The sequence below is a fragment of the Rufibacter sediminis genome (assembly GCF_014269285.1).
Lineage (GTDB): Bacteria > Bacteroidota > Bacteroidia > Cytophagales > Hymenobacteraceae > Nibribacter > Nibribacter sediminis.
In genome coordinates this window covers 287,734-345,404 of the sequence record NZ_JACOAF010000020.1, presented here as the reverse complement: position 1 = coordinate 345,404, position 57,671 = coordinate 287,734, and the positions used below count along the sequence as shown (strand labels likewise).

General features: G+C 52.5%; 48 protein-coding genes and 2 tRNA genes (2 of these 50 only partly in view). 16 read left to right on the top strand and 34 right to left on the bottom strand.

Annotated features, from left to right (window positions below; translation table 11 throughout):
* Positions 1–825: the 3' portion of a DMT family transporter gene (locus H7U12_RS08155; RefSeq protein ID WP_255897327.1), read on the top strand. 90 nt of this gene lie to the left of the window's left edge; the window shows 825 of its 915 coding nt (coding positions 91–915); the start codon falls outside the window, past its left edge; its stop codon occupies positions 823–825.
* Between the two features lie 7 nt (positions 826–832).
* Here H7U12_RS08155 and H7U12_RS08150 read toward each other — a convergent pair whose 3' ends face one another.
* Positions 833–1,255: a hypothetical protein gene (locus tag H7U12_RS08150; RefSeq protein WP_186635711.1), complete on the bottom strand. Its 423-nt coding sequence runs from the start codon at positions 1,253–1,255 to the stop codon at positions 833–835.
* Between the two features lie 144 nt (positions 1,256–1,399).
* Complete coding sequence (locus tag H7U12_RS08145) at positions 1,400–3,145, bottom strand: amino acid permease (protein ID WP_377165604.1); 1,746 nt, start codon at positions 3,143–3,145, stop codon at positions 1,400–1,402.
* Between the two features lie 93 nt (positions 3,146–3,238).
* On the opposite strand from H7U12_RS08145, the gene H7U12_RS08140 reads away from it, so the two are divergent.
* On the top strand, positions 3,239–3,985 hold the full coding sequence (locus tag H7U12_RS08140) for a carboxypeptidase-like regulatory domain-containing protein (RefSeq protein WP_186635708.1): 747 nt from the start codon (positions 3,239–3,241) through the stop codon (positions 3,983–3,985).
* A gap of 45 nt (positions 3,986–4,030) precedes the next feature.
* Complete coding sequence (locus tag H7U12_RS08135; protein ID WP_186635705.1) at positions 4,031–4,771, top strand: hypothetical protein; 741 nt, start codon at positions 4,031–4,033, stop codon at positions 4,769–4,771.
* 42 nt (positions 4,772–4,813) lie between these two features.
* Here the strand turns inward: H7U12_RS08135 and H7U12_RS08130 are convergent, their stop codons facing one another.
* Entirely contained in the window at positions 4,814–6,001 is a 1,188-nt protein-coding gene (locus H7U12_RS08130) for a sensor histidine kinase (RefSeq protein ID WP_186635703.1), read from the bottom strand.
* Between the two features lie 182 nt (positions 6,002–6,183).
* Between H7U12_RS08130 and hemA the strand changes: the two genes are divergently transcribed.
* The 3 genes from hemA (at position 6,184) to H7U12_RS08115 (ending at position 9,662) form a co-directional block, all read left to right on the top strand.
* Positions 6,184–7,458, top strand: a complete 1,275-nt coding sequence (gene hemA / locus H7U12_RS08125) for a glutamyl-tRNA reductase (protein ID WP_186635700.1) — start codon at positions 6,184–6,186, stop codon at positions 7,456–7,458.
* 153 nt (positions 7,459–7,611) lie between these two features.
* Complete coding sequence (locus H7U12_RS08120) at positions 7,612–8,502, top strand: retropepsin-like aspartic protease (protein ID WP_186635696.1); 891 nt, start codon at positions 7,612–7,614, stop codon at positions 8,500–8,502.
* Positions 8,503–8,759: 257 nt separating this feature from the next.
* On the top strand, positions 8,760–9,662 hold the full coding sequence (locus tag H7U12_RS08115) for a phosphodiester glycosidase family protein (protein WP_186635693.1): 903 nt from the start codon (positions 8,760–8,762) through the stop codon (positions 9,660–9,662).
* A gap of 331 nt (positions 9,663–9,993) precedes the next feature.
* Here H7U12_RS08115 and H7U12_RS08110 read toward each other — a convergent pair whose 3' ends face one another.
* Positions 9,994–10,302, bottom strand: coding sequence for an ArsR/SmtB family transcription factor (locus H7U12_RS08110; protein ID WP_066830613.1), 309 nt, complete (start codon positions 10,300–10,302; stop codon positions 9,994–9,996).
* 1,081 nt (positions 10,303–11,383) lie between these two features.
* Between H7U12_RS08110 and H7U12_RS08105 the strand changes: the two genes are divergently transcribed.
* Positions 11,384–12,610 (top strand): Glu/Leu/Phe/Val dehydrogenase dimerization domain-containing protein, encoded by a 1,227-nt coding sequence (locus H7U12_RS08105; RefSeq protein WP_186635690.1) that lies wholly within the window; start codon positions 11,384–11,386, stop codon positions 12,608–12,610.
* A gap of 340 nt (positions 12,611–12,950) precedes the next feature.
* Here H7U12_RS08105 and H7U12_RS08100 read toward each other — a convergent pair whose 3' ends face one another.
* The gene (locus H7U12_RS08100; protein ID WP_186635686.1) at positions 12,951–13,322 is read right to left on the bottom strand and encodes a hypothetical protein; all 372 of its coding nucleotides are present in this window, start codon (positions 13,320–13,322) and stop codon (positions 12,951–12,953) included.
* Positions 13,323–13,393: 71 nt separating this feature from the next.
* Here H7U12_RS08100 and H7U12_RS08095 point away from each other — a divergent pair, with 71 nt between their 5' ends.
* A complete protein-coding gene (locus H7U12_RS08095; protein WP_186635683.1) occupies positions 13,394–14,506 on the top strand; it encodes a mechanosensitive ion channel family protein in 1,113 nt (370 codons plus the stop codon).
* A gap of 494 nt (positions 14,507–15,000) precedes the next feature.
* Here the strand turns inward: H7U12_RS08095 and H7U12_RS22800 are convergent, their stop codons facing one another.
* The 4 genes from H7U12_RS22800 to H7U12_RS08075 form a co-directional block, all read right to left on the bottom strand.
* Positions 15,001–15,846, bottom strand: a complete 846-nt coding sequence (locus H7U12_RS22800) for a tellurite resistance TerB family protein (RefSeq protein WP_186635680.1) — start codon at positions 15,844–15,846, stop codon at positions 15,001–15,003.
* A gap of 115 nt (positions 15,847–15,961) precedes the next feature.
* Complete coding sequence (locus H7U12_RS08085; protein WP_186635677.1) at positions 15,962–17,134, bottom strand: serine hydrolase domain-containing protein; 1,173 nt, start codon at positions 17,132–17,134, stop codon at positions 15,962–15,964.
* Between the two features lie 96 nt (positions 17,135–17,230).
* Positions 17,231–18,451 carry a hypothetical protein gene (locus H7U12_RS08080; RefSeq protein WP_186635674.1) on the bottom strand — a complete coding sequence of 407 codons (1,221 nt, stop codon included), beginning with the start codon at positions 18,449–18,451 and terminating at the stop codon, positions 17,231–17,233.
* A 289-nt stretch (positions 18,452–18,740) separates the two neighbouring features.
* Entirely contained in the window at positions 18,741–21,188 is a 2,448-nt protein-coding gene (locus H7U12_RS08075) for an AsmA family protein (protein ID WP_186635671.1), read from the bottom strand.
* 236 nt (positions 21,189–21,424) lie between these two features.
* On the opposite strand from H7U12_RS08075, the gene H7U12_RS08070 reads away from it, so the two are divergent.
* Together H7U12_RS08070 and H7U12_RS08065 are read left to right on the top strand one after the other, a co-directional pair.
* Positions 21,425–21,499: transfer RNA gene (locus tag H7U12_RS08070), tRNA-Val, on the top strand.
* A gap of 486 nt (positions 21,500–21,985) precedes the next feature.
* On the top strand, positions 21,986–23,152 hold the full coding sequence (locus tag H7U12_RS08065) for a hypothetical protein (RefSeq protein ID WP_186635668.1): 1,167 nt from the start codon (positions 21,986–21,988) through the stop codon (positions 23,150–23,152).
* Positions 23,153–23,991: 839 nt separating this feature from the next.
* Here H7U12_RS08065 and coaE read toward each other — a convergent pair.
* The 8 genes from coaE to H7U12_RS08025 form a co-directional block, all read right to left on the bottom strand.
* Complete coding sequence (gene coaE, locus H7U12_RS08060) at positions 23,992–24,594, bottom strand: dephospho-CoA kinase (protein WP_186635665.1); 603 nt, start codon at positions 24,592–24,594, stop codon at positions 23,992–23,994.
* A gap of 2 nt (positions 24,595–24,596) precedes the next feature.
* On the bottom strand, positions 24,597–25,577 hold the full coding sequence (locus H7U12_RS08055; RefSeq protein WP_186635662.1) for a YbbR-like domain-containing protein: 981 nt from the start codon (positions 25,575–25,577) through the stop codon (positions 24,597–24,599).
* A 7-nt stretch (positions 25,578–25,584) separates the two neighbouring features.
* Positions 25,585–25,920, bottom strand: a complete 336-nt coding sequence (gene yajC / locus H7U12_RS08050; RefSeq protein ID WP_186635659.1) for a preprotein translocase subunit YajC — start codon at positions 25,918–25,920, stop codon at positions 25,585–25,587.
* 14 nt (positions 25,921–25,934) lie between these two features.
* Positions 25,935–26,483: a DUF1573 domain-containing protein gene (locus tag H7U12_RS08045; RefSeq protein ID WP_186635656.1), complete on the bottom strand. Its 549-nt coding sequence runs from the start codon at positions 26,481–26,483 to the stop codon at positions 25,935–25,937.
* A gap of 27 nt (positions 26,484–26,510) precedes the next feature.
* The gene (locus H7U12_RS08040) at positions 26,511–27,509 is read right to left on the bottom strand and encodes an isocitrate/isopropylmalate dehydrogenase family protein (RefSeq protein WP_186635653.1); all 999 of its coding nucleotides are present in this window, start codon (positions 27,507–27,509) and stop codon (positions 26,511–26,513) included.
* A gap of 9 nt (positions 27,510–27,518) precedes the next feature.
* Positions 27,519–27,824, bottom strand: coding sequence for a YtxH domain-containing protein (locus H7U12_RS08035; RefSeq protein ID WP_186635650.1), 306 nt, complete (start codon positions 27,822–27,824; stop codon positions 27,519–27,521).
* Between the two features lie 139 nt (positions 27,825–27,963).
* The gene (gene nusB / locus H7U12_RS08030; RefSeq protein ID WP_241749226.1) at positions 27,964–29,103 is read right to left on the bottom strand and encodes a transcription antitermination factor NusB; all 1,140 of its coding nucleotides are present in this window, start codon (positions 29,101–29,103) and stop codon (positions 27,964–27,966) included.
* Between the two features lie 888 nt (positions 29,104–29,991).
* Positions 29,992–31,092: a Glu/Leu/Phe/Val dehydrogenase gene (locus H7U12_RS08025; protein ID WP_186635644.1), complete on the bottom strand. Its 1,101-nt coding sequence runs from the start codon at positions 31,090–31,092 to the stop codon at positions 29,992–29,994.
* A gap of 147 nt (positions 31,093–31,239) precedes the next feature.
* Between H7U12_RS08025 and H7U12_RS08020 the strand changes: the two genes are divergently transcribed.
* Both H7U12_RS08020 and H7U12_RS08015 read left to right on the top strand, forming a co-directional pair.
* Positions 31,240–33,027, top strand: coding sequence for an ABC transporter ATP-binding protein (locus H7U12_RS08020; RefSeq protein WP_186635641.1), 1,788 nt, complete (start codon positions 31,240–31,242; stop codon positions 33,025–33,027).
* A gap of 212 nt (positions 33,028–33,239) precedes the next feature.
* A tRNA-Pro gene (locus tag H7U12_RS08015) sits at positions 33,240–33,313 on the top strand.
* A 97-nt stretch (positions 33,314–33,410) separates the two neighbouring features.
* On the opposite strand, the gene H7U12_RS08010 is transcribed toward H7U12_RS08015, so the two are convergent.
* The 8 genes from H7U12_RS08010 to H7U12_RS07975 form a co-directional block, all read right to left on the bottom strand.
* Positions 33,411–34,556: a Fic family protein gene (locus H7U12_RS08010; protein ID WP_194362513.1), complete on the bottom strand. Its 1,146-nt coding sequence runs from the start codon at positions 34,554–34,556 to the stop codon at positions 33,411–33,413.
* Positions 34,557–34,905: 349 nt separating this feature from the next.
* On the bottom strand, positions 34,906–35,601 hold the full coding sequence (locus tag H7U12_RS08005) for a DUF2490 domain-containing protein (RefSeq protein ID WP_186635638.1): 696 nt from the start codon (positions 35,599–35,601) through the stop codon (positions 34,906–34,908).
* Between the two features lie 164 nt (positions 35,602–35,765).
* A complete protein-coding gene (locus H7U12_RS08000) occupies positions 35,766–37,784 on the bottom strand; it encodes a DUF3857 domain-containing protein (RefSeq protein ID WP_186635635.1) in 2,019 nt (672 codons plus the stop codon).
* Positions 37,785–37,874: 90 nt separating this feature from the next.
* Positions 37,875–39,788, bottom strand: a complete 1,914-nt coding sequence (locus H7U12_RS07995; RefSeq protein WP_186635631.1) for a DUF3857 domain-containing protein — start codon at positions 39,786–39,788, stop codon at positions 37,875–37,877.
* A gap of 30 nt (positions 39,789–39,818) precedes the next feature.
* Complete coding sequence (locus H7U12_RS07990) at positions 39,819–41,852, bottom strand: DUF3857 domain-containing protein (RefSeq protein WP_186635628.1); 2,034 nt, start codon at positions 41,850–41,852, stop codon at positions 39,819–39,821.
* Between the two features lie 399 nt (positions 41,853–42,251).
* Positions 42,252–43,520: a carboxypeptidase-like regulatory domain-containing protein gene (locus H7U12_RS07985; RefSeq protein WP_186635625.1), complete on the bottom strand. Its 1,269-nt coding sequence runs from the start codon at positions 43,518–43,520 to the stop codon at positions 42,252–42,254.
* 91 nt (positions 43,521–43,611) lie between these two features.
* Positions 43,612–44,970, bottom strand: coding sequence for a sensor histidine kinase (locus tag H7U12_RS07980; RefSeq protein WP_186635622.1), 1,359 nt, complete (start codon positions 44,968–44,970; stop codon positions 43,612–43,614).
* Complete coding sequence (locus H7U12_RS07975) at positions 44,960–46,339, bottom strand: sigma-54-dependent transcriptional regulator (protein WP_186635619.1); 1,380 nt, start codon at positions 46,337–46,339, stop codon at positions 44,960–44,962. The genes H7U12_RS07980 and H7U12_RS07975 overlap by 11 nt, the downstream gene beginning before the upstream one ends.
* Positions 46,340–46,377: 38 nt before the next feature.
* On the opposite strand from H7U12_RS07975, the gene H7U12_RS07970 reads away from it, so the two are divergent.
* Positions 46,378–46,539 (top strand): hypothetical protein, encoded by a 162-nt coding sequence (locus H7U12_RS07970; RefSeq protein ID WP_186635616.1) that lies wholly within the window; start codon positions 46,378–46,380, stop codon positions 46,537–46,539.
* 247 nt (positions 46,540–46,786) lie between these two features.
* On the opposite strand, the gene H7U12_RS07965 is transcribed toward H7U12_RS07970, so the two are convergent.
* From H7U12_RS07965 to H7U12_RS07925, 9 genes are all read right to left on the bottom strand, one after another.
* A complete protein-coding gene (locus H7U12_RS07965; protein ID WP_186635611.1) occupies positions 46,787–47,734 on the bottom strand; it encodes an adenylate/guanylate cyclase domain-containing protein in 948 nt (315 codons plus the stop codon).
* Between the two features lie 67 nt (positions 47,735–47,801).
* Positions 47,802–48,080, bottom strand: a complete 279-nt coding sequence (locus H7U12_RS07960; protein ID WP_186635608.1) for a GNAT family N-acetyltransferase — start codon at positions 48,078–48,080, stop codon at positions 47,802–47,804.
* A gap of 23 nt (positions 48,081–48,103) precedes the next feature.
* Positions 48,104–48,742, bottom strand: coding sequence for an alpha/beta hydrolase (locus H7U12_RS07955; protein ID WP_186635604.1), 639 nt, complete (start codon positions 48,740–48,742; stop codon positions 48,104–48,106).
* Between the two features lie 5 nt (positions 48,743–48,747).
* The gene (locus H7U12_RS07950; RefSeq protein WP_186635601.1) at positions 48,748–49,302 is read right to left on the bottom strand and encodes an NADPH-dependent FMN reductase; all 555 of its coding nucleotides are present in this window, start codon (positions 49,300–49,302) and stop codon (positions 48,748–48,750) included.
* A gap of 43 nt (positions 49,303–49,345) precedes the next feature.
* Positions 49,346–49,720, bottom strand: a complete 375-nt coding sequence (locus H7U12_RS07945) for a cupin domain-containing protein (RefSeq protein WP_186635598.1) — start codon at positions 49,718–49,720, stop codon at positions 49,346–49,348.
* A 71-nt stretch (positions 49,721–49,791) separates the two neighbouring features.
* Positions 49,792–50,733, bottom strand: coding sequence for a ring-cleaving dioxygenase (locus H7U12_RS07940; RefSeq protein ID WP_186635595.1), 942 nt, complete (start codon positions 50,731–50,733; stop codon positions 49,792–49,794).
* A 9-nt stretch (positions 50,734–50,742) separates the two neighbouring features.
* A complete protein-coding gene (locus H7U12_RS07935; protein ID WP_186635592.1) occupies positions 50,743–51,453 on the bottom strand; it encodes a pirin family protein in 711 nt (236 codons plus the stop codon).
* Positions 51,454–51,572: 119 nt separating this feature from the next.
* Entirely contained in the window at positions 51,573–52,109 is a 537-nt protein-coding gene (locus H7U12_RS07930) for a YceI family protein (protein WP_186635589.1), read from the bottom strand.
* Between the two features lie 309 nt (positions 52,110–52,418).
* Complete coding sequence (locus H7U12_RS07925) at positions 52,419–52,877, bottom strand: nuclear transport factor 2 family protein (RefSeq protein WP_186635586.1); 459 nt, start codon at positions 52,875–52,877, stop codon at positions 52,419–52,421.
* A 349-nt stretch (positions 52,878–53,226) separates the two neighbouring features.
* Between H7U12_RS07925 and H7U12_RS07920 the strand changes: the two genes are divergently transcribed.
* The 3 genes from H7U12_RS07920 to H7U12_RS07910 form a co-directional block, all read left to right on the top strand.
* Positions 53,227–54,477: an efflux RND transporter periplasmic adaptor subunit gene (locus H7U12_RS07920; protein WP_186635583.1), complete on the top strand. Its 1,251-nt coding sequence runs from the start codon at positions 53,227–53,229 to the stop codon at positions 54,475–54,477.
* 261 nt (positions 54,478–54,738) lie between these two features.
* A complete protein-coding gene (locus H7U12_RS07915; RefSeq protein WP_186635580.1) occupies positions 54,739–55,428 on the top strand; it encodes an ABC transporter ATP-binding protein in 690 nt (229 codons plus the stop codon).
* Between the two features lie 11 nt (positions 55,429–55,439).
* A protein-coding gene (locus H7U12_RS07910; RefSeq protein ID WP_186635577.1) for an ABC transporter permease crosses the window boundary here: on the top strand, positions 55,440–57,671 show its 5' portion. 180 nt of this gene lie beyond the right edge of the window; 2,232 of the gene's 2,412 nt are visible here — the first part of the coding sequence; its start codon is at positions 55,440–55,442; its stop codon lies off the right edge, out of view.

The following is a 57,671-nucleotide window of genomic DNA, read 5'->3' as shown; positions in this document are numbered from 1 at the left end:
ATCTGGGGCACTTCGTTCATTTTGATCAAAAAAGGCCTGGCGGTTTTTTCCTCCGATGAGCTGGGCGCCATCCGGATTACCATTGCCACGCTGGCGCTGCTGCCCTTCGCCCTGAAAGGATTGAAAGCGCCGAAACCGGGGCAGTGGAAGTTCCTTTTGCTGAGTGGCCTGATTGGCAACCTGATTCCGGCGTTCCTCTTCGCCTTCGCCGAGACGCAGCTGGCGAGTGGCCTGGCCGGCGTGCTGAACTCCCTGACGGCGCTTTTCACCCTGATCATCGGGGCTATTTTCTTTCAGCAGAAGATCACGCTTTTGCGCGTGGTGGGCATCCTGATCGGAATTATCGGAACGGCGGTATTGATTTTTCTGGGGAGCGCCCAGGAGGCTTCGTCCAATTCCTTCTATGGTTTGTACGTGGTGTTGGCCACGGTGCTGTACGGCGGCAGCCTGAACATCATCAAACATTGCCTGGCAGGCATTAAGCCGTTGACCATGGCTAGCCTGGCGCTGCTCACGGTGGGGCCCATTGCCTTTCTATATCTCTGCACCACTTCGGCTCTGGAGAAACTGGCCACGCAGCCGGCGGCCTGGGAGGCTTTGGGCTACATCACGCTGCTGGCGGTATTCAGCACGGCCATTGGCCTGGTGTTCTACAACAAGTTGATTCACATGACCAACACGCTGTTCGCGAGCACGTCTACGTACCTCATGCCGATTGTGGCCTTGATCTGGGGAGTAGCCGATGGAGAATCGATCCATCTGATGCACTACCTGGGGATGGGAATTATTCTGGGAGGCGTGTTGCTGGTGAACCGGGCGAAGTAGAAATGCCCTACCGGTTGGCGCGGCTTTCCAGAAGCCAGGCCACGGCATCCTGTTCAGAGGTGTAGATGCCTAACTTGATGATCTTTCCGTACTTCTCCAGGTACTCCAACCCGACTACATCACGGATATACGCATAATGGCTGGGAGTCACGAGATTGGCGAAGTAGCCTTGGTACCCCAGCTCTTCTTCCACCCGCGGAAAGAACGTCTGCAGAAGCCAGGTCTCGTCTTCCGGGGAAACCTGCCCCCGGCTCCGTAGGTCGAACATCCAGTAGGCGCTCTTCATTTCTTTGGCCAGCTCCAACGCCTGCAGGTAGCCTTGCCGTAACTGGGCAGAGTCTGGCACCCGAAACCACCGCAGGAACAGAATGTCCAGGTCTTTGCGATACGTCAGGTGCAGGTTACCTTCTAAAATCTCTCTCTCAACCACAGGCTCAGCTTATAAATGACAAGCGCACCTCTTCCAGCTCGCTTTGGTATAAGCAAGTTACCACCTATCATAAAAGAAAGAAAACTTTTTTAAACCTTTTTAGCAGAGCCACGTAGCACGCCTGTTTCGCTCGCGGCGAATCTTTTAGGCGATTTTTGGGCGCGAGGCCAACTTGCTGTGCTTGAAGCTGTACCCAAAGTAAATAGCCAAGCCAATCAGCAGCCAGACGGTAAACAGCAGCCAGTTGTTCACGCCCAACTGCGTCATCAGGTACAGGTTGGTCAACAAGCCCAGCACCGGCAACAACGACAGGCTTTTCCGGAACGAAACCCAGGCCAGCAGCACGCAGGAAATCAGGAACACTAGCATGGGGATCTGGTGACGGAACTCCTCGTAACCTCCGTTACCGGCTACGGCGCTCCAGAACTCATCAATGGCTACCCGGTTGTAGAGCAACACCAATATGCCGGCCACCGCCAGAATCAGCGGCACCAGGAACTTGCCGTTCAGGTAAGGCACCTTGAATCTGGCCTCCGATTTGCCCAACGGATCGATCATTAAGATCCCGCCGCACACCAAAGCAAAGGCGAAAAGCGTCCCGATACTGGTCAGGTCAATCACTAAATCCATGTTCAGGAGCAGGGCAGGTACGCCCACAAAGAAACCTGTTACCAGCGTAGAGAAAGACGGCGTTCTGAATCGCGGATGCACTTTAGAGAAAACTGGAGGCAATAAACCGTCGCGGGACATGGTCATCCAGATGCGGGGCTGCCCGATCTGGAACACCAGCAGCACCGAGGCCATCGCAAAAATGGCGCTCACCGCCACTACCCCAGCCAGCCAGTCTACGCCTACTTTCGTGAAAACGTACGCCAAAGGATCGCCTACGGCCAGTTCTTTGTACGACACCATTCCGGTTAAAACCAGAGTGATGATCACGTAGAGCACGGTACAGATAATGAGCGCGTAAATCATGGCCCGGGGCAAATCGCGTTGCGGATTCTTACACTCCTCGGCAGTGGTACTGATGGCATCAAACCCGATGTAGGCGAAGAACACCGCTGACACGCCTTTCAACACGCCGCCAATGCCGTTGGGCGCAAACGGGCTCCAGTTCTCTGGGTTCACGTAGAAAGCGCCTACGGCGATCACCACCAACACCACAATCATCTTCAGCACCACCAGTAAGTTAGAGGCGTTTTTAGACTCTTTTATCCCCACGTACACCAACGCAGTAATCACGGCATTGATCATGAAAGCTGGCAGATCCACCACCAGTTTTCCGCCCAGGAAATCCGGGGCTGACCGCCACGTGTTGTAGGCCTCCAACTGCACCGGATCAGCCGCCGTAAGCGGTTGCCCCGCCTGCAGCAGCGCCATTACCTCGCCATACCCTTTGTGGGCACTCTGGGTTCCCATGGTGAGCCAGGCCGGAATATCCAGCCCCACGCCGCTCATGAGCCCGGTGAAATAATCGCTCCACGAGATGGCCACCACAATGTTACCCACCGTGTATTCCATGATCAGAGCCCAACCGATAATCCAGGCCGCCAGCTCCCCAAACGAGGTGTAGGCATAAGTGTACGCCGAGCCGCTCACCGGAATGGTAGCCGCAAACTGCGCGTAACACAGCGCCGAGAACGCACACGCAATGGCCGTGAAAATGAACAGCATAGACACCGCCGGGCCGCCCTCGTAACTCGCGTTCCCGATGGTACTGAAGATACCGGCTCCAATGATGGCGGCAATCCCCAGCGAGGTCAAGTCTCTGACCGATAGATTGCGCTCCAGTCCTTCTTCCACCGCTCCCGGATGGGCCGCGACATCGGCAGGCGGCGTATGTAAAACAGCGGTTAAACTCTTGCGGCGAAAAAGACTCTTTAAATTCACTTGCTCTCTTTGGTGTAGAAATTCAGGTGAAAAGTTAAGCAAAATATTCTGAAAGCGGCGCGGACCACGTATATTTAGAGAAACCACTCCCGTATGTCTACCCGCCGCCTCACCATCTCCGTGCCCCAACCCTGCCATGAGGATTGGCAGGCCATGGCACCTACGTTTCAGGGCCGTTTCTGCCAAAACTGCCAGAAAACAGTAGTGGATTTTACTGCAGTGTCTGATTCCGAAATAGTGGATTGGCTTACTGAAAACAAGGACACTACATGCGGAAGGTTCCGGCATGAGCAAGTAGGGACAGAATTAAAAGCAGCCACTTACAACCGCAAGCCTTGGACATGGCGAGCCGTAGCCTTGGTGCTATCAGCATGGTTAAGCACCAAGAATGTTGAAGCGAAGCAAGTATCTACTTTTATTATTTCTAGTGCAGGTCAACAAACCGGTTCTGAGAATTCAAGAAGGGAAACAAAAAAGCTTTCTGAAAAACCTGTTAGCCCAGTTATTTTGAAAGGCAAGGTGGTAGATGCACGAAGCAAGGAGACCTTGCCAGGAACAACCATCATGTTGAAAGGAACTTCTATCGGAGTTCCATCTGACCGAAACGGCAATTTTGAATTATCTGTTCCTGCTCATCTGGTGAATAAAAAGCAGAAAATTATTTTCTCTTTTATTGGGTATGAGATGAAAGAAGTAAAGCTTTCTAAATTACTTAAACGAGAGCACTCGGAGATCATCATGACTTTAGACACGGCAGTTCTAGGAGGTATAGCTATTCAGTTCAACAAACCATTACCTGAACCTGGATTTTTTCAGAAGGTAAAGCAACTGTTCTCCTAACCTGCTTTCGGTTCACTTTTCAGAAACCAGTTCAAAAAAGAAGCCATGCCCCACAACCGGCTCACCGTTACTATCCCGCAGCCTTGCCATGAGGATTGGACATCTATGGCACCTGAGTTTCAAGGTCGTTTTTGCCAAAACTGCCAGAAAACAGTGGTGGACTTTACTGCTATGACAGACGCGGAGGTGATAGCTTGGTTGACAAAACAATCTGGGAATGGCTGCGGGAGATTCCGCGATGATCAACTTAACCGGGAATTTAGAACCAAGGCTAGTTCCAAAAAGAAATGGACTTTACCTGCTTTGATCCTGGGTTTAGCAACATGGCTAACTGCTCGCCCAACTGCCGCCCAGCAAATCCAACAACGCAGCACAGAAATAGAACTCTTACCAACCCCTAGACTTCTACTTTCTCCCACTGTTCCTGCGCAGGACAGCACCTCTATCCGCGGGAATATTCTAGCAGGCACATCAGCAATCATAAGGCTGAATGATTCCGTGGAAACAATGGCAGATGCTCTAGGTAATTTCCATCTACCGTTCTCTAAAACAATACCCCTGGAGAAACAATGGTTAGTGATTTCGGCTATTGGGTACCAAACTCAACGGTTTTGCCTTTCAGAATTAGAAAATCTACAGGCGATAAGGGTTGCTCTTCTAACAGAAAAAGCTGTTCACAATGAATTTCAGGGAGTATTGGGAGGTATTTCCGTGAGCGGGCTTCCAGTGAAAGACAATAGCTTTCCCAAAAACGTGTTCTACCGAATAGAAGACTTTTTCCGCTAATCCGTTTCTCCCTATCTTTCCATAAAACACCTCCAAAACGCGCTACCTGTTCAACACCACCCTGAACGTTGTGCCCTTCCCTACCTCAGAGGACTTCACGAACAAACGTCCTTGGTGGTAGTTCTCAATGATGCGTTTAGCGAGCGCCAGACCTAAGCCCCAGCCACGCTTCTTGGTGGTATAGCCCGGCACGAACACTTCTTCCTGCTTGGTTTTAGGGATGCCTTTGCCGGTATCCTGAATATCCAGCGCGATGGCGTCTTTCACATTGGCTTTTACCAGGCGCAGGGTGATACTGCCTTTGCCCTCCATGGCATCCACGGCGTTCTTGCAGATGTTCTCAATTACCCACTCAAACAAAGGGATGTTCACTTTGGCCGTGGTCTCCGGTGGGAAATCAGATTCAATGTTGATGGACACTTTGTTGGAGACGCGGTTTCGCAGGTAGCCTATGGCGTTGTCCACCACCTGTAGCAGGGGCTCGTCTTTGAGCACCGGCACCGAGCCGATGTTGGAGAACCGCTCCGTGATGATCTCCAGACGCCGCACGTCCTTGCCCAGCTCCTCTATGATGGGTTCATTCTCAAACCGGGGGCTGCCTTTCAGGTACTCGTACCAAGCCATGAGAGAGGAAAGCGGCGTTCCCAGCTGGTGCGCGGTTTCCTTGGCCAGGCCCACCCAAACGCGGTTCTGCTCGGCTTTGCGCGAGTAACTGAAGGCGTAGTACGCAATAACAGAAAGGCACGCGATAACCGTGAGCTGCACGTACGGGTAGTAGCGCAGCTGCGTGAGCAACTCAGAATCTTTGTAGAAAATGTAGTTCTTGAACTCCTGCTGGTACGAGACCACAATGGGCTTGTGCTGAGCCTTCATCTTGGCGATTTCCCGCTTCAGAAGCCTTTTTTTGCGGTTCTCGGAAATCTTTTCGGGGATATCAAGGTTCTTGTAAGCAATGACGTTCTCTTCTTCATCGGTCTGGATGACCGGCACCGAGCGGTTCGCGTCAATGATCTCCTCCTGAATAAACACCAGGTTGTCAGAGTCAATCTCGGCGTTGATCATGTAGCGCAGGCCCTTGGCGTACAAGTCAATCAGTTGCTGCTCACGCTCAGAGAGCTTGGCTACCAGCAGGTTAGTATAGATCACGGTTGCCCCACCAATGAACAAGGCAATGGCGATGATCAGGAGCTTTAACCTAGATTTCTTGGAATAAATGGAGGTCGGGATCATGTACAAAAGCAACGCTAGAACAGATACGCCCGTCTAGGGGTTGGGTTCTCTCTAAACGAAGATAGCAGAAGAAGCGTCTACCCCACGCAATTTGTAATGAGTATAAATAAGAGAAAGGTACAAAAGTAATTCATTCTTAAAAGATCGCGCCGTAATTTTGCATGCTATTTCAAAACTGCCGTATGCTTCACAATTTTAGAGCCGTCAGTCTTTCCTATAAAAAAGCTCCCTTAGACATAAGAGAGCTTATCGCCTTGGATGAGGGGTCGTGTAGACAGTTCCTGCAAACGCTCAAAGAATTCATTCAGGCAACTGACATTTTAGTGCTTTCCACGTGCAACCGCACGGAGGTGTATTATACTTCTGATGATGACTACAGCCACGAGATCGTGAAGCTGCTGGGCATCAGCAAGGGCATTGCCAATATTTCCCAGTATCTGGATTATTTCACCATCGTGAATGAGCACGCTGATGCCGTGCAGCACCTGTTCAACGTGGCCATGGGCCTGGACGCGCAGGTGGTGGGCGACATGCAGATCTCCAACCAGGTAAAACAAGCCTACCAGTGGAGTGTGGACAACGAGGCCGCCGGACCGTTCCTGCACCGCCTGCTGCACACCATTTTCTTCACCAACAAGCGCGTAGTACAGGAGACCTCCTTTAGAGACGGAGCTGCTTCCACCTCCTATGCCGCCCTGGAACTGGTGGAAAGCCTCACCGCAGACATCGCCAACCCCAAAGTATTGGTGGTGGGCCTGGGCGAGATTGGGGCTGATGTATGCCGCCACCTCGCCGATTCAGATTTCCAGAACGTAAAAATCTCTAACCGCACCAAAACCAAAGCCGAGATCCTGGCCGAGGAGTGTGGCCTGGAAGTAGTCGCGTTCGAGAACCTGGTAGAGGCCATGAAAGAGGCCGATGTCATCATCTCCTCCGTAGCCCGCGACGAGCCGTTCTTCACCAAAGAGATGGTGAGCCGCCTGAACGTGCTGACCTACAAGTTTTTCATTGACCTGAGCGTACCGCGCAGCGTGGAGGCTGAGGTAGAGCAGATTCCGGGGGTGCTGGTGTACAACATTGACACCATCCAGAACAAAGCCTCTGAAGCCCTGCAACGCCGCCTGGATTCCGTTCCGCAGGTGAAGCAAATCATCAGGGAGTCTATTGCCAGTTTTGAGGACTGGACCAAGGAGATGAACGTGTCGCCTACCATCCAGAAACTGAAAAACGCGCTGGAAACCATCCGTCAGGAGGAGATGGCCCGTTACCTGAAGAAACTCTCTCCCGAGGAAGCCAAGCACATGGACGAGGTCACCAAATCCATGATGCAGAAGATCATCAAACTGCCGGTACTGCAACTCAAAGCCGCCTGCAAACGCGGCGAAGCCGAAACCCTGATCGATGTCCTTACGGATCTCTTCGATCTGGAGAAACAGTCTTCTGAGGCGCACGCTTAACTTTATTTTTAGTATGATATCCAGAAAAGCTACAGGACACCCGTTTCGTCCTGTAGCTTTTCTTTTTTTCAGACTTCCCCTACATCTCCTACGGCATACCTGCATCTGGCTTCTTCTTAGAAACGGGGTTGCTTACTTAAAACAAACGCACAAATGAAAAACGCTGCCTTCCCTATCAAAGCTCTGTGGCTTGTCTTTCTGCTCACGTTGGCTTCTCCCCTGCTGGCTCAAACCGTTATTCCCCTGGAAATAGCGCCGCAGGGACACATCCTGGTGAAAGCGAAGATTAACGGGGTGGAAGGCAACTTTATACTGGATACCGGAGGCGGTTTACTGGTACTCACGAAAAGCTTTGCGTCTAAGGTCACGGGCTTACGCCAGCAAGACGGCGGCTTCACCGGTTTCCGGGCTACGGGCGAGCGGCTGGATGTGGACCTGTTCACGGCCGCTGAATTCGCGATGGCCGATTACCGGCAGAAAGACGTGACGCTCTCCGTTCTGGACGCCAACCTGGGGGGAATAGACGGCCTCATTTCTTTGCCCAGCTTCCGGAACCAGCCGTTTACCCTAGATTTAGAAAACAAGAAACTCTACCTGGAAACCCGCCAGAGCCTGGGCAAACGGAAGAAGGCGGGGAAAACCATCCCGCTGCAGTTAGAAGATTCCCGGGGCCAGTCGTTGGGTATGTTCGCCTACTTTGTGGTGAACGGCAAGCGTACGTTGCTGCTGTCCATTGACAGCGGTGCCGGCAACAATGTATTCCGGCTCAATGTCTCCCAGATGGCCCCGCTGGGCATTGATGCCGCAGATACCACCCGGGTGACCAAAATAGAAAAAGCCAGCGAACTAAACCTCGACTTCAAAAGCCTCATCTATAAAGCTCAGCTTCCTTTGCTCGCGGCCAAAGACGCCCCTTCCGTTAAAGTGGACAACTTTACCGCTCAGTTTGTGGAAGGGTTGATTTACGATGGCATCATGTCCCTGAACTGGATGGGGAAGCGCATCACCATTGACATCAGCCACAGCGAGATGATAGTAGAGTAAATCGGCTCATCGGGCGAAGAACTCCTCTGGCGCAAATATCAGTTTCCCACCTTTCAGAAAGGGCACATTCCTGTGTCTAGCCGTTTTGGGACTGTTTTCCAGAAAACAGTCCCAAAACGGCTAGACCTGCGCGGCGATTTGTGCCCAGGCCGATTTTGTTTATTTAGTTTTTAGAATATTCTAATGCTCTTGTCTATCTTGACTGCATGAAAATGACGTTTCTTCCCCTTTTCTTCTTTCTGGCCTGCTTTCCCAGTATGGCCCAAGTGAAATGGCAGCCTTCTCCCCAACACCAGCAAGGTCTACCCGCCACTGTAAAAGTATTTGTCACCACAGATTCCTTAGACGGCAAGCCTTTCAAAGCGTATTACCTGGAAGCCGACCTGAAAGACTCCAAGCTGGAAGTCCTTACCCGCGTGGGCAACGGCAAGCGCTATACGCCTCAGCAATATTATGAGCAGGAAACCGGCAACGTGCTGGCCGTGGTGAACACCACCTTCTTCTCCTTCGCTGACAACCGCAACCTAAACCTGGTCATCCAGGACGGCAAGGTACTGGCCCCGCAAGCCTCCGTGAGACGCAAGAACCCCAAAGGCACTGATACGCTCACCTACTATCCTACCACCGGTGCCATCGGGTTCTTCCGAAACCGCACCGCCGATGTGGCCTGGGCCTACAATGTGGGCAAGAAGAAAAAGACGATGGAACTGGCTTCGCCTTATGACGCAGATGCCAATGGACAACCCGCCCCCGAGCCTTCCAAGCGAACCGTCAAAGACATCAAGCGCTGGAAACCACAGACTGCCGTAGGCGGCGGACCAGTATTGGTGCAGAATGGCAAAGCCCACATCACCGCAGAGGAAGAGATGCGCGGCGGAGCCAGCTTCAGAGGCCCTAACCCTAGAACCGTGATCGGCTACACGCCAGATAACAAACTGATCATCTTGATGGTGGAAGGCCGCAACAAAGGCATTGCCGAAGGGGCCAGCTTAGACCAGTTAGCCAAACTGATGGTGGACCTGGGCTGCAGAGAAGCCCTGAACCTGGACGGCGGAGGCTCCAGCGCCCTGTACGTGAAAGGCAAAGACACCATCAAACCCTCAGACAAAGAAGGCCAGCGGCCCGTGCCGGCAGTATTGGTGCTGAAGTATAGGGAATAAGAGCGGAATACCTATTCTTCGTTTTAGAGCTGTTTTCCAGAAAACAGCTCTAAAACACCTCAATGCTTAAGCAATTAACAATACGAAAATCACTATATATCAGAGATCTATTTAACACCTAGAAGTACGTCCCGAAATCTCAAGAAATCATTCTGCAACCAACTTGATAATCAGGCAAATGCCAGAGATATTCCAATGATATACATTCTACTATATAGATTGCATAGAAAATAAAAACCGTTTCTGGCCTACTTTCGTGAAAACAGGCTGGAAACGGTTCCGGGGACTACTTACTTGACGGGGGAAACTACGCGAGCAGGAACATCAGCGGTTATAAATCACCGCAGCACTCCTCCAGGCAGTCAATCACATCAATCAGCTTGGGGATAGATAGGGAATAATAGATTTTGGTGCCAACCTTGAACGACGAGAGCACCCCCTTGTCTTTCAGCGTGATCAAATGCTGTGAGGCGATGGCCTGCGGCAGATCCAGGTACTGGTAGATCTCCGTCACAGTCATCTTGTCTTCCTTACCCAGAAGATCCACGATGGCCAACCTTTTTGGGTGCGCCAATACCTTCAGCATGGACGCAGCCTTATCAATCTTCTTAGATTCCACTCTGGATAATAAACTTTTCATAAGGACACACAAAATTCAATACTACAAATAGACGCGTCACCGCGTCTTTAAACCCGCCCTGCAACCCGTTTCCTTGCTACCAGAACAGTACGTTACTTTAACGCATGGCGACTTACCATGTTATAGGTATAATGCCGGGTACTTCGTCTGACGGAGTTGACTAAGCTTATTGCAGATTTACGTAGAAAGAAGATAATTGGATATATAAAATACTTAATACAGAAAGAGTTCCATATTCAAATATTTAGGAACAACGCCTGGCGGACCTCTCCGGGGGTACAATCGCTGAAAAAATTTCCTCAACCCGCCTCCCAGCCCCTTTTCAGGCCAGTCCACCAAGCACTTGGCAGAGCGTCACCTCATCTTTCACCTCCCGCAGGCACCTCTCCTACTACCTATGGCAACGGCATGTACATAGAACTCAGTTTAAGGCCATTTTCAAGAAAACGGCCCAAAACAGCTAGAGATAACCTAACAACCGGAGAGATTTGATTTGAAGAAGCGGGCATGAAGGGCACGGGCTCTAGCAGAGGAGCAATCCTGTATTTGAAGCTTCACCTCCCGGAAGTTGCAAACTTCCGGACATTTTAGGTCCAAGTCACAGACTTGAACCATGGGTATAGAAACCCACCCCTACCCCTCCGAGGAGGGGAGTAAAGTTCTGCACATCCGAGAAGGGGAATAAAGACTTACTGAAAAGCTCCCCTCCTTGGCTAAGGAGGGGCAGGGGGTGGTTCGCTGTCTCAGGTGGCAAGAACTTCCATGAAACGCACCATTTCCAGCCTTTCGGGTGAGTGCCTTTGTTTTAGACCTGGTGCCGCGCATGCGGCAGGCCTGCTGGCCAAGGCTAAAACAACAGCGCGAGGCCGGAAGGCGGGGCCTCGCGGCCGTGAGCGCACGAAGGGAAACGATGCAACAACCCAGCTCCTGCACCCACGCAAACAGCGGCCCTCCGCCAGCACAAGTGTACTGCGTGCAAAACCTTCCACCCAAAATCAGAAGACAAACCTTCACATTATCTTCAAACAAACACCCGTTATCCTGTACCTTTGCCGGAGAACCCAACCAAACCGTACTCCTTATGAAAGACCTCCTCGCTAAATTTGAGAACAAACGTCCTGAAATCGTTTTTGAGTGGAAAGATTCTGAAACCGAGGCCGAGGGGTGGGTGGTCATCAACTCGCTGCGCGGCGGCGCGGCCGGCGGCGGAACCCGCATGCGCAAAGGCTTGGACAAGCGCGAGGTAGAATCACTGGCGAAAACCATGGAGGTGAAGTTCACCGTGTCAGGACCGGCCATTGGAGGCGCTAAATCAGGGATCAACTTTGACCCGGCAGACCCCAGAAAGCAAGGCGTGCTGGAACGCTGGTACCGCGTGGTGTTTCCGTTGCTCAAGAACTACTACGGTACCGGCGGCGACCTCAACATGGACGAGATCCACGAAGTGATTCCCATTACCGAGGAATACGGCCTCTGGCATCCGCAGGAAGGCATCGTGAACGGACATTTCAAGGCCACCGAGCCGCAGAAGATAAACAAACTGGGCCAGTTGCGCCAGGGCGTGAGCAAAGTGCTGGAAGACGCGCATTACTCGCCCTCCGTGGCCCGAAAATACACCGTGGCCGACATGATCACCGGGTACGGCGTGGCCAAAGCGGTGGCGCATTATTATGAACTGTGGGGCGGCGAGTTGCAAGGCAAACGCGCCATTATCCAGGGCTGGGGCAACGTGGGCGCGGCGGCGGCCTATTACCTAGCCTCCGAAGGCGTGAAGATTGTGGGCATCATTGACCGGGCGGGCGGACTCATCAACGAAGAGGGCTTCTCTGCCGAGGAAATTACCCAGCTTTTCCTCAACCGCGTGGGCAATGCCCTGCAGGCCGAGAACCTGCTTTCCTTTGAAGAGGTGAACAACCGCATCTGGGATTTGCCTTCTGAGATTTTTATTCCGGCGGCGGCCTCTCGGCTGGTGTCTACCGAGCAAGTGGAGCGTATGCAGCGGACGGGTCTGGAGGTCATCTCCAGCGGAGCCAACGTGCCGTTCAAAGATCCGGAGATCTTCTTCGGGGCAACCGGCGAGTTCGCCGATCAGCAGGTGTCCGTGATTCCGGACTTCGTGGCGAACTGCGGCATGGCGCGGGTCTTTGCCTACCTCATGGAGCAGGACGTGGAAATCACCGATGAAGCCATCTTCACCGATATTTCGCGCACCATCCGGCAGGCGCTGGAAAAAGCCCGGGAGCGCAATCCACAGAAAACCGAGATCGCTAAAACCTGCTTCGAGATTGCCTTGAGCCAGTTGCTATAGCTTCACCAAGCTTGCCGGCCACATCCGGCACTTTCCGCGTCGGCCACATTAGCAGCCTTACCTTGCTTCCTGAAGCAGAAGAATAGACAAACCAGCCGCCCTTGTTGGTGTTCTCACCAACAAGCCAGACGCCGGCAACTTCCCGCTTTTGGAGAAGACCTGCAGTGAGGAACAGGAATTGTATTCTCTGGATTTCAGAAATAGATTCTTCTCTAAAAACACCTCCGCCGTTTTAACCCTCTTTTCAGAAAACAGGGCTAAAACGGCGGAGGTGTTTTCTCCAGGGCAGCGCCGGTAAAGCAGCGAAATTACCTCAAACGGAAAACTTTCTCTTACGCCTTTATTGTTTCTTGAACCCCACGGCCAGCAACTTGGCAGCATCGGCTTCCTTTACTTTCACTTTGAAGGAACGGCCGGTGGGGCAATGACAGGCGGCGCAGGAAACAAAATCAGCGGGCGCCGGGGTCATGGTAAGGTCCAGCACGGTGAATCCCTGGTCCTGCACATATTTTTTCACGCAGCCGTTCGTGTCTGACGCCGGAGCGCAGGTTCCCCACGGATTACTGTCGCACTGGAGTTCGCTGTAGGTGAGCCACTGCCCGCCATCCAGATTACCTTCTTCTCCGGCCGTCGCGGAAACCGGGTTCTGGCAGGCCGCCAGGTGGAACATCAGCCCCAGCGCGAAAAGCTGGAATAAGGTTTTTCGTTTCATAGATTTGCCTTTCATTTACGTGAAGACCCGCGCCTCTGCCCAGAGGTTGCAGGCAACCCAACGTTTTACCCATGCAGAACCAGGTTTCAGATATTTTACGCTTTGTCTTCTTAGGCAATACGGTGCAGCAGTACCTTTTTTTCGTGGGAATAATGCTGTGCGGTTTCCTGTTCAAGACGCTCGTTTCGCGGCTCCTTTCCGCCATCCTGTTCAAAGTGATCATCAAGCGCATTAACAAAGATGTCACCAAAGAAGAGTTCAAGCGCCTGCTGGTCACGCCGCTGGAAATCCTGACGTTTCTGGTCTTCCTCTACATCGCGTTTGACAACCTGAATTATCCGCCGGAGTTGGGGCTGCCCGGCAAAGAGGAACTGGGCCTGAAACGGGTGCTGCAGCGCGTGTACGGCATCTTCCTGATCTGCTCGCTTACCTGGGTGACCATGCGCCTGGTAGATTTCTTCGGGATGATGTTTTCCAAAAGGGCCGCCAAAACGCTCTCTAAGCTGGATGACCAGTTGGTGCCCTTTTTCGTGGATTTCACCAAGGTGATCATCGTGATCATCGGGTTCTTCGTGATTCTGGGCGCGGTATTCAAGGTGAACGTGGCCGGGCTGGTGGCGGGTCTGGGAGTGGGTGGTTTGGCCATCGCGTTTGCCGCCAAAGAAAGCCTGGAGAACTTGCTGGCCTCCTTCACCATTTTCTTGGACCACCCGTTTGTGGTGGGCGATCTGGTGCAGGTGGGCGAGATCACCGGCACCATTGAAAAGATCGGTTTCCGGAGTACCCGCATCCGGACGCTGGAGAAAAGCTACGTGACGCTGCCCAACAAAAGCATGATAGACAAACCGCTGGATAACCTCACGCTGCGCACGTTCCGGCGGGTGAAATTTGATATATCCCTTACCTACAACACCACTTCAGAGCAACTCAAAGCCATTGTCGCCGACATTCAGGCGTTAATAGACGGCTACCCCCGCACCAACCAGGACGGCCGCATCCGGTTCATCAACATCGGCCCACACTCCAAAGACATCATGGTGCTGTACTTCATTGACTCCGTTGACTATGACATCTACATTGATGTGAAAGAGGAAATCAACTACCAGATTGTGGAGATCGTGAAAAAACACGGCGCCGAGTTCGCCTTCCCTACCCAGACGGTGTACATGAAACGGGAAGAGTAGTTAATTTGGAGATGTGGGGATTTGAAGATGTGGAGATTGGAAGATGTGGAGATTAAGCATGTAGGGGCAATCCCTTGTGGTTGCCCTTGCGCCTATTACCTGGATTTTGGTTGTTGGTGAGAACACCAACAACGGCGGGATAAAACAAAGTAGCTTATGGTAAGAACCAAAACCATCTTCATCTGGGTGGGAATATTTCTATTAGACGTTGCTGTATATGCTGCCTTTAGCTTTATGATGATGAGCTACGACGATTTTTACGAAGAGAGTAAAGGGGAATACTTGAGTTGGAGTAGCATGTCAAGCTTCGACAGAGCAGTCGTGATTGGTCTTTATATTTGGCACGCCGTGAACATTTTTCTCCTTTATTACATCGTAAAGAAATTTGCTAGAAGATTAAAACAGCAAACCACACCGCGTTTACAGTAATTCCTTTATGAAGATTACTGTTTTGGGGCTAGTTTTGAAAACCAGCCCCAAAACAGTAATCCAGCTTACCAACCGGAACCGCCTCTGCGGCCACCGCCCAGAATACCGCCTAGCAGGCCACCTAAGCCGCCGCCGCCCATTCCGGTGCCGTAGCCACCTCGGCCGCCTAAGCCGCCCAGGATAGAGGCCATGGAACCTAGGCCGCCCATCCGGCCTCCGCCGTACATGCCGCCGCGGTTCATCATGCCGCCTCCCATCATGCCGCCGCCTAACAGGCCACCCAGCAATCCGCCTAGACCGCCGCCGCCCATCATGCCACCACCCATCATTCCGCCGCCGTAGCCGCCCCGCCGACGGTTCATCATACCGCTGATCACAATGGGAGCCAGCACGCCCAGCATACCGGTGACCATGCCCGGCGAGATACCCGATTTCTTGAACATATCGCCAAACCCGCTTTTGTTCAGGAACGACTGCGAGGTAGGGTCTTCGCCCTGCTCTTGGGCTTTGTTGGCTTTGTCCACGAACTGATCCAGGATGCTGAACTGGTTCTGGTCGATGCCCAGGTATTTGCTGACCTCGGCGATGCGCTGCTGCTCGTCAGTGGTGTACTGTCCGTCAGATTTCGCGAAACTGATGATATCGGTGATGAAGGAGAAGCGCAGGGGGCTGCCTTTGAGCACATCCAGGCAACGCTGCAGACTTATCTGGGAAGGATTCTTCGCGATGGAGACTACCTCCTGTTGCAGGTTCTCGGGCAGTTCAGCCGCTTCGCTCATGAGTTGCAGAAACTGTATTTCGTCATCGGACACATGCCCGTCTGCCGAGGCAATGGTCGCCAGGGCTCCCAAATACGCGCCTTTTTCCTGGTCAGAGTAGTCTTTTAACAGAGTGGTGGTTTCTTCAGCCATTGTTTCATTGTGTTAGTGTAGATTAACACAAACGACACGGCCAAAAACGAGTTGGCGTTTCGGGCCGGTTTTTCTGAAAACCGGCCCGAAACGCCTTTGGGCAAGCGCCTCGGTTTTACTTCTTTACCGAAGCCAGGATGCGCCGGAAGAACTCGTCTCCGTTGGTGCCGTGCCAGCGCCACACCACCACCAAATCGTGCTCGGGGTCTACCCAGATGGTGTTGGAGCCCGCGCCAATGGCCGCAAAACTGGAAGCCGGTGCGTTGGGCCACTGCTTCTTTTGCGTGTTCAGCCACCAGAGGTAGCCGTAATCTGGCCCGTGCGGACCCGGCGTGGTAGCTTGCTTCACCCATTCTCTGGACACGATCTGCTTGTTTTTCCACTTGCCCTGCCGCAGGAACAGGTAGCCAAAGCGGGCTTCGTCGCGGGTGTTGATCCAGAGGCCGCCGCCCCAACGGGTTCCGCCGCTCACGCTGGGCAGTTGTTTGCCGTCCACGTCTACCACGGAGTTTCGGTAAGGCAGATATTGCCAGGTCTCTGAGGCACCAATGGGATTCATGATCTGCTCTTTCAGGACCTCGGGCAGAGGCTTTTCCCAGAGCCGCAGCAACGAGAGAGACAGCCGGTTGATGCGCACATCGTTGTACTCGTAGAAAGTGCCGGGCTCTTTGAGCGCTCTTGGTTTTCGCTCGCCGCTGCCAAACGCCTCTTTGCCCACAAAGGTGTGCGTCTTCCCGAAGAGCTCGCCCTCCCACTCGCTGGTCTGCTGGGCGTGGTGCCGCCAGGTTACCTTGTGGTTGTGCTCTGAGTCATAGCCGCCGTCTTTGATGTAGTTGGCCACGGGATCGTCGATGTCCTTGATCATGCCTTTGTCCAGGGTCACGCCCAGAATGGTAGACAGAAAGCTCTTCGCGATGCTGTAGGTAGGGTCCACGCTCTTGGTATCGCCCCACTCGGCCACAATGTAGCCGTGCCGCAGGATGATACCGTTGGTGCTCGCCCGGTCCTTGGGGATGGGCCCCAGCAGTTTCCCGAAGACTTCTTCCTGGTTAGAGAAATCCCTGGGCCACTTGGTTTCCTGGGTCTGGGCGTACAGCACCGCCTGTGACAGCAGCTCGGGGTCCATGCCTACCTGCTCGGGGGTTCGCTGCTCCCATTGATCGCCTTTCTCAGGGTAATAGACTTTGGCGTTCGCCGAGGTGGATTGGGAGGAAGTGCTGGGGTTATTCTGGCAGGCGAAAAGCCCGAGCCACAGAAACGGCAGCACGTAAGATAAGGAGCGTTTCATCATTTATTATGCAAGTATTATGCAAGGCTTTTTTCTATTAAAGAAAATGCTTAATCCAAAGCTGCCAGTTAAAGCGATCCAGCAAGCTCCTTCTGCTTAGTCCATCTTTTTTGTGAATTTATTGAAGACCCTCATCTTATTTTCTTTGTTAGCAGCAGGCTCCATAAACTGATTGTCAAAAAAGGTTTGGTGCGAAAGGTCATCCACCTTTTCAAAAACAAGTTTAGTTAGTTTCAAATCTGAGAGGTTCTTTCCTTTTAAGAGCGTACTACCCAGGGAACTCACAAACTCTTTGGTGTTGAAGCTCGTTTTGGAAGGGGGAAAGTAAACTCTCCAGACTACTTCATCCCTATTGATTACCCAAGTAGAAGCATAATACGTAGGCAGGCTCTTCAAAAAGTCCACTTGCAAGTTCTCCACTGTCTGACTGGTTACACGCACATGAGAATCATCAATAAAGGGCAAGTGCGTTGGAATTGAATCTGCCAGGCTGTTGTATTCATAAAAATTTCCTGCCGCATCAAACCAGTCTGTACTAAGTTCAAATTTTGCAATATGGTTCTTAGGATAGATAAGGTCATACTCCCCTTCCAACCTAAAATTGTGAGAGAAGTATAACCACAACTTATTAGCATAATCATTGGCTATTGGAAAACCAAACAGATTAACCCATGATAACTTAAGGTGCGCAGGAACCTTGAAATTCACCCGCGTGGCCGGCTCCATCTGTGCCAAATCAATGGTAGCATTGCCGGCTTGGGTCTCCACAATTTTGTACAAGTTCCTTGAAGGAATTACAAGATAGGTATAGTTAGAAGGATGCTTTTCATAGTTAACTTCAAGTTCATTGGCATACCTTCTATAGCTGGAAAACATACTCCCTGATCCAAATGAATTAGTAAAGTAGAAATTCTCATCTGGTATATATGGAACATTGATGTATGTAACCTTTGCTTCTTCAAAGGGAGTAGTGGCGGCAGGAGCGTACATAGCAAATCTACCTCCTGGCTTCATCACCCAATTATTAGGGTTTACCTGTACATAGGAGTCGACAATAGCTTTGTTGGTGGTTGGATCAACAACAATGGTGGTAACAATGAAATTGGTTTCTAAAGATCTTATAGTAAGAGAATGCTGCTGAAAGGTGGAGACTACAGTATCCAGAAGCTTTTTACCACTTTGTTCAGAGATAATTATCTCCCCCGTTTTTATACGTTCGTAAGTAGCAGGTTCTAGCTTCAGGCTAATTACAGAAGGAGGTATAGGAGTTGGTAATTCCTCATCTTTATCGCTTGAACATCTAACAAATAATAACACAATAAGGGGTAGAAGAAACTATTTCTGTTGCATACAGAGAATATAAAGATTAGATATTTAATAAGTATTCAATAGGCTATTCAATGCTTTGGGCACTTTTATTATAAAACTATCTAAAAATTCAAACAATAACGAGCCTCCTCATTCACTACTTAGTTTTCATCAGTTACAAGTATTAAGCAATATAGTAATTAGTGTCTTCTGAATTTGCTTTGCCCGTCAATTCTATAGCTAAATACTTTTAAGCCCTTTTTCAGAAAATCAGCCTTAAAACGTTCTCTTCCCTAGCTCAGAACTCGAAGTATTCGGTGGAGGGCTTTACGGTTTTGGCTTCCTTCTTTTCCTGGTGTTTGCCCTGGAAGATCTCCTTGAGCACCTTTTTCTCGCGCTTCAGGTCGGCGGCTACTTTCTGCTTTACCCGCTGCTGGTCATAGGCGACCTTGAAGTTGCCTTCCTGGCCCTTGACGGTGAGAAACAGGTTCGGGCTATAGGATGGCTCGGCGGCGATCACGCCGAAGCGCTCGTCTTTGTCGCGCTTGTTGGCTTTGAGGGGCAGGCGCACGCGGTAGTCCATCTGCTGGTCAAAGGTGTGGGTGCCCGAGACGGTGATGGAAGACAAACGGGTGGCGCTGGTCTTGATTTCCATCTCCGGAATGAAGACGGTGCGGTTCTGGATGTAGAAGTTGTTCCGGATCTCGGAGAAGCGGAGGTTGGCCAGTTCATCGCGTTTCACAAACAAGCCGAGCTTCTGCATGGGCGCGAAATGGATCAGCTGCCCATTGCGCAACGTGGTTTTGACTTTCGCCTGCACCAGATCTGTGCGGGGCGAGAGGTGATGGTCCAGGTACGTGTCTGACTCAATCTGGGCCGTCAGCTGGCCGCGCAGGTGACGTTGCGTGACAAAGGTCTGCCCGAAATCCTCGAAGACATAGAAAAGGCTGTCCACGTGAATGTTCGCCAGGTTAGCCGTAGAAGTCACTTTGATCAAGGGTCGGCGGGCATCCATCCGGCCCCTGATGCTGAAGGTTCCTCCGGCGGCGTTCACCGCCATGCCCGGCGTGGAGAGCACTTGGCCTTTCAGTTGAATGCGCCCCTGTAACTGACGCCCTTTAAACCGCCGGAACGTCACGCGGCGGGCCGAGGTGGTGAGGTCCAGCTCCAGATGCGCGGGCATGTTGAAGGCGTACGAAGCGGCGGCTTTGCTTTTCCCCAGCCCTTTTGCGTCGGAACTTGACGAAGCCGTCAGAATCTGGTTCAGGTTCAAGGCTCCCACCGCCACATCGGCCTCTACCCGCAGGGTCTGCCCCCGCAGGAAAAGCCAGGCCAACACGTTCCTGAGCTGCCCCTGGACTTTGAAATCAGAGCTACCCATGCGGCCGTTCAGGTGAGAGATGGCCACATCGTTCTTCCGGAACACAAACGAACCGTTCAGTCCCGACAACGGCACCGGATGTTGCCGCAACTGTAGACGTACCTGTTTCAAGGTAGCCTGGCCGCTGGCTTTGATGCCCGCTCCGTTTGGATTCTGCTTGAACGCCCGCAGATTTCCCGCGAAGGCAAACTGCACTTGGGCCTGTCCGCTGCCGTTTCTGATGTCTTTTACCGGAAACAGCCCCAAAACGTGCGCCACTTCTACCTGGGCTTTCAGCTGCACACGCAGGTCTGGGTTCGCGAAATTCCGGTACACCACTTCGCCGCTGAACGGTTTGCCGTGCAGACTGCCCTTGATGTGGCGCAACTCCAGCACCGAGGTCTGGCTGTTCTGTTGCGCCCCGTTCGTAAATCGCCCTTCCAGATGGACTTTCTCTATTTTCTCCTGATAGCTTGGGCTGTAGAACGAGGCATCCCGGGCCCCAAAGGAAAGCGCCACGTGCGGATTCTTGCGGGAAGACATCTCGCCTTTTACGGTGCCGCTGAAGTAGATATTCCCGTTGCTGCGGTACTGGGCCAGTTGCCGCGAGAACCGGGGCGGTAAGAGCGACAGCAGCGACTGCACATCGGTGTTCTTGCCTTTGACCTGAAGATCCAGCTGGGTTTTGCCGCGGTGGGCAAGCTGACCGCCAACTTCGTAGAGGGCCTGGCCTATCTTCACCTCAGAAGGCTCTATGGAAATCTGGTCTTTTTGCGTGTCCAGGCGCAGGTGGCTGTTGAGGGTGATTTCTTTGTCGCGCAGGAAATCACCCGCGCTAAGGCTGATGGCGTGGATGCGGGTATTGCCGCGGGCTTCAATCTTGAGGAGGTGCTCTTCAAAGGACATGCTGGCCGAGAGGGCGTGCGCCTGCGCCTCTACCCGCTGCTGCCGTTTCTGGTCATGGTAAACGACGTGCACGTTGCGGAGGCTGATGTTCTGCAGCTCGAAACTTAGTTTGTCTTCCTGCACGGTATCGGCGCTTTGGAAGAAATGGTAGTTCACATCTCCGTTGGGCAACACCCGGGCGTGCACCTCGCCCTCTTCCAGATGGATTTCCCGGAGGCGGTACGTTCCCAGCCACAGGTCCCACACCTGAAAGGTGCTGTAGATCTTCTTCAGTTTGGCCAGCGGCCGCGTACTGCCGGGCAGCGCCTCGGTTACTTCTACGTTCTCCAGCCGGATGGCTACCTGCGGAAACTGCTCCCACCAACTCACCTCAATCTTCTCTACCGCCACCTTGGTCTTGATGTGCTGGTTCGCCTCGGCCACAAATAATCGGATAATTTTATCCTGATACTGGTAGAGCGCGCCTGCTCCCAGGGCCATCACGAAAAAAATTCCGGCAAAAGCGAAAAAAATTATCCGGACTGCTTTTTTTCTGTTTCCCACAAACTTTCTGATTTTCAGGCGTTAAATATACGGCACTACCGGTTCCGCTCCAATGGGGAAACGTTTCTTCAGAAATTTTAGCACTTTTTTCAAAAAGGTATTTGGTAGATTAAAAAACAACCCCCATATTTGCATCATCAAACGGGGACAAAAGGTCAACGAAAAACAAAAAAGGGGTGTTAGCTCAGCTGGTTCAGAGCATCTGCCTTACAAGCAGAGGGTCGCTGGTTCGAATCCAGCACGCCCCACTTCAAAAAGCCTCACTTCACAGTGAGGCTTTTTTCGTTTACAAACAATTTGCAAACCTGTACCTCCTTTCTCCCTGAGCTAGGAACTCTTCCCATCTTCCTTCTGCAAGTAGCCACCCAAAGGAGGAACCCGTTTTAAGCTCCTTTTCCGGAAAGTCGTTTCAAAACTTGAGACTCCGCCAAAGAAACCACAGGAGATGCTTTTCTCGTGTCCTTTATGGCCTTGCTGTTCTTTGGTCACTTGCGCATCATATTTACCTTTCGTAGCTCGCTTGGATGGTTTCTTCACCTACGTAAACCACTCTGCAGCTGCGGTGAGAAGTATGGCCGCCAGTGTAGATAACAGAATCTTGCTTTTCGTGTGATTGCCCGATAGGGAGAGACGCACCAGAGATCCACTCCTGAAGTAACAAGAAAAGCACAACTCAGTGAGGAACGCATGTGCCGCAGATTGCGTAGTTTTGCCTTTCTTAGCCCCGCCCGCCTATGCACTTAGTTGAAGTAAAAACCGCTGCCCACGTCAGAGCCTTTCTGGACCTCCCTACCGCTATTTACCAGAACCACCCCAACTGGATCCGGCCGCTGGACAAGGACATTGAAGAGGTGTTCGACCCGAAACAGAACCCCAATTTCAAGAACGGAACGGCTATCCGGTGGATTCTACAGGACGACCAAGGCCAAGCCATTGGCCGGGTGGCGGCGTTCGTGAACAACAAAACCAAAGATGCTTCTGAGTACGTGACCGGCGGCATGGGTTTCTTTGAATGTATAGAGGACCAGGCAGCGGCCAATACGCTGTTTGAGGCGTGTAAAAACTGGTTGTCGGCGCAGGGCATGGAAGCCATGGACGGGCCCATCAACTTCGGGGAGCGCGACCGGTGGTGGGGATTGCTGGTGCAGGGCTTTACCGAGCCTAACTTCGGCATGTTTTACCACCCGCCATACTACCAACAGCTTTTCGAGAACTACGGTTTTCAGGTGTATTTCAAGCAGTACACCTATTACATGGATACGCACGCCCGGTTCAGCGACAAAGTCTACCAACGGTCCGAAGCGCTGGATGCAATTCCAGGCTACAGTTTTGGCCATCCTTCCAAAAACAACCTGGAAAAACTGGCGCAGGACTTTCTGGAGGTGTACAACAAAGCATGGGCCGGCCACTCCGGTATCAACGAGATGACCCTGGACAAGGCCCTGAAAATGGTGAAAAGCATGAAGCCCGTGATGGTGGAGCAGCTGATCAACTTCGTTTACTTTGAAGGCAAGCCCATCGCGTTCTTCATCATGCTACCGGAGCTGAACCAAATCTTCAAGCACCTGAACGGCCAATTCAACTTACCGGCCAAACTTAAGTTCCTCTACCACCGCTGGCGCTACAACAAACGCACCGACAAGAAAGTGTTTGGGGTGATTTTCGGCGTAGTGCCCGAGTTCCAGGCCAAGGGAGTGGATTCTTACCTGATCTGCCATTCCCAGGCCCCTCTGAACGCCTACAGGGCCCGCGAGATTGAGATGAACTGGGTGGGTGACTTCAACCCGAAGATGATGCTGGTGACCCGCGGTTTAGGTGCCCGCATTTACAAGACGCATGTTACCTATCGGAAGATTTTCGATCCGTCGAAACCGTTTACGCGGTACCCGATTATCAGATAGGAATTGAGTTTAGGGCTGGATTTGGGAAAACAGGCCTAAAACGGAGGGCTGAGGTTACTTCTGACTTGGGAAAGATTTACTGCTCTAAGTTCAACCCGATGTTTTTGGATGCTGCAATCTTAGTCTGCTTGTGCTGGCGAAGGACTGCATTTTGAGTGGGTGCAGGAGCTTGGCTGTTTCATGGTTTCCCTCCGTGCGCTCACGGCCGCGGGGCCCCGCCTTCCGGGTTCGCGCTGTACCAGCTTCCTTTGCTCCCTGCGGTCGCAATGCCTGCGGCACCGGAACCTGCTTAGGCGCTCTCCCGAAAGGCTGGAATTGGTGCGTTTAGTAGAAGTTCCTACCACCTGAGGCAGCGAACCAGCCCCTCCTTAGCCAGGGAGGGGAGCTTTCCAGTAAAGTCTTATTTCCATCCTCAGATCTGCAGAACTTTATTCCCCTCCTCGGAGGGGGTAGGGGTGGGTTTACTTTCTATGGTTCAAGTCTGTGACTTGGACCTAACATGATTGGCAGTTTGAAACTACCGCGAGGTGCAGCCTCAAACATGACCCTATCTAAAAGAGCCATGCTTTTTTTTGGGAATGGCCTTCCTAAGGATATTTTAACAAGGTAGAGACAAGGCATGCCTTGTCTTCCGGTGCCTCCGTAAGGAGTTACCGGAAAGGCCACATAAACGATTATTGCACCTCTCTTTTAGAAACCTCACCGCTCATCCTCAGTTGATGGCAGTGTCTCCAACAAACGGCTTTTTTACCGCATGCTTCTACAGGAATTGAATATTGAATTTTGTCAACGCTATAAAGCGTTTTCTTAGGTTTAGGACCTGTTTTTGGAAAAGAGCCTTAAAACGCCTTAGAGGCTAGCTGGAGGAACTTTTGGTGCAATTGTACCACCTGCGGCAGCACTAATTGGGCTTCGTCATTATACAATACAAATTGGGCGCGGCTGACGCGTTCCTCTTCCGATAATTGCTTGCCCATGATGGCCTCGACCTCGGCGGCCGTGCGGTGCGGATCACGTTGGAGCGTACGCGAAAGCCGAAGTGACAATGGTGCCGACACGGTGAGCACATGGTCTACCTGGGTGTAGGCGTTGGACTCGAACATGAGGGCCGCCTCTTTGAGAAGATAGGGCGTCTGCTGTTGCGCGACCCAAGAGTAAAAGTCTTTGCGCACCTGCGGATGCACCAGTCCGTTCAGCTTGGCCAGCTCAGGGGCGTTATGGAACACTTTCTGGCTGAGGTACGCGCGGTTCAGGTTCTGCTGGGCATCAAAGGTCTCCGGCCCAAAGGCGGCGATCAGCTGGTCCCGCAGTTCGGAGTCATGGTTCATCACCCATTTGGCGCGGGTATCAGAGTCATAGACCGGTACGCCCAGCAACTGAAAACATCGGCAGACAATGCTTTTGCCTGACCCTATGCCGCCGGTGATGCCTATCTTCAACATGCTTACTCAGGCATTAATGAAATCTGCACTTTTCCTGGCAATAGCGTCACCTGTCTGGTCTTGGGCGCTTTTTGCAGCACGGTAGGCACAATGGTAGAATCTGCGGGGTTAAACTTCTGGAAATCCAGGGCCACCAGAAACTGCTCCACCTGAATAGAATCGCGGTTACGGGGCAAATAGGCGTATTGAAGCACCACAGGGCCGTTCACCAGCCGCAAGCGATAGCCAGAGGGGAAGTTTTGCAAGGTAGGCTGCACGATGATCTCTTTCCGCTCCAGCGCTATTACCCTGAACTGGACCTCGGCCTCGCTCACGTCAGCTTTCACCAACGAGGTATAGTCATAGGTGAGCGGCACATCTCCCTTGAAAGGTGCGGCAAAATTCTGATTAGGCAGCGTTAACGGGAAAGGGTTGGGGAATTGGTTCAGGATGAGCTCTGGCCCGGTGAAAGTCACCGAATCTGGGAGAATCTTAACGGAGCCCATGAAGACGTGACCCGGTGCCACTTTTACCTGGGTGGTGTCAATGGCCAGGGGCAGCTTACGGGTCACCAGACGGTCAAAATCAAAGCTGACGGTGTCCGTGACCACAAAATTCAGGTTGAGGCCGTCCAGCACGTTGGAGATGGCTGGCCGAAGGGCGTGTCCGGGCAACCGCTTCACGGTTTGCAGGTTCCGGATGGTGAGTTCTGCCGGTTTCACGTTGAACAGCAGGTTCTTGCGGAGCAGCTTCCAGCCTTTTCCGGTCACGTTGATGGTAACTTCCTCGGGCAGGGGCTTTACCGGCACATATTCCTTGGCGTTGTATCTGAACAAGATGGGATACGATACCTGGGTGGTATAGCTTTTGTTCAGGGCGTTGAGCAGCCAAAAGGTAGCCGCCGTAATAAAACAAAGCAACACCACCCTCCAGTACTGTTTCTGCTTGGGCGAGAATGGCCTCAGTAACCAGAGGAGGGCCTGCTTTGTTTTATTGAATGGCAAGTGGCTCTTACGTAGTAGTAGTCTCTGCGGGGGTGTTGGCGTTCACCCGGCTTGTGGCTTCCACCGCAATGGCTACTTTGTCAAACTTTAGTTTAATTCCTTTGTCTACCTCAATCCAAACGGTGTCATCGTCTATGCTGAGCAGTCGGCCGTGCAGTCCGCCAATGGTGACTACGTTCATGCCCCGCTTCAGCTCCTCGCGGAACTTCTTCTGGTCTTTGGCTTTCTTCTGCTGCGGACGCACCATGAAGAAATAGAACACCAGAATGATTAACCCGATGAACAGGAAATTAGAGTAAAGGTTTGCCCCCTCCGGGGAGGCTTGCAATAAGATAGCTAGCATACGATTGTTCAAGATTACATACGAACAGGTCCGTCTGCTCCGGCCTGTGGCACTGTGCCGGTGATGTTGGTTTTAATGCTTACCTGGTTGATCTGCGGATCAGTATTCGCAGTGATGGTGATTTGCTTTGACTGCTGGCCAGATTTGCCGGTTGGGTCAAATACCACTTTGATCTTACCCGTTTCACCCGGGGCAACTGGCTCATGCGGCCACTCTGGAACGGTACAGCCGCAGGTAGCGGAAGCGTTCTCAATGATCAACGGAGCTTTGCCGGTGTTAGTGAACGTGAACGTATGCTCCACCTTTTTGTCAGCTTTGATGTCCCCGAAATCGAACTCGGTTTCCTTGAACGTCATGACCGGCTTAGGGGCATTGGGGTTCACGGCTTCCTGACCCGTTACGTTAGGGTTGGTAGCCGGATCATTGGCGGCAACCGGAGCGCTGCCTTCTGAAGAGTTCTGCTCGGTGGCAGTAGCGGTTTCTTCTGTGGTTGCTTTTTTCTCACAGCTAGAAGTCCAAAGGCCTCCGGCAAGCAGCAACGCAATTATCAATTGCTTTTTCATATAAGTCTATTTAAAGAACAAGACAAGTTACAAATTTGAAATGATATGCTGGGCAAATTCTGACGTAGAGGCTGTTCCGCCTAAGTCACGGGTGCATTGGTCTTTGTTGAGCAAAGTTTTCTCCAGCGCATTCTCAATCTTATCAGACTGTTCGTGCAAGCCCATGTGCTGGAGCATCATCAAGGCAGAACGTAGCAAGGCCGTAGGGTTAGCCAATCCTTGCCCTGCAATATCTGGTGCAGAACCGTGTACGGCTTCAAAGATGGCCATCTCGTCGCCGATGTTGGCCCCGGATACCACGCCTAAACCGCCTACCAGACCGGCGCACAAATCAGAGAGAATGTCCCCGAAGAGGTTGGTGGTCACAATCACGTCAAACTGCTCTGGCTTGCTCACCAGCTGCATGCACATGTTGTCAATGATTTTCTCTTCCCACTGCACCTGCGGAAACTCCTTAGACACATTGGCGGCCGCCTCCAGAATCAATCTTCCCGCCGATTTCAGAATGTTGGCTTTGTGGGCTACGGTTACTTTGGGACGGTTGTGCTTGGCAGCGTACTGAAACGCGGCACGTACAATTTTATGGCAGCCTTCTACGGTCACACGCGCGATGGAATCAGAGATGCCCAGGCGCTCATCGTAGGTTTCCAGGCCAGAGTACAGCCCTTCGGTGTTCTCGCGGAACAAAACCAGGTCCACGTTCTCGAAGCGGGTTTTCACCCCCGCCGTGGTTTTGGCCGGACGCACGTTGGAATACAGATCGTATTTCTGGCGCAGCTGTACGTTGATGCTCTTGAAGCCTTTGCCCACCGGCGTGGTGATAGGCCCTTTCAGGGCTATTTTATTGCGCTCCAGCGAGTCCAGCAAAGACTGAGGAATCAATTCACCTTTGGCGTCAAAAGTGGTTTGTCCGGCGTTTTCTTCTTCCCAGGTGATGGGCACTTGTGCGGCTGCAAAGATCGCCTTCACGGCTTCTGTGATCTCAGGACCTATCCCGTCGCCGGGAATAAGGGTAACGGTTGTCATGGGCAGGGCTTATATTTCCTTTTTACTGTTTATTTCATTGATCAGGGAGTCTACGTCCAGCAGAAGGCGCTCAGCTTTGTCGCGGGCGTCTTTGATAACGCGCTGTCCTTCGGTTTTGGCGGCAGAACCCTGCTCTTCTCTTCCGGCAATCAGGTCGTTGGAAAGCTCCAAGAGCCGGGCACGGTATTTCTCTAATTGAAAACTCAGTTTGTCACGGGTTTCACGGCCTTTCTCCGGCGCAAACAAGATCCCTAATACCGCTCCAGTGGCGATACCGGTAGAAAAGGCAAGGATAGCATTGGTTTTTTTGCCCATAGTTTCAGGTAGGTAGTGTGATTATAGGTTGTTATGAACGAGCCTGTGCTCCGTTTTAGGTCTGTTTTAGGTAAAATACGCCTAAAACGGAAGCGTTCAGAAGCTCTATATATCCATACGAACGAAAGACCGGCCGGGATTATTTGTTATCCAGCAATCCTCTTCCCGATTTCCGGATGGCACCGCTCGCGATCAGGTCCTGTGACAGCTTGTCCAGCACGCCGTTGATGAACTGCTTGCTCTTGGGCGTGCTGTACACCTTGGAGATGTCAATGTACTCGTTGATGGTCACCTTCACGGGGATGCTCAGGAAGATGTGCATCTCGCACAAGGCCATCTTCAGGATGATCTTGTCCATGAGGGCCACGCGCTCCACATCCCAGTTCTGCACGCTCTCCGAGATCATGGCCTCGTACTTCTCGTCGTCTTTTAAGGTCTCGTTGTAAAGATCCTCGAAGAACGCTTTGTCGTCTTCCCAACTGGCCGACAGGTCCAGCAGGGCGAGGTGCTCATCGGTGTTCTCTTCCAGCATCTTGATGGATTTGTTCACCAGGTTCTTCGCCACTGACTTGTTTTCCACCCAGTTCAGGTCTTTCTCCTCAAAGAGGCCCTGCAGGTTCTCGTCCTTAAAGATAACGTTTTTGAAGATATGTTTGAGCAATTCGTGGTCTTGCTCATACGTAGGCTCCTCTATCTGCAGGTAGGCCAGTACTTCTTCGTCTTTCTTGAGGTTGTTGCGGTAGATTTTCTGGATGACCTCCATCTCGCCGGCCCAGCTCAGGTTTCTCCGGATCACGCGCTGCTCCAGGAATTTATTGCCCAGCAGCTTTTGCAGCGCTTTGTTGTCCAGCAGTTTGCGCAGGTTCACGTCTTTTCGCTCGGTAAACCGGGTGGCGGCTTTCTGCTCCTCGCCTTCAATCTGGTGCACCAGTTCCTGGGCTACCATGAGGGTGAGCAGGTACCGGTCATAGATTTCCTCGGCGGCGGACAGCATCTGGTTCCCGAAGAACTTCAGGTCTTTGCGCAGGGAGTTCTGGTAGAAATTCACGGCCGCCTGGGTGGCATCTAGAATTTCACGGTCTTTTTCCTCGGTATCGAATTTGCGGGTCTTGTACCACTCTTTGAACAGCAGGCTGGCGATCTGCTTCTGGCCCTCCAGTTTTCTACGGTCCTGGGCTTCAATGGCCATCAGGTCGGGGGCAAATCTATCCGAGATCAAGTCCAGGGCTAACTGGTAGTCAGAGCCCTCCGCCTGCACGTAGGCGTAAATGGCTTGCATCGCTTTGATTCGGAGTATTCTGCGGTTGAGCATGATAATAAGGAAAGAACGTGGTGAACGTGTAATTGACGGTAAATGTTGGGCGTGATCAGGTGGTGCTTCTGGCATATACGCCCCTGCCCCCAATTCTGCCGCAAAGGTCCGAACTAACGGCCCAAGAAGCAAACGCTATTCTTTTTTATTTGGTTTACGCATGGGCTGCCTGTCTTTGGTTTCTACTTTCTGCTTGTTTTCTAAAAAGGAGGCTTAAAACGGAAATGCCCGTTCTTTTTGTCTGGTTGACGTTCTTCCTCTGCTTTCTTCTTTTCTTTTCTGGTTCAAGTCTGTGACTTGGACCTACCATGGTCTGCAGTTTGCAACTGCAGTGAGGCGTAAGCCTCAAAAGTATCTTACGGGAAAATCTAACTAATTGCATAAGCTCCGCTCGCCGTTATAACTGCCTCTCAGATGAGCTATCCGCTTTTGCTCTCCACTTCCTCCTTACCAAGCCTCTAGGCTGGAGACGCGGTCTGCCCGCGTTTGTCACTTTTCTCCTGGATGAGAAAAGTAACCAAAAGAATCATGAAGAAAAGAAACTCGCTGACGCTCAGACAGTCTTTTCTTCAATAAAAGGTACCACCTCGCAGCCGTCCTCTGTTGTATAGGGAGCGTAGGCCGTTGCTGCTGGTGACGTTCTTACTTGCGTCTCCTCAGCGCTGGGCTACGCATGCGGCCCAGCGCTGAGGAGACGCAAGTTCCTGTATGAGATTGGTTGGGAGCCGCTGCAAGACCTTCATCGTCCTGCGGACGGGGCGGGGTGAAAAGCAGAATGCGTTTCCGGGCCAGTTTTTGCAAACCAGACCGAAAACGCATTCACTGTCTTTAGCTCTCCCTTAAGAGAGGCGGTAATTAGTAGGTCTGCTTGATCTTGGCCATGTCATCAATGCGCTTCTGCGCGATTTCGGTGGCGGCTTTCTGGGTGTGCGTACCGTCAGCCTCGGCTTTGGCGAAGATGTTCAAGGTGGTGTTGTAGATCTGCTCGGTTTGCTGCATGGCCCACTCGCGGTTCAGTTTCTTCACCTCTGAGTACACGTTGATGATACCGCCGGCGTTGATCAGGAAGTCTGGCGCGTACACGATGCCCATGTCTACTAAGGCTGGTCCGTGGATGTCTTCGTTTTTTAGCTGGTTGTTCGCGCAGCCGGCAATCACCTGGCACTTCAGGCGGCTCAGCGTGTTATCGTTGATGGTGGCCCCCATGGCGCAAGGCGAGTAGATGTCCACGTCCAGGTCATATATCTCGTCCAGCCCTACTACCGTAGCGCCGGTAGCGGCGGAGATTTGCGCCAGGCGGTTCTGGTCGATGTCGGTGATGAACAGCTGGGCGCCTTCTTTGGCCAAGTACTCAATGAGGTAACCGCCTACGTGGCCCGTTCCCTGCACCGAGATTTTCTTTCCGGCCAGGCTGTCATTGCCCCATGCTTTTTTGGCGGCGGCTTTCATGCCCATGTAGGTGCCGTACGCCGTCACCGGCGAGGGGTCGCCGCTGCCGCCCTGTGATTCTGGCAAACCGGCCACGTATTTGGTTTCCATGCCGATGTAGGCCATGTCCTGGGTGGTCATGCCCATGTCCTCGGCGGTGATGTACTTGCCGTTCAGGTTGTTCACAAACCGCCCGAACTTGCGCATCATGGCCTCCGTTTTGTCTTTTTTGGAATCCCCGATGATCACGGCTTTCCCGCCCCCCAGGTTCAGGCCCGAGATAGCCGATTTAAAGGTCATACCGCGCGAAAGACGCAGCACATCGCGTAGCGCTTCGGCTTCCGTTGCGTAGGTCCACATACGGGTACCGCCCAGGGCTGGCCCTAAAACGGTATTATGCACGCCAATGATCGCTTTTAAGCCAGTGTCATGATCATGGCAGAAAACCACTTGTTCATGGTTGTATTCGCTTATTTGGCCGAAAACAGACGTTTCCTGCGCGGCGGTTACTTCTTTAACTTCTATCATGTTTTGTCTTTACCCTAAATACCAATTCGTCTTTGTTAGATAATGGGGAAGCTTATTGGTAATTTTGACGTAAAATTAATTTTTAAATTCGATTGATCAAGAAAAATACTAACAAGTGTTAGTACGTATTTTCTATAAACGCAGCCTGTGAAATCGCTCAAATACCTCAATAAATATCTGCTCAAATACAAGTTCCGCTTCTTCTGGGGCATTGTGTTTGTGATTGTCTCCAACATCTTCGCCATCATTCCGGCCCAGGTGGTGCGGCACGCCTTTGACCTGGTGCGCGAGGGCATCACCATGTATAACCTGCACGACGGTTTTGCGCAGCAGGAAGAGGTGTATGACTCCTTCGCCCGCAGCACCCTGTTCTATGGTGCCGTGATTGTGCTCATGGCGTTGCTGCGCGGCATTTTCCTGTTTTTCATGCGGCAGACCATCATTGTAATGAGCCGATTAATTGAAAACGACCTCAAAAACGAGATCTACGCCCATTATCAGACGCTGCCCCTCTCCTTCTACCGCAAGAACAACACGGGTGACCTGATGGCCAGAATCTCAGAGGATGTGAGCCGCGTGCGCATGTACCTGGGGCCGGCCATCATGTACGGCGTCAACCTGTTGGTGCTGTTCCTGATGGTGATTCCGTACATGCTTTCGGTGAACGTGGAGCTGACGCTGTACACGCTGCTGCCGCTGCCTATTCTCTCCGTAAGCATTTACTACGTGAACAACATCATTGAGCGGAAATCGGACGAGATCCAGAAAAGTCTCTCGGGCATCACCACGTTTGTGCAGGAGGCGTTCTCGGGCATCAGGGTGCTGAAATCGTTTGTGCGGGAACAGGACTCGCACGCCAACTTCACCACGGCCAGCGACACCTACAAAGACAAATCGCTGGAGCTGAACTTCGTGAACTCGCTGTTCTTCCCGCTCATTCTGTTCCTGATTGGCCTGAGCACCATCATCACCGTGTGGCTGGGCGGCAAGCAGGTCATCAACGGCAGCATCACGCCGGGGGTAATTGCGGAGTTCCTGATCTACGTGAACATGCTCACCTGGCCGGTGACGGCGCTGGGCTGGACCACCAGTCTGGTGCAGCGCGCGGCGGCCTCGCAGCAGCGCATCAACGAGTTCCTGAACACCAAAACCGACATCGTCTCGCAGCAGAACCTGGAGAAAGACATCAAAGGCGCCATCGTTTTCGACGAGGTCGATTTTGTGTATCCAGACACCGGCATTCATGCGCTCAAGAAACTGTCGTTCCAGATTAACCCCGGCGACACGCTGGCGGTGATTGGCAACACCGGCTCGGGCAAGAGTACCATTGCCGCGCTGGTCTGCCGCTTATATGATGCCACGGGCGGACGAATTCTGATTGACGGCGAAGACATCCGGAACTACAACATCACCAACCTGCGCAGCCAGATTGGCTACGTGCCGCAGGACGTGTTCCTGTTCTCAGATTCCATCAGAAACAACATTGGGTTTGGGGTGGAGGCGCTGCCCGAGGAGAAGATGCTGCAAGCCGCCAAAGACGCCGATGTCTACGAGAACATCATGCACTTCCCGGCCAAGTTTGACACGGTGCTGGGCGAGCGCGGCATCACCTTATCTGGGGGGCAGAAACAGCGCGTGTCCATTGCCCGCGCCCTGGCTCGCGAGCCCAAGATCCTGATTCTGGACGATTCGCTCTCGGCGGTAGATACCAAAACCGAGAACGCTATTCTCAACAGTCTGCAGCGCGTGATGGAAAACCGCACCTCCATTATTATCTCGCACCGGGTAAGCTCCGTGAAACTGGCCAACCGCATTCTGGTGCTGGACGACGGCGTAGTAGTGCAGCACGGCTCTCACGAGGACCTGATGCTGGAAACCGACGGCCTGTACCGTGCCCTCTATGAGCGCCAGTTGCAGACCGAGGATCTGGAATAACCGCCAGAGAAAGCTTTCCTAAACCAGCAGCCAGAGGACGGTTTCACTCAGGCGATGACCAACGGCTGGCCTAGGGAAAGCGGCGTTTTAGGCCTGTTTTCAGGAAAACGGGCGCAAAGCCGGTTCCTCCCCAGAAATTTATGGCTCATATTTTTTGAATCTGCTTTCCTGGATTCTCATTTTTTGTTTTCTTTGCAGCAGATACTAGTAATCGGGATGTAGCGTAGCCTGGTATCGCGCCAGCATGGGGTGCTGGAGGTCGCAGGTTCAAATCCTGCCATTCCGACGAAAATGAGAAAGCCCGTTGTTCCTTCCAGAGCAACGGGCTTTTGCTTTTCTGCCTCGGGGTGTTTTGAGGCTGTTTTTAGAAAATCGGGATAAAACTACCTTGTAGAGAATAAGTCTAAGTACTGCTCAAAAACAAAAACGCGATTTCTACTTTGCCCAGTCATTTCTTTCAGTATACCTATTCTTTCAAAATCAGCTACTACTGAGTTGGCAGCTTTTTTCCCTATCTGGCATGCCTCAACTATATCGCCCACATGGAGAACAGGATTATGAAATAGATGTTGAAGCACGACAATTGCAGACCCTGATTTACGACCAAAATCAGCTGTGATTTGCTGCTCTAATCTATCTTTCAGTTCTAGTATTTGCTGAAGTGTGCTTACTGCTTTGGTGGCTGTCTGCTCAATGCCTACTAAAAAGTATTTAAGCCATTGAGTCATATCATTTTTAGTTCTTACAAAGGTCAAGTTATCATAATACAGACTCTTATTTTCTTCAAAGTAGCTAGAAAGGTATAATAAAGGTTTGCTTAATATTTTCTCACTTACTAGGTAAAGAGTTATCAATAACCTTCCTATTCGTCCATTCCCATCTAAAAACGGATGGATTGTCTCAAATTGGTAATGCGCAATAGCAATCCTGATTAAAGCAGGAACTGCAATATCTGTATTGTGAAGAAAATTCTCTAGGTCACTCATCAACTGACCTATATATTCAAAGTGAGGCGGCACAAAAACCGCATCAGAAGGGCTACTTCCACCTATCCAGTTTTGACTGGTTCTAAATTCGCCAGGCTGCTTATGCTCCCCTCGCACACTATTTAAAAGAATACCATGAGTTTGTCTTAAAAGACGAGAAGATATTGGCAGCTTTTCTAACTCATCTATAGCTATGTTCATTGCTTTGACATAGTTGTTCACCTCTCTCCAATCGTTCCTACGCTCAGGAGAAATGTCTTCTTCTGGCAAAAGTGCCTCTCCCATGTTGGTCTGAGTCCCTTCAATCCTACTTGAGACTACGGCTTCTTTAGTGACATGAAGATGAATGAATAATCTAATGTTAGGCACTAGTCGTGCAAACGAGTTAAGTTCCCCCAACTTTACAGCTGCTTTTTCTAATAACGCATTTACTTCAGGGCTATTCCAGGTCCATTGCTCATTTACAGGACTAGGCATAAAGTATCTGTATCCTCCAACACCTTTCTCAAAGCGGCCTGCTTTATATCTTTCTAATTCTATCATATATTTAGCTAGTCAGATGTACACAAAGGAAACTAAAATTTCTCTTAGTTTCCTTTCAGACCTGAAAGGAAACTAAGAGAAATTTTAGTTTCCTTTCAGGCACTACTATTACTTACAACTTTAATACGCTACATCATAATCATTAGAACAGGTACTAGAGTTCTAGTAGTTAGTAACTATTGAATAAAGAAGCCACCAGCTAAACATATTCACCTAAACAAGAAGACAAGTTTGGTACTTCTATGACCATCTTAGATTATAGTAGATTGTGCAAGTTAGATTCCTCCTCCATGTAGTTGATCATCTCTTGCCTATATCTTGATTGTATCTGAAGAATTTGTTAATTCCCCTACTCTTCCATCCGCCCGAAATCATGCCGCAGCACAAACATGGTGAAGTGTTGGTGGTTTCCGCCGCCGGCTAGTTGAGACATCCACATGCCTTCCAAGGCCAGGTGCTTGTTGAAGGTATACCCCACCCCGCCGAAGACGCGGTTGGAGTCAAAGGGCTGGTCCCGCACAATCACCCGGATCTCGTTCCGGAGGATGCCGTACCAGGGCCGTACTTCCTGTTCTTTGGGGCCTAACGGCACCCGGAGCGACAGCAGGTAACGGAAACGCGTATGGTAGCCTTGGGGCAGCCACCGTTCCTCCAACTGGTACCGGTGCGAGAGACGGGCTTTCCAGAGATTCCCCCGGACGGTGATTTGCTGGTAAATCCGGTTTTCGTGGGTGAGGTTGGTTTCCTCTGGGCCGGTGTAGTTGCGGTTAAACAAATGCGCGTAGCCCGCCCCCAGCGAGATGGGAGCATCTTTGAACGTGTATTGCCCCTCGGCCCCGGCAAACCCCACCCGCGGGTCTTTGAAGGGCTTGTACGTGCGGTACTGCAGATTTGTCGTGACGCTCCACTGCGGGTTGAACCAGTAAGAACCCTGATACTGTACCCAGTGGTTGAGCCGGTTAGGCTGCGCCTGCGCCCGTGAGGTCAGCCACAGGCCAACCAGTAAGGAAAGCACGAACAGCAGAGATTTTAATTTGATTTTCATCCAGCATTTGATCTTTTGCGCAAGCCAACTTCCCTTGACGCTGCCCTTGTAAAACGGAAGAAGCCTTGCTGGTGGGCAAGGCTTCTTTTGGTGCTACTTTGGTGGTGTAGAGGTATACCTATCTGCTCGTTTCAAGGGTCTTTTTAGTAAAACACCCCTAAAACCTAGCCTTTCTTCTTCAGTACAATTTTCTCTGCGTGTTTGGCCACCAACCTATTGTAGAATTCCCGCAGGTTTCCGTACTCACTGGCGTCAAAAAAGGTTTTGTTGATGCTGAGTTTACTCATGATTTGCAGTTTCCCGTCGGCCATTTGGGCCACATAGGTGAATTTAGCGGCATTGTTGGGCAATGAAAGAGTGGCCGGTTTGGGCAGTTCCTCCAGTTCATAGCCCTCGGGCAGTTGGTAGTTGAACACATACGTTTCGTCTACCGGGGCGGCGAAGTCAATGGGGTATAGCCGCGTGGCCAGCTTAAATGGATTCTCTCCCTGCGCGTGGGTGAGCATGGGCGACAGGTAAAGCAGGGAGGCCGGAGCCGTGTCGCCGGCTCTGTTCAGCTGGTACTCTTTCCGGAAGTTCTCCTGCAGGTTGTCCAGGTTGTGGAGCTTGATCTGCTGCCGCACCCAGTCTGTTCCGGCATTGGCGAACTCCTTGAGATACGTCTCCTGCCCTTTGTCCCGGATGGCGGACCGGGCCTGCAGGGCTGGCACGCCGCGGAAATCCTCGGTTAAGGTGCCGGTCACTTCGCCGGTAGGCAATATCTTAAGCTGACCGCTGACGTATTGGATATTTCTCTCAGAACCGGTGAGCGGCATCCATTTCCCCTCGGGGCCATTCATCACCCAGCCCTGGCCGTTCAGGCAGCGCAGCGGCAGCATCCCGAAGGGCAGGTCTTTCTCGGTGGCATCCAGCAGGTACGTTTTCGCACCCACCTGCACGCAGGAGATCACGTAGTCAAATTTACTGATCATGGGCGAGGTGGTCAGGGGCTTGCCGTGGGCGCGGGTGCTCACCAGCATGGGGTAAGCTGTAACGCCGGTTTCGCGCAGCAGGGCCGTGAGCACCAGGTTTACCTCAGCCGAAGAACCAGAGTGGTTGTCAAAGGCTTTGCGCAGGTTCTCGGTGTAGATGCGGTGCTTGCCGTCCCAGCGCATGTTGTTCTTCACGTACGCCAGTACCGCCTTTACTTTCTCCAGGGAATCGGTTTTCCCGGCCATCAGTCCGTCTGCGACTTTTTTCAGGTAGGTGGTGTTGGTGAGCTGTAGACCGAACTCATCGTCTTTCTGCAGTTCATTGGTGAAACTGGCCCAATCTCCGGAGGTGAACGTAGGTTTCTGGTCGGGGTACTGCACTTTGGAGAGCTCGAACTCAATTTTGGAGATGTACTCCTGGGCACTGGAAAGATAGGGTTCCTCGGTGAAGGCTGGTAGGTCTTTCATGGCCCACTGGTACTGCACCACCGACATGGAAAGGGAGCCGTTTTTATCCATGCTCGTGTATCCTACGTCTTCTTGCCACCTAACCGCCACCGTCTTGTGCTGTATCTTCGCGTCTTTGATATGGTACGGGTGGAAGCCATGCGATATGTGGTTGTACTCAAAGAAAGGCACCATGCCCACGCGGTATTCACTCCATTTCACCGGAATGCGGTGCTGGAACTCCCACTCGCGCAGCAGCTTGATGAAGTCTGATTTTATGGTATAGCTCAGCTCAATGACAGAACCCACTTTCACTCCGGGCATGGTCAGCTTTTTCAGGTACCAGTTGGCATCCTGCTTCTCGTCAAAAATCGCTTGCTCGTCCAGCTTCAGCTTCACGGTTTCGCCGTTCTCCAGATTATAGGTCACTCCTTTCACATTGAGCACCTCCTCCTTGTTGCCATCGCGGCGGCGGTAGTAGGGAATAACGAAATCAGCCTGGTCTAGGCCGTTCTTCTTGAGGATCTTGATTCTGATGAGGCGCTTGAACTGGAGTTGGGTGCCTTTGGTGAACAGGAAAGACGACTCGCCCAGGTCATACAGCACCACGGCGGCGGCGCTGGTGTCTGGCGCGTACGAGGTCATCTTCAGGTCTTCAGGGGTGACCTGGCCCATCTTGAACGGGTCTTCAGCAAAGCCCGGCGTAACCACGCCTACCACCAACAGCAGCAGAACCAGCCAAGGCTTCAGAAATCTAGTATTCATACGTCATAAAGGGATAAAGATGGAATAGCGGCAGTTTTAGGAAACCAGCCCCTAAACGGTGCTGTTTACACGGCTTAGGGGCTGGAGGCATCAGGTGGTCTCGGCGGCCAGCACCACTTGCTGCTGATCGGCGCGGGAGATCTGTTTCAGGAAATTGACCAGTTCTTTGTACTGCTCCGGTTTATGTCGGCTTTTGTGCATGGTGAGCTGGCGCACATACACCAGCTTGTTGCCCTTCATCTGCACCTGTGCCTGGTACTCGCCAAAGATGGAGGCGATTTTCACGGGCTGCGGCATGCTCTCGGTTTTGTAACCGGCCGGAATCTCGTACTCCACGGAGTCTACGTCATGGAACGCCATGGGCCAGATGACATCGTACTTGCGCCCCTCGGTGAAGGTGGGCGACGAGGTCCAGCGGTTCATGAGGTTAGGCGTAATGAAGAGGCGTCTGCCGCTCACCGAGGCCACTTTAGGCAGCTCCAGTTGCAGTTTCTCCCTGACCTGCGGCTCTCCTTTTACTTTCTCCAGGTTGTAGCCCTTGATCTCGAAGGCCGGGATCTGGGTGTTCTTGTACAGCCATTTAAGCTGCTCTTCTGGCGTGTAATGCTGCACTACTCCTTTGCGGTCTTCGTGCTGCGTTCCGGCGTACTGGGTAATCGCTTCTCCTACGCCGCTCCCCTGGGTGTTGAGTTTCACCTGGATGGTGCGTTTCTGGGTGTTGTCAAAGGCGGTAAAACGGGGAGTAGACACCAGTTTACCACCCTCGGGGGTAATCAGGAGTGAGTAGCGGTCTCCGGTAGAGGAACCGGTGTAACCGGCATCGGCCATTTGGCTCGTACATTCCAGCCAAACAGTATCCTTGGCCATGGGCACGCACACCACCACGTGGTTGAACTGGCTGTTGGGGAAGCTCTTGAGCACCGGCCGGTTGTCTTCTCCGGCGTAGATGAGCGCGTAGTGGCTTTTGATACCCGCTACCTCCAGCAGAGCTTTGGTGTAATTGCTGAGGGCCTTGCAGTCACCGTAGCCTTTGCTGTCTACCATGGTGGCCTCAAACGGCTGCCAGCCGCCAATGCCCAGCTGAATGGACACGTAGCGCGTTTTGTTCTGCATGAACTGGTAAATAGCTTTCACCTTGGCTTCCGGCGTAGGCAAATCTTTGACCAGCGCCAGAACCTGTTGCTTGGTAGCCTCGGGAAGCTGATCACGGCCTACGTTCAGCTTGTTCTGCCACTCCCCGAAGGACTGCCACGTCTCCAGACTTCCGGCGTAGCCCTGCACCTCAAAGGTAGCCGGCGCCGTACGCACCATCGGTATCAACTCAGAGAAAGAAGGGCCGTACATCTCCCGTTCAATGGGCGCCAGGTCTTTCACTTGCCAGCTGTAGACCTGTTGCGCTCCCTCCTGCTTGACGTTTACTTTCTCCGGCACCAGTTGCTCATAGTACCGCAGCGGCATTCCAGCGGGCATGATCACCTGAAACGAGGCTTTCTCTACGGCCAGTTTCTCGCCGTCCAGCGGAGCCCAGCCTGTATAAAACAGCATGTTGTTAGAGGTGGTTTGGTACTCAAACTCCACCGTGTACGGGTAAGAAGGCAGCGATATGGCCGCCACTTTCACCCGGTTGTCTTCATACAAAGAGAAATCGCTGGTGTTGCTGTAATCCTTGATGTCAGACGCTTTCAAGGTGGCGGCTTTCTTGCCCAGCATGTCATAGACCGTTCCTTTGATGTAGTCTACTTTGTTGAGCTTGTCATAGGGCACCACCAGTTGGGCGTGTCTTTTCCCTTCCTCGTTCAGGACGGTGATCACGCGCTTGATGCGTTCTGTGGCCGATTTTGGGGAAGTAACCGTAAACGTGGTTTCCTCCGTCCGGATCACGGCGTTGGAGCCTTTGGACAAGGCGGGGCTGATGGTGAACGCCGCATAGGTGGGCGTGTCTCCGGCCCAGGCAGCCGTGCTTACCAGCAGGCCGAGCAGGAGCGCGGTTAGTCGTTTTTGCATGAGTTTTCGAAAATTAAGCCTAAAACCAGATTACCCTTTTTTCTTCAGCACAATCTGCTCGGCGTGTTTGGCGATCATCTGGGTGTAGAACTGCTTCAGGTACGTGTATTCCTCGGCGTAGAACACCGGCCGCGAGATGGTCACTTTGCTCATCACCTGAATCTTGTTACCGATTACCTGCAAGGCATAGGTGAACCGTCCGCCGTTTTCTGGCAGGGCGATGATGACGTTCTTGGGCAGTTCCTCTACCGCGTACCCGTCTGGGATGGTGAAATTACAGATGTACACCTCCTCAGTAGGGTGCCCGAAATCTACCGGGTACTTGCGGTTTTCGTTCTTGAACGGGTTGTCCTGCTGCGCCTTCAGGAGCATGGGGTTCAGGTAGATGATGTCTTTGGGCTGGGTGTCTCCCGCACTGGTTACCTCATACTGCAGGCCCATGGGCTTGTACAGGTCTTTGAAGTTCTGCAGCACCGGGGCTTTGCGCTCCAGCTGGTTCTGGCTGCTCACCAGTTTCTCCAGGAATTTGGTTTCACCGGCTTCCTGCACGTTGTGCCGCATGCTCAGGGCCCAGATACCGTTGGTGGACTGCATTACTTTACCGCTCATCACACCAGTGGCCAGGATCTGAAGATCGGCGTTGATGAGCTCCGTGGTGCGGTTAGAAGACTGAAGCGTTACCCAATCGCCTTTTTCTTTGGAAACCAGCCAGCCTCGGCCGTTTAGGCAATGCTTGGGCAGCGTGCCCAGAGGCATCAGGGGATCAGTGGCATCCATGAGGACCTCTTTGTCACCCACCTTGGCGTAGGCAATCACGTAGTTGAACTTGCTCAGGACCGGCGAGTAAGGAACGCGGCCGTTGTCACGGGTACTCATCACCACCGGGTAGGCCTCAAACCCGGCATCGCGCAGCATGGCCACCAGCATGAGGTTGATATCGGCCACGTTTCCGGTTTTGGTGTCATAGGCCTTACGGAGGCTGGAAGTCACGTATTTGCCCCCCTGCCCGTTCCACTTCACTGACTTTTTCACAAATTCATAGATAGAGTTGAGGCGGGCCAGCGTATCGGTGGCGGCCGGCAGGGCCGCTACCTCGCTTTTGAAGAAACCGGTGCGGTTCAATTGTAAGCCAAAACGTTCGTCGGTCATCAACTCCTCTGTGAGGCTGCTCCAGTTACCGGCAATCCGCTTGGGAACCTGGCTCGGGTAGCGCACCCATTCTAATTCAAACTCAATCTTGGAGACATAGTCATTGAGGGTGGTGATGTACGATTCTGAGGCGATGGCCGGCACGTCTTTCATCACCCAGCGGTGGTTCACAGATTTGGCGTTCACCGTCTCTGAGCCGCCGGGCGTGCGTCCGCCGCCCATGCCAGCCTCTATGGAACTGCTCCAGCGCACGGTAAAGCTCATGGTGGAGGGCACTGACTCGCTCACCACGAAAGGCTCATAGCCCTGCGGGATCTGCTTGTACTCAAAATACTCTGGGATAGCGGCCCGGTACTCGCTATACATCACCGGAATAGATTGCTGGAAAGTCCAGTCGCGGAGGTTGAAGAGGAAGTCAGAGGTGATGGTGTACGAAATCTCCAGCACGGAGCCTTCTTTCACGGCGGGCAGGGTAAACTTCTTGTTGAACCAGTTGGCGGATTCCTTTTCGTCAAAGATGGCTTTGTCCTCCATTTTCACTTTCACCATTTTACCGGCTTCCATGTTGTAGGTAGCGCCTTTGACGTTGATCACCTGCTCTTTGCTGCCGTTCCGCTGGTAATACGGAATCACGAAGTTGGCCCAGTCATAGCCGGTTTTCTTTAAGATCTTGATGCGGGTCACCCGCTCAAAATTCACTTTGAAATCTTCGCCGTAAGAAAAGTAAGAGCGTCCGTAATCGGCTAGGATGACGGCGGCGGCGCTGGTGTCTTTGTCATAGGACTTCATGTTGAGTTCCTGCTCTGTCACCTTCCCGAACTTGACGGGAGCTTCCTGCCCGAAAACCGAAAAATGGAACAGAACGAATACCACGGCCAGCAAAGACCGCGTGTTAAAAAGGGTAGAGGTGGGCATAGAGCGGGGCTATTATGGTGTAAAAAGGATTGATTAATGGATAGTAATATTATAGAGCGCTTTTAATGAAAGCCAGCGTAATAAATTTTCTTGTATAGATATCTGGTTGATACAAAGCCTGCTGGCAGGGCTGCCAAATGGCGCTGACCTATAGAGCTATTTCTTTTCTGTATATAATATTGGTATAGATGTAAGAGAAGTTGCCCACCTCGTCCTTTCCCGCAGAGCCCCGGCCTTCTCCTACTAAAAATAGTAATAATTGATGCTGTTGAAGAATTTCAACCCAATATATCCCAATTTTTGAGACTAATTGCTATACCCTCCCATAATTTAGAAAAGTTCTATTTTCTTTTTCTATTGATAGTGCCTTGGCTCGCTAGAATTCAAGTTTTCAGCCAGTTACTCCGCAGTGGGTGCGTAATCCAGGGGCAGCATTTCGGCCAGCTTTTCCCAGCCCCAGTACCCTTCCACAAAATGCGAATGCGGGTTCAGGATCATGCCGTTGGGTTCTATGAACGTGTAGGGCTCCGTCAAAGAAAGCAGGGAGTTCTGGAAAGACGGGGCTCGGCGTTGCGAGAAAAGGCTTTGGTTCACAAAACCCAGTTCTTCCTTCTCTTTGGTGTATACCACGTTCAGGATATCCTCAAACTGCAACCGCAGCCGGTCACCAGACGCGTCTGGCCTCACCAACTGCTCGTACGGGATAGGGTCTTTGTACAGGTAGGCCACGGTTTTATCCAGGCGTTTCATGCGCAGCCAGTACTGGAGGCTGTCTTCCGGTTCGCCGCTTTTGTGAATAGTGATGGTCCCTGACGCTAAGGCTCTGGCCCGCTTCAACCCGGCCTGAATCTCCTCTTCGGGCGGACGGCTGGGGTTGGGCCGGCGCTGCATCTTCCGCACGTTGAAACCTTCGGCCTCCAGATTCCTATTATAAAGCGCGCGCGCAAAATGCATAAGGGAGCCACGGTAGGCTTTCAGCCGGGCCTCTTGCCAGCGTTTCGCCTGCGCTTTGCTGCGGGGCTTCATCGCCTCGTATCGGGGATACCCGGCATGGAACGTCTGCTGGTTGGCGAAATTAACCTTGAAATCAGCCAGCTCAAAATGCACCCGGTAGCCCAGGGCTTTGCTTTCAATGATCAAAGGCTTCACGGCCTCGGCGGTCAGTTCCTGCGTTTCCGGATCGAAATGGAAATACAGCACCTCTGGGTTGAGGATCTCGGTTTTGGCGGCATTGGCGGTCTGCCCGATGAAGTTCTTCAGGAATACCCCGTAGTTATAGCGCCAGTTGGAGTCGGGCCGAATGACGATTTCCTGCAAAGCGTTGGCCCTGGCCAGGAGCTCAAACCGGAAGGAGAGCTGTTTCCCGGCCGTTAAAGTCACTTTGTGGGTCAGGGTTTCATAACCCAGGAAAGACACCACCAGCTCATGCGTCCCGGCGGGCAATCCGGTAAGCTTGAACGTGCCGTTCTCCGCGGAGTTGGTGCCAAAGGTAGTCTGCGCAATGTAAACCGTGGCAAAGCCCAGCGGCTGTTTGGTCTGGGCATCCACAATCGCCCCCACCACACTCGCACTCTGCCCATACGTTTTCCCGCTGAAGGGGAACACGAGCAGGGCAAGAAGCAGCAGCGGCCAGAACGGCCTGAAGGATTCACGGGCGGGAAGCGGCATAACAGAGGCTTTTACCCAAGAAAGATACGCACCGGCCTTCCATTCTGTTAGAGCAGACGCTCTATTTTAACATTCTTTAACTAAAAACGGGCTAAAAACGCAGTGTGAAAGTAGTGCCCTCGCCCAGCTCTGAGCTTACGGTTAAAGAACCTTTGTGCAGCCGCATGATCTGCCGCGACAAACTCAGGCCAATGCCCGTGCCCGTAGGCTTGGTGGTGTAGAAAGGCAGGAAAATCTGCTCCAAAGCTTCTTCGGCAATGCCACTCCCGTTATCGGTGACCTGGATGACCACGCGGCTGTCCTGGTCCGGGAAGGCCTCTAGCTGCAGGGTTTTGGTGGGTTGATCAGCCAGGGCGTGGATGGCGTTCCGAATCAAGTTGATGAGCACCTGCTCCACCAGTTCGCGGTCAGCGAGCACCTGCAATCCGTTCTCCGGGCAGTTCACCTCCAGCACAATGTTCTCGCGTATCAGCTCTTCCTGGAACAGCGTCTGGAGCTGCTTGAGCATCTGAGGCACGGAGAAGAACTGCTGTTGGGGCACCGGCACCCGGGCCAAACTCCGGAAATCCTGCACAAAGCGCACCAGCCCCTGGCTGCGGCGTTCAATGGTTTGCAGGGCCAGGCCCATGTCTTCGGTTTCCTCACGCTGCAACAGAATCTGCTCAGCTGGTTGGGCCTCCAGCACGTCCTGGATATCGGCGGCCACGCTGCCCGCCAATGATGAGATAGGCGTCACCGAATTCATGATCTCGTGGGTGAGTACCCTGATGAGATTCTGCCAGGCTTCCATTTCCTTTTCCTCCAGTTCGCGCTGGATGTTCTGGATAGAAGCCAGCCGGAAATCCTCGCCACGCATGACCAGGTCCACCACAAACAGAGACACCGGCACGCGCTCTTTGCCGCGCTTGAGGTGCAGCACCACGCTCTGCCCGGCGGGCAAGGTCAGCAACTGCTCCACCAACTGGGGTGCCTCACGCCTAAGGTGTTCCACGTGGGAAAGCTGCGGAACTTGCAGCAGCCGCTTGGCCGCGTTGTTGATGAGCTGTATCTCGCCGGTTTTCTTGAACGTGATGATGCCGATACCTATGTGCTGCACCACCGCCTGGTAATACTGCGTGGTGGCTTCCTTCTCTGAGCGGATGTCCCTGAACTTCCGGATCACTTCATTGTAGCGCTGGTAGAGCTCGTCAAAGACCTTGCCCTCGTTGCGCGAAGAGAAAACCTCTGAGAAATCATCGTACTTAATGGTGTTCAGGAACTTGATGAGCCGCTCCGTGGTGCGCTCAATATAACGGATTAAGGCGATGGTCTGGACCGCGATGAGGATGCCCAGCGCCACTTGCGTAGCCATCAGGGTAGACTTGAACCCCAACCGGAAAAACAGGAACACCGAGGCTACCAGCAGCAGCACCCGCACAATCACCTGGAAACGGAAATTCTTAAAGCCCATACTTCTCCAAGCGGCGGTACAGCGATGCTCGGGACAAGCCCAGTTCTTTGGCGGCTTTGGAAATGTTGCCGTCGTACTTGCCCATGGCTTTGACTACGGTGGCGCGCTCCACCTCGTCCAGGTTATGCGTTTCAGGGACGTTTTCTGAAAAAGAGGGCTGATTCATCTGCAAAAAGAAGAAGTCCTGCGGCTGCAGCACATGGTTTTCTGAGATGATGGAAGCCCGCTCCAGCACGTGCTCCAGTTCCCGGATGTTACCGGGCCAATCATATCGGCGCAGCCGCTCCAAAGCCGCCGTGGAGAGCGATTTGGCGGGTTGCTTGTATTTCTGAGCGTAGCGTTTCAGAAAATGGTCTACCAGCAGCGGCAGATCTTCCAGACGGTCGCGCAAGGCGGGCAGATTCAGCTCGATGGTGTTGATGCGGTACAGTAAATCCTGCCGGAATCGGCCTTGCTGCACCATCTGCTGCAAAGGCATGTTGGTGGCGCAGATGAGCCGCACGTTAATGGGAATGGGTTGCCCGGTGCCTACCCTGATCACCTCGCGGCGCTGCAAGACGGTGAGCAGTTTGGCCTGCATGGCCATAGACAAATTCCCGATCTCGTCCAGAAATAAGGTGCCGCCGTTGGCCATCTCGAAACGGCCCACGCGGTCTTCCCGGGCATCGGTAAACGCGCCTTTCTTGTGCCCGAAGAGTTCGCTTTCAAATAGCGTCTCGGTGAGCGAACCCATGTCCACGGAGATAAACACCTTATCGGCGCGGGTTGATTGCTGGTGCAAACTGCGGGCGATGACTTCCTTTCCGGTGCCGTTTTCGCCCAGAAGCAGCACATCGGCATCGGTTTTGGCTACGCGGTGCATGAGGTGCAGCAGTTGCTGCATGGCCGGACTCTGGCCGGTAATCAGGTTCACGTTCTGGCTCAGTTGTGAGGCCAGCGCGCTGTTGGTTTTCTTGAGCGTGGAAATCTCCTTGTAAGAGGTCTTCAGCTTAGCCGCCGCCGACAAGGTGGCAATCAGTTTCTCATTTTGCCAAGGCTTGAGCACGAAATCGGTGGCACCTTCTTTCAAAGCCCGCACCGCCATCTCCACATCGCCGAAGGCCGTGATCATGATCACCACCGCGCTGGGGTCTTTGGTCAGGATTTCCTTGAGCCAGTAAAAGCCTTCGTTGCCGCTGGTGGTATCTTCCCGGAAGTTCATGTCCAGCAGGATGAGATCGTAGGTGTCATGGTTCAGGAGGAACGGGATCTTGCGCGGGTCTTTCTCAATGAGCACCTGCTGGGCGTACTTCTTCAGCAGCATCTTGGCCGAGAAGAGAATGTCCTCGTTGTCGTCTATGATCAGGATCTTGCCTAGGTTCTGTTCCACGGGTTTCGGTTACGTTTTGGCAAAAGTACACCTAAACTGTGCCAGACCAGGAAAAACGCGCTGAAACGGCTGGCAAGGTGAATTTACAAAATCCAACCGATATGGCAGTGTTCGAGGGTGAACAAAAAGTGTCCGCTGGTGAACAGGTAGCAACCAAGCAATTCGCCGTTTTCAACCTGTTTTTGAGAAAATGCCGCTAAAACGGAATTCAACCGTTCGAAGAGCTTTATAGGGGCAATCCCTTGTGGTTGCCCTTTCTGGTAAATGATCGGAAATGGGCCATCCTTCTATGGTTCCTCTCTATGGCGCGGAAGTTACTTCCGTGACTTGCCTAAACGTTCCTTAAGTCACGGAAGTAACTTCCGCGCCATAGAGGGACTGAACGGAAAAGGGCAACCACAAGGGATTGCCCCTACTTTTACTGAAACGGGCGTAAAACGCCAGAATTTATTCGGGCTGCGGAGCGATGGCGGCGTACTGAAAAGGCTTGCCGATGAGCCGGACTTCAAACGGAGCGCTGACGCCTTTCAGGCGGATGTTGGCGCTACCGGCGACGTACGGAGGGTTTCGCAAGAGCGAGAAAGCCCGCTCTGAGATGACGAAGCTGTTGTTCAGGTCTTTGGTGGCGGCTTGCAAGCGGGCCGCGATGTTCACCGGGAAGCCCATTACCGAGAGCGAGTTCTGCCCTACGCCCACATCGCCGTAGATTACCTGCCCTACGTGCACGCCAATGCCTACTTCAAAATAATGGTTGAAATAGGCTTTGATGTACGTGTTGTTGAAAATCTTGACATCCTCCTGAATCTTGAGCCCGGCCAGCACCGCCGATTCCGTTGCCTGCTTTATTTTGGAATTCAGGCCGAAAACGGCGTACAGGCCATCGCCCGCTGTGTCAATGATTCGGCCGTCGTACTGCTCAATGGCGTTGCGGAACAGCGTGAGGATGCGGCGCATGATGTGAATCACGTCAAACGGAAGGTTCTCTTCCATGAAAGGCGTGAAGTTGCGGATATCAATGAAGAACAAGGCCATTTTGCGCCGGTTGCCCAGCACTTCGTCAGCGCCTTTGTTTTCTCCGTTGATAAAGATGTACCGGTCAATGTCGTCTTTGATGAGCCGGTGCACCTGCACGCCTTCGCCCTGCACGCACGTCTGGCAGGCCAGCCGCACATTGTCCGGGAAATGCTTTACCGCCTTGATGGTCTTTTCAAAGGAATTCACCGCAGACAGGTTCTCGGCACCTTCCAGCACCAGCACGCGGCAGGTGGTGCACTGCCCTTTTCCGCCGCAGGCGTGGTAATGCGGAATGCCCGCCTGTAAAGACGCGGCCAGCAGCGTTTGGTTTTCTGCCACCGGAACGGTTTTCTCCCCTTTGAACTCGACCTGAAAGGACATAGGCTTTACATCTAACTAAGTGGAACCAGCGCCTGAGGGGCCCTACTTTCTACGCTACAGCTCCCTCTTACTTCTTAACCAGTGTCTGGTATTCTGGGTGCTTCTGAAGATAAGCGGCCATGTACGGGCACAACGGCACCAGCTCCAATTTCTCGTCGGCAATGTAGGTTAGCACCTGCTTGGTCAAAGCTGCCGCAATGCCCTGCCCTTCCAACTCTTTGGGTACTTTGGTATGCAGCACGGTGATCACGTTTCCCTTTAACCTGTATTCTACCACCGCGGTGCTTCCGTCTACCGTGGTTTCAAACCGATGCGCTGCCGGGTTGTTTTTGATGTCTAGTTCCATGGCTATCTTCTTGCTGAATGGGGTTATTCACTTATCTGAGCGCTGCTCAACATTTCCTTGGCCAGGTTTATTTCTTCCTGCAGAATGGTGTGGGGCCGGCCTTTGTAGATCTTCTTCGTGACCACGGCGCCCATTCCTTCCAGAACCTTGACGGTTTCCTCTACCCTACTCACGGGCACGTGCGGGTCTGGGTCACCGGTGGTAATAAGGATGGGGGTGTTCTGGAAGTCTCCTTTGTAGTGGCTGGTGTCTAGCTGCGGACCAATCAGGCCGCCGGTGAACAGGAACAACCCACCAAATTGCTGGGCGTTTCTGGCGGCATATTCTGAAGTAAGGCAAGCACCCTGCGAGAAACCCAACAGGTAGATATTCTGGCTGCTGATGCCTTCTCCGGCAATGGTTTTCACCAGGTCATGGATTTCCTCTAAAGCAGAGTCCAGCGCGGGTTGGTTTTGCTCGGTGGGCGCCATGAAGCTGTACGGGTACCAGCTATGGTTGGTGGCTTGCGGTGCGAACAAAGAAAAGTCGTCTACCGGCAGATGATCCGCCAAAGACAAGATGCTTTCCGCGGAGGCCCCGCGGCCATGAACCATGATCAGGGCCTTGCCGGTTTCAGACAAAGGCTTGCCGTGCGAGATGACTTGTTTTTTGTGGGTATACATAGCGTTTATTGTAACACGTGGGTGGCCTGAATAGCTTGCCCTAACCAAAGAAAATCATCCAGGAATTTATCCAGGCGGCTGGCGTAGCCGGCATCTATTAATTGACCATCCTGAAAAAGCGTCTGCACCTTGGGCGTGAGCAGGGCGTTTGGCAACACAATTCCGTTCAGAGTAAGGGCGTAGTGCTGCAGGCTTTTGGCCGCGTTGATGCCACCCAGCATCCCCGCCGAGACGGTCACAATCCCGAAGGGTTTATGAAAATACTCTTTGTAGAAATAGTCTAGGGTATTTTTGAGGGCGCCGGAGTAGCTTCCGTTGTGTTCTGGTGAAACCAGGACCAAACCATCGCTCTGGGCTATGGCGGCGCTGGTCTCCTTCATCTGCTCAGAAGGATTAGCAGTTTTGTCAAAGGTATTTTCCAGCAAAGGAAAGTTCAATTCGCGAACGTCCAGCAAATGGATGATGTGGCCTTTTTCTTCCAGTCTTCTTCCCACTTCCAACGCCACCTGGTGGGATTGCCGCTGCGGGCGGGCGCTCCCAGATACTACTACTAGTTTCATGGTGTGTTTTTTAAAAATCAATGGTAAACGCTTTCCGCCATAACTATTTGGGTGCGTTCGGTTTCAAGGTAATAAAAAGGGAGCTTCTAACCGCGGGAATCAGATTTTTGGTGCGGTGGCCTTTGCCGGTGGTGTCTTCCACCAGCAGAATGTCGCTGGCTTTGAATTGCCGCTTTGCACCCAGGGAGGTTTCAATCTCTATCTCACCGTCCAGGAGCACAATGTACTGCCGGGCCGGAGCCGTGTGGAAGTCATAGTCATAGCTGGGTAAAACCTTCCGGAAGATGATGCTTTCCACCTCCTCGGGTTCTGACAGGAAGCCAATGTCCCCCGCAGAACGCAGGGGCTTGGCCATCTCCTCAAAATGGCTTTCTCCGTGGGCATCCGCGTACACGCGGGTTATATGGAATACGTCCATTTATGGTCTGATTTCAAGAAAACGGGCCTAAAAAGCCGCTTCAGTGTTGACGTGAAGCGGCTTTCCTGTTTTTAGTCCAGATTGGGTAAAACGGCCTCAATTTCGGCGCGGCGTGGTTCGTACTGCGGCGGAAGCAACAGGCTGGAACCTAGTTTGTCCCAAGGCTCATCAATCCCGAAGCCCGGATTGTCAGTAGCTATCTCAAACAGCACACCACCCGGCTCTCTAAAGTACAGCGAGTAGAAGTAGTTGCGGTCAATTTTCTCGGTGATTTGCAGACCCAGACCGGCGCGTCTTACTTTCTCCTGAAAATGCATGAGGGTTTCCTCGTCTTTCACCCGGAACGCGATGTGGTGGTTGGTACCGGCTCCGCCGATTCCCCGCGCCTCGTTGGGCAGTTCTACCAAGTCAATGATAGCGGCGTGCTCCACGGCATCGGTGATGTAGCGGTAGCGGTTGCCGCTTTTCTCCAGCAAGGTGTAGCCCAAAACATCGGTGAGAACAGCGGCGGTGCCTTTGATGTCGCGCAAAGTCAGAGTCACGCTGTGAAAGCCTTTGGTGGCTACGCTGGCGTTCACCTCGTCGGTTTCCCAGGCTACGCGGTTGTCCTGGTTTTTAGGAATCACCAACTCCAGTTTCAGGCCGTCTGGGTCCAGGAAGGTCAGGTACTGCTCGCCGAATTTTTCTGACGGCTTGTTGTAGATGACGTTGTGCTTCTCAAACCGGTTTATCCAGAAATCAAAGCTCCCTTCGGGCACGGAGTAGCCTATGTTGGTGGCCATACCAGTGCCGGCGCTGCCGCGGCGGGCGCCTTCGTACGGGAAGAAGGTTAAGATGGTACCCGCACTGCCGCGCTCATCGCCGTAGTACAGGTGGTAAGTACCGGGGTCGTCAAAGTTGACGGTTTTCTTGAGCAGGCGCAGTCCCAGGACTTTGGTATAGAAGTCTACGTTCTTTTTAGCCGAATCTGCGATGGCCGTGATGTGGTGCAGGCCTAATATTCTATTTTCCATGGTTTCTGATTAATGGTTGATAGGCACCTCTATGAGGAGGAATCTGCTATCGGTTTGGAAACTAAATTGAAGCTGATCTGTGTCCCAGAGGCCTAAGGCTTCGCGGTCGGTCAACGGTTGGTCATTTACTTGAAATGAGCCGCTGATGTTGAACACGAAGAGGCCTTTGTTCAGGGGGTTAAAAGAATACGTAAGCGGCTGGCCTTGCTCAAAGTACCCCAGAGAGAGTTTCGCGTTCTGGTTGATCCAGCAGTGGCTCTGGCCCTCCTCGTTGCTCACAATGGTGGTCAGCTGGTTGACCCGTTTCTCCTCGGGGAAAAAGCGGCGTTGGTACCGGGGCGTGATGTTCTGTAGCTTGGGTTCAATCCAGATCTGCAGAAAGTTGACCTCGTCCTGGCCCACATTGTGCTCTTCGTGCCGAAGGCCGCTGCCAGCGCTCATAATCTGTACCCAGTCTTTGTGCACGGTTTCTTTGTAGCCCAACGAGTCAATGTGGCTCATAGACCCCGAGAGCATCACGGAGATAATTTCCATGTTGGCGTGCGGGTGAATCCCGAAGCCGTTCTCCGGCGCTACGTAGTCATCGTTGAAAACCCGCAGCAACCCAAAGCCTGCCCTTACGGGATTATAGTGACCAGAAAAGCTGAGGATGAAATTGCTCTTGAGCCAGCCTATGTCTTTCAGCCCCCTTTGCGCGGGCGAATATCTCTCTAGTTGCATGCTTTTTGTTTTTGAGATTGTACGGGTAACAGGAGAAAAGAGTACCCGGCAGGACTGTTTTACACTTTGATTTTCAAAACGATGTTTAAAACAGACCAACCGGCCTTACCGGCGATCTCTTAGGCTTGCTTCACCAGCTGGATCTCGGCCTGCAGCTTGATCTCGTCGCTCACCACTACGCTTCCGGCTTCGGTCACGGCGTTCCAGGTCAGGCCAAACTCTTTGCGGCTGATCTTACCAGTGACCGTGAAACCAGCTTTGGTTTGTCCGTAAGGGTCTACCACAATACCACCGAACTCTACCTTCACAGTTACCGGTTTGGTAGTGCCTTTGATGGTCAAATCACCGTGCAGTTGGTACTCATCGCCTCCTACGTTTTCATAATTGGTAGCGGTGAAACGAACTTGCCCGTGATTCTCCGCATCAAAGAAATCCGCTGACTTCAGGTGCGTGTCGCGCTGCTCGTTGTTGGTGTTGATGGAGTTGACATCGGCGGTGAACAGGACACTGTTAGCGCTGGTGAACTGATCGTCTTCGGTTTCTGCCTCCACGTGGAAGCTCTGGAAGTAGCCTGTCACCGTGGTGATCATCAAGTGTTTTACTTTGAACTGAACTTCTGAGTGCATTGGGTCTACTGCCCATTTTGTAGTTGCCATAATTTTTCTTTTTCTATTTTAGAGGAATGGATGCTATTCTGTTTCTGAGTTGATAGGTAAAATGTATATACATTTAATGTAGATACATACGTTTGCGCCTAAAAGTTTCACAATATTTTTCCTGCTCTCCTCTAGCTCTTTAATGAAAGCTCCTGCCTCAAAGAAAAACGGCGGCCACTATCAAAGCTTATAGCTCTGGCAATGACCGCCGTTTAGAAGCCGTTTTCAGTAAAAACGTTGTAATACGCTGCGCAGAGCTGCCCTTTTCTCTTTAAGCATCTAATAGCGTAATCGCACCTGCAGACCTCCTTACTTCTTCGCCGTAGGCATGGACTGCCACAGCACATTCATAACCCACCATTTATCCTTCTCTTTCACCAGGTGGATGTAATCAATACCCCACACCGCGGTCACCTTCGCCGAGGCCGTTTTGTCGCAGATGTCCAATATCTGCACCTCCTGAATAGAGGAAGCGTTGGCCTGTTTCCCGTCCGCGTTCCAGCGTTTCGCCAGACTCACCAAGGCCTGGAAAGGCATTTCCTGCTGCTTGGAATAAGCCTGATTAGTGGCAGAGTACGAGAAGCCTCTTTTTTGCAGCAAGGGATGCACGCTGCGGTAGGCAATGGTAGTGTCTGCTTTGTAAAACGCCTGGATGTAGTCCTGGCAAGCCAATCGTACTCCGGCTTTGTCTTGCTCCGAGGAGACGCACTGCGCCCATCCGGCCCCGAAGACGGCAGACAGAAGAATAGTAGCTACAAGTTTTTTCATGTCTATAGTAAGTTGATGGAAGCAAACGAAAGCCCGGCTGCTGTACTTTTAGGAACCAGAGGTTCACGCGGCACAATGGGTGCCTTCTCGCAAGACAGCAAAATGGATTTGAAGAAACCGGCAAAAGCACTGCTTCAGCCAGAGCCGCGCTTTTCACCTGTTTTTCTTAAAAGACACGGAAACCAGAAATTGGCTGCACGAGGGCGCGGCGGGCATGTTCGCGCGTGAACAAAAAGTGTCCGCTGGCGCACACTTTAAAAACAAAGCAATTCATTTAACACTGTAAAACAGCCGTTTACAAAAATGGCACAGCTATTGGCAGAGGTACAGCAACGTAGAAGTTTTTCTCATGGACCGTATCATTGAAAAGAAGCGCTGGACACCCAAGAAGATCGCTGGATATGCCGCCGCCGTCCTGCTCATCGGGTTGGTGACCTATTTCATCGGCTTCGCCGATAACCGCTCTAAACTGAACGTGGAAAGCCAGAAAATCACCATGGCTACCGTGAGCCAGGGTTCTTTTCAGGAGTTTATTCCGGTAGATGGCACGGTGCATCCCATCAAAACCATCCTGATTCCGGCGGTGGAAGGCGGTACGGTAGACGAGAAATACCTGGAAGGTGGCAAACCGGTGAAACAAGGCGACCCTATCCTCAAACTCACCAACAACCGCCTGGTGCTGGACTTCATGAACCAGGAAACCCTCATGAACGACCTCATCAACAACCTGCAGAACTCCAAATTGAGTCTGCAACAGAATAAATTTAACCTGCGCCGCCGTCTGGCCACCTTGAACGCCCAGGTAGACGCCGCCAGAGATATCTATGAACGCAACATCTCTTTGTTTGAAGCCAAGGCCGTGTCTCAGCAGGAATTCTACAGCTTTAAAAGAGAGTATGACCGCCTGAAAGCCGAGCGGGTGATTGAACTGGAATCACAGAAATTTGAGGAAAACAACGCCCGGCAGCAGATCGCGCAACTGGAAACCACCATTTCCCGCACCAGCCGCAACCTGCGCATGATGGAAGACAACCTCAAGAACCTCTATATTAAAGCACCTATCTCCGGACAGCTTTCCTCCATTCAGGTGGAGTTGGGCACGCCGGTGCAGTCGGGGCAGGTGATTGGCCAGATAGACGACTTAAGCGGGTTCAAGGTGAAAGCCGAGCTGGACCAGCACTACGTGAGCCGGGTCTTTGCCGGACAGCAAGCTTCCTTCACCTACAACGGCCAAACCTACCCGCTGGAAATCGCGCTGGTGTACTCTGAAGTGACCAACGGCCGCTTCCCGGTAGACATGAAGTTCATCGGCAAAGTACCCGAAGGCATCCGCCGCGGACAGACCCTGCAGATCAGATTGCAATTGTCAGATCCGGCCCCGGCCGTGTTGCTGCCCCGCGGCGGGTTCTACCAAAGCACCGGCGGCGCCTGGGCCTACGTGCTGGACGAAACCGGCAAAGCTGCCACCAAGCGCAGCATCCGATTAGGCCGTCAAAACCCGGAATATTATGAAGTACTAGAAGGCCTGAAACCCGGTGAACAGGTGATTGTCTCCTCCTATGACGCCTTCAACGAGAAAGACAAACTGGAGCTGAAGTAATCTGTTTTAAGACCGTTTTGGGCAAACTAGCCTTGAAACGCTTCAGCTTTAGTTCTGAGTCCTGAGTTGAGCACGCATTCCGTCCCCCTTTGCAGGGGATAGGGGGATGATCAAGGCGGTAGAAGAACCAGAAAGCACTAGCAATAGAAGATAAAAAGATGATTCTCGGGAATGCCTGATCATCCCCCTACCCCCTTCAAAGGGGGACATTCAGCAAGAGAAATAACAATTGAACAACCAGCAATAAACAATCAAAAAGATATGTTAAAGACCGTCAATCTGCAGAAGAAATATACCACCGATGAGGTGGAGACCACCGCGCTGGTGAATGTGAACCTGAACGTGCGCCAGGGCGAGTTTGTGGCCATCATGGGGCCTTCGGGCTGCGGGAAATCGACGTTGCTCAACATCATCGGGTTGCTGGACAACCCCAGCAGCGGCGAGTTCTACTTTCTGGACAAGGAGATCTCCAAGTTCAGTGAGCGGCAGCGGGCGAACCTGCGCAAAGAGCACCTGGGCTTTGTGTTCCAGAGCTTCAACCTCATTGATGAACTGACGGTGTATGAAAACGTGGAATTGCCTTTGATTTACCTGAAGGTGGGCAACGCCGAACGCAAACAGCGCGTGGAGCAGGTACTGGAGCAGATGCAGATTGCGCACCGCCGCAACCACTTCCCGCAGCAGCTCTCGGGTGGTCAGCAGCAACGGGTAGCCATCGCCCGGGCCGTGGTTTCCAAACCAAAACTGCTGCTCGCGGATGAGCCTACCGGTAACCTGGACTCGGCCCACGGCCAGGAAGTGATGCAATTGCTGAGCAGCCTCAACGAGCAAGGCACCACCATTGTGATGGTCACCCACTCCCCCACAGACGCTGATTACGCCCACCGCATTGTGAACCTGTTTGACGGGCAGATCATCTCTGAGAATGTGAAGGAACTCGCTATTCTGTAAGCCCGCAAGCCATGTTCAAAAACTACCTCCTTGTAGCCATGCGCACGCTTAAGCGTAACCTGGGCTACACCAGCCTCAACGTGGTAGGCCTGGCCCTGGGCATTACCTGTAGCCTGCTGCTCTACCTGGTGATCCGGCATGAGCTCAGCTATGACACGTTCCATAGCAAGGCAGACCGCACCTACCGCATCAACGTGGACAAGATCTCGGCCCATGGCCCTGAAAGCAACGCCGGCACCCCGTACCCTATGCTGGCTGTCCTGAAAGCTTCTCTGCCAGAACTCACCCCGGCCACGCACTTATATAATGAAGAAGGCGGCACGTTCACGGTACTGTCTCTCAATGACCAGGAGGCTCCCAGAAAGTTCAGAGAAGAAAAGAACGTCTTGTTTGTGGAGCCGGCCTTTTTTGACTTGTTTGATTTTCCTACAAATGGTATAAACGGAAAGCAGGCCCTTAAAGACCTGAACACAGTACTGCTAACCCAAACCATCGCGGACAAATACTTTCCCGGCGAGAACCCCGTGGGGCGGGTGCTGCGCATGAACAACCTGGTAAACCTGAAAGTAACCGGCGTGATTCCAGACGCGCCTGAGAACACCGACTTGCCTTACCAGATGCTCATCGACTACGAGTCCTCCAAGAAAATCAACACCTTTGCCAATGATTCCTGGAACAGCACCTATAGCAACCAGCAGATCTATTTCGCCTTGTCTCCGGGAGCGAACCTGAAACAAGCCGAGGACCGGCTAAATGAGGTGGCCTCCAAATATCGTCCCCGTTCTCCCGGCGAGCAGGAGCGCTACACGTTTCAGCCGCTCACCCAAGTGCACTTTGATGAACGGTACGGAAACTTCAAAAGTCGCACGATCAGCAAAACCACACTCTGGGCGATGGGTCTCATCGGGATGTTCCTGGTGCTGGTCGCCTCCATCAACTTCGTGAACCTGGCCACGGCCCAGGCCTTGCGGCGGGCCAAAGAAGTGGGCATGCGCAAGGTATTGGGCGCGAACAAACAGCAACTCATGACGCAGTTCCTCCTGGAGACCGGGATGATTACCCTCACGGCCCTTTCGCTGTCCGTGGTGCTGACCGAGCTGCTGCTCCCGTCCTTGAGTAAGTTGCTGGAGCTTCAGCTCGCGTTCTCCATCCTGCGTGATCCGCAGCTGCTGCTTTTCCTGGCGGTGCTCCTGGTGGCGGTTACTTTCTTTGCGGGGTTCTATCCGGCCCTGGTTATCTCGGGGTTTCAGCCCATCTCCGCCCTGAAAAGCAAAACTGCTACCGCCCGGGCGGCGGGTTTGTCGTTGCGCCGCACGTTGGTGGTGCTGCAGTTTACCGTCTGCCAGGTGTTGATCATCTGCACCATCATTGTGCACAACCAGATGGAGTATTTCCGGTCGGCCTCGTTGGGCTTTGACAAGGAAGCGATTGTGAACATACCCCTCCCGTCCGGTAAAGCCAAAGATCTGATGGCCCTTCGGCCGCAGTTAGAAGCGCATCCGGCCATCAAGGCAACCTCGTTTGCCATCGCCCCGCCATCGGCCAACATTGACATGAATACGTCTTTCCGGTACGATGAATTCTCTGTGGAACGCAACTTCAGCGTGAACATGAAAATGGCCGACGAACAGTACCTGCAAACGTTCAATATTCCGTTGCTGGCCGGCCGCATGTACGAAAAAAGCGATACCATGCGGGAGTTTCTGGTGAATGAGACGTTTCTGAGGCAAGTGGGCGAGACAAATCCGCAGGCCGCCCTTGGCAAAGAATTGGTGATCAATGGCAATCAGAATCAGGGCAAGATTGTGGGAGTGGTAAAAGACTTTCACCTGACCTCCCTGCGGGATAAGATTCAGCCGGTGGTCATGTCTACCTTCACAGATATTTATTTGTCTCTGAATGTGAAACTGGAGCAGAAAAACGCGAAGGCGGCCTTGGCTCACCTGCAGAATGTCTACCAGACCGCCTACCCAGACGATGTTTTCCACTATGAGTTCTTTGACGACTCCATCTCCCGTTTTTATGAAGGGGAGCAGCGGCAGGCGTATCTGTTCAAGGTTTTCTCGGTGATCGCCATCTTGATCGGGTGTCTGGGGCTGTATGGTTTGGTCTCGTTCATGGTCGCGCAGCGCACTAAAGAAGTGGGCGTGCGTAAGGTGCTGGGGGCTTCCTCGGCCAGCATTGTGGGGCTGTTCTCGGTAGATTTCGTGAAGCTGGTGCTCATTGCCTTTGTCATTGCCGGG

Bases quoted from the DNA above. Each gene is read 5' to 3' on its own strand.
- H7U12_RS08115 (WP_186635693.1), top strand. From the start codon at position 8,760: ATGGCCCAAGTGAAATGGCAGCCTTCTCCCCAACACCAGCAAGGTCTA.
- H7U12_RS08100 (WP_186635686.1), bottom strand. From the start codon at position 13,322: ATGAAACGAAAAACCTTATTCCAGCTTTTCGCGCTGGGGCTGATGTTC.
- H7U12_RS07940 (WP_186635595.1), bottom strand. From the start codon at position 50,733: ATGGAAAATAGAATATTAGGCCTGCACCACATCACGGCCATCGCAGAT.
- coaE (WP_186635665.1), bottom strand. From the start codon at position 24,594: ATGTTGAAGATAGGCATCACCGGCGGCATAGGGTCAGGCAAAAGCATT.
- H7U12_RS07985 (WP_186635625.1), bottom strand. From the start codon at position 43,520: ATGCCGCTTCCCGCCCGTGAATCCTTCAGGCCGTTCTGGCCGCTGCTG.
- H7U12_RS08035 (WP_186635650.1), bottom strand. From the start codon at position 27,824: ATGGGCAAAAAAACCAATGCTATCCTTGCCTTTTCTACCGGTATCGCC.
- H7U12_RS07965 (WP_186635611.1), bottom strand. From the start codon at position 47,734: ATGTCCTTTCAGGTCGAGTTCAAAGGGGAGAAAACCGTTCCGGTGGCA.
- H7U12_RS07955 (WP_186635604.1), bottom strand. From the start codon at position 48,742: ATGTATACCCACAAAAAACAAGTCATCTCGCACGGCAAGCCTTTGTCT.
- H7U12_RS08130 (WP_186635703.1), bottom strand. From the start codon at position 6,001: ATGATCCCGACCTCCATTTATTCCAAGAAATCTAGGTTAAAGCTCCTG.
- H7U12_RS08040 (WP_186635653.1), bottom strand. From the start codon at position 27,509: ATGACAACCGTTACCCTTATTCCCGGCGACGGGATAGGTCCTGAGATC.
- H7U12_RS08000 (WP_186635635.1), bottom strand. From the start codon at position 37,784: ATGAATACTAGATTTCTGAAGCCTTGGCTGGTTCTGCTGCTGTTGGTG.
- H7U12_RS07990 (WP_186635628.1), bottom strand. From the start codon at position 41,852: ATGCCCACCTCTACCCTTTTTAACACGCGGTCTTTGCTGGCCGTGGTA.
- H7U12_RS07980 (WP_186635622.1), bottom strand. From the start codon at position 44,970: ATGGGCTTTAAGAATTTCCGTTTCCAGGTGATTGTGCGGGTGCTGCTG.
- H7U12_RS07915 (WP_186635580.1), top strand. From the start codon at position 54,739: ATGTTAAAGACCGTCAATCTGCAGAAGAAATATACCACCGATGAGGTG.
- H7U12_RS08095 (WP_186635683.1), top strand. From the start codon at position 13,394: ATGCAGAACCAGGTTTCAGATATTTTACGCTTTGTCTTCTTAGGCAAT.
- H7U12_RS07925 (WP_186635586.1), bottom strand. From the start codon at position 52,877: ATGAAAAAACTTGTAGCTACTATTCTTCTGTCTGCCGTCTTCGGGGCC.
- H7U12_RS08025 (WP_186635644.1), bottom strand. From the start codon at position 31,092: ATGATAGAAGTTAAAGAAGTAACCGCCGCGCAGGAAACGTCTGTTTTC.
- H7U12_RS08065 (WP_186635668.1), top strand. From the start codon at position 21,986: ATGCACTTAGTTGAAGTAAAAACCGCTGCCCACGTCAGAGCCTTTCTG.
- H7U12_RS07960 (WP_186635608.1), bottom strand. From the start codon at position 48,080: ATGGAACTAGACATCAAAAACAACCCGGCAGCGCATCGGTTTGAAACC.
- H7U12_RS08085 (WP_186635677.1), bottom strand. From the start codon at position 17,134: ATGAAACGCTCCTTATCTTACGTGCTGCCGTTTCTGTGGCTCGGGCTT.
- H7U12_RS08135 (WP_186635705.1), top strand. From the start codon at position 4,031: ATGCCCCACAACCGGCTCACCGTTACTATCCCGCAGCCTTGCCATGAG.
- H7U12_RS08045 (WP_186635656.1), bottom strand. From the start codon at position 26,483: ATGAAAAAGCAATTGATAATTGCGTTGCTGCTTGCCGGAGGCCTTTGG.
- H7U12_RS08110 (WP_066830613.1), bottom strand. From the start codon at position 10,302: ATGAAAAGTTTATTATCCAGAGTGGAATCTAAGAAGATTGATAAGGCT.
- H7U12_RS07995 (WP_186635631.1), bottom strand. From the start codon at position 39,788: ATGCAAAAACGACTAACCGCGCTCCTGCTCGGCCTGCTGGTAAGCACG.
- H7U12_RS08075 (WP_186635671.1), bottom strand. From the start codon at position 21,188: ATGGCCCTGGGAGCAGGCGCGCTCTACCAGTATCAGGATAAAATTATC.
- yajC (WP_186635659.1), bottom strand. From the start codon at position 25,920: ATGCTAGCTATCTTATTGCAAGCCTCCCCGGAGGGGGCAAACCTTTAC.
- H7U12_RS22800 (WP_186635680.1), bottom strand. From the start codon at position 15,846: ATGGCTGAAGAAACCACCACTCTGTTAAAAGACTACTCTGACCAGGAA.
- H7U12_RS08105 (WP_186635690.1), top strand. From the start codon at position 11,384: ATGAAAGACCTCCTCGCTAAATTTGAGAACAAACGTCCTGAAATCGTT.
- H7U12_RS08140 (WP_186635708.1), top strand. From the start codon at position 3,239: ATGTCTACCCGCCGCCTCACCATCTCCGTGCCCCAACCCTGCCATGAG.
- nusB (WP_241749226.1), bottom strand. From the start codon at position 29,103: ATGCAAGCCATTTACGCCTACGTGCAGGCGGAGGGCTCTGACTACCAG.
- H7U12_RS08120 (WP_186635696.1), top strand. From the start codon at position 7,612: ATGAAAAACGCTGCCTTCCCTATCAAAGCTCTGTGGCTTGTCTTTCTG.
- H7U12_RS07945 (WP_186635598.1), bottom strand. From the start codon at position 49,720: ATGGACGTATTCCATATAACCCGCGTGTACGCGGATGCCCACGGAGAA.
- H7U12_RS07930 (WP_186635589.1), bottom strand. From the start codon at position 52,109: ATGGCAACTACAAAATGGGCAGTAGACCCAATGCACTCAGAAGTTCAG.
- H7U12_RS07950 (WP_186635601.1), bottom strand. From the start codon at position 49,302: ATGAAACTAGTAGTAGTATCTGGGAGCGCCCGCCCGCAGCGGCAATCC.
- hemA (WP_186635700.1), top strand. From the start codon at position 6,184: ATGCTTCACAATTTTAGAGCCGTCAGTCTTTCCTATAAAAAAGCTCCC.
- H7U12_RS07920 (WP_186635583.1), top strand. From the start codon at position 53,227: ATGGACCGTATCATTGAAAAGAAGCGCTGGACACCCAAGAAGATCGCT.
- H7U12_RS08005 (WP_186635638.1), bottom strand. From the start codon at position 35,601: ATGAAAATCAAATTAAAATCTCTGCTGTTCGTGCTTTCCTTACTGGTT.
- H7U12_RS07935 (WP_186635592.1), bottom strand. From the start codon at position 51,453: ATGCAACTAGAGAGATATTCGCCCGCGCAAAGGGGGCTGAAAGACATA.
- H7U12_RS08010 (WP_194362513.1), bottom strand. From the start codon at position 34,556: ATGATAGAATTAGAAAGATATAAAGCAGGCCGCTTTGAGAAAGGTGTT.